At 54.8% G+C, this 56905-nt stretch carries 57 protein-coding genes and 1 tRNA gene (1 of these 58 cut by a window edge); 31 read left to right on the top strand and 27 right to left on the bottom strand.

Annotated elements, in window-relative coordinates; all coding sequences use genetic code 11:
• Positions 1-306: the start of an anhydro-N-acetylmuramic acid kinase gene (locus FAP39_RS10140; RefSeq protein WP_138016285.1), read on the bottom strand. Its footprint begins 807 nt before the window's first position; 306 of the gene's 1113 nt are visible here — the first part of the coding sequence; it begins with the start codon at positions 304-306; its stop codon lies off the left edge, out of view.
• A 62-nt stretch (positions 307-368) separates the two neighbouring features.
• Here FAP39_RS10140 and tyrS point away from each other — a divergent pair, with 62 nt between their 5' ends.
• The 3 genes from tyrS (at position 369) to FAP39_RS10125 (ending at position 3134) form a co-directional block, all read left to right on the top strand.
• Positions 369-1622, top strand: a complete 1254-nt coding sequence (tyrS, locus tag FAP39_RS10135) for a tyrosine--tRNA ligase (protein WP_138016284.1) — start codon at positions 369-371, stop codon at positions 1620-1622.
• A gap of 151 nt (positions 1623-1773) precedes the next feature.
• The gene (locus FAP39_RS10130; protein ID WP_138016283.1) at positions 1774-2529 is read left to right on the top strand and encodes an SDR family NAD(P)-dependent oxidoreductase; all 756 of its coding nucleotides are present in this window, start codon (positions 1774-1776) and stop codon (positions 2527-2529) included.
• A complete protein-coding gene (locus tag FAP39_RS10125; RefSeq protein ID WP_138016282.1) occupies positions 2529-3134 on the top strand; it encodes a hypothetical protein in 606 nt (201 codons plus the stop codon). Before FAP39_RS10130 ends, FAP39_RS10125 begins: the two co-directional genes overlap by 1 nt.
• A gap of 7 nt (positions 3135-3141) precedes the next feature.
• On the opposite strand, the gene FAP39_RS10120 is transcribed toward FAP39_RS10125, so the two are convergent.
• The 3 genes from FAP39_RS10120 to FAP39_RS10110 all read right to left on the bottom strand — a co-directional run bounded on the left by FAP39_RS10120 (position 3142) and on the right by FAP39_RS10110 (position 6282).
• A complete protein-coding gene (locus FAP39_RS10120; protein WP_138016281.1) occupies positions 3142-4950 on the bottom strand; it encodes an ABC-F family ATP-binding cassette domain-containing protein in 1809 nt (602 codons plus the stop codon).
• Between the two features lie 69 nt (positions 4951-5019).
• Entirely contained in the window at positions 5020-5757 is a 738-nt protein-coding gene (locus FAP39_RS10115; protein ID WP_138016332.1) for a GNAT family N-acetyltransferase, read from the bottom strand.
• A 75-nt stretch (positions 5758-5832) separates the two neighbouring features.
• Entirely contained in the window at positions 5833-6282 is a 450-nt protein-coding gene (locus tag FAP39_RS10110; protein ID WP_138016280.1) for an outer membrane protein assembly factor BamE, read from the bottom strand.
• Between the two features lie 86 nt (positions 6283-6368).
• Between FAP39_RS10110 and FAP39_RS10105 the strand changes: the two genes are divergently transcribed.
• The 8 genes from FAP39_RS10105 to FAP39_RS10070 all read left to right on the top strand — a co-directional run bounded on the left by FAP39_RS10105 (position 6369) and on the right by FAP39_RS10070 (position 12034).
• Positions 6369-6932 (top strand): YceD family protein, encoded by a 564-nt coding sequence (locus FAP39_RS10105; RefSeq protein WP_138016279.1) that lies wholly within the window; start codon positions 6369-6371, stop codon positions 6930-6932.
• A 140-nt stretch (positions 6933-7072) separates the two neighbouring features.
• Positions 7073-7279 carry a 50S ribosomal protein L32 gene (gene rpmF, locus FAP39_RS10100; RefSeq protein ID WP_138016278.1) on the top strand — a complete coding sequence of 69 codons (207 nt, stop codon included), beginning with the start codon at positions 7073-7075 and terminating at the stop codon, positions 7277-7279.
• A 21-nt stretch (positions 7280-7300) separates the two neighbouring features.
• Complete coding sequence (gene plsX / locus FAP39_RS10095; protein ID WP_138016277.1) at positions 7301-8407, top strand: phosphate acyltransferase PlsX; 1107 nt, start codon at positions 7301-7303, stop codon at positions 8405-8407.
• Entirely contained in the window at positions 8404-9378 is a 975-nt protein-coding gene (locus FAP39_RS10090) for a beta-ketoacyl-ACP synthase III (RefSeq protein WP_138016276.1), read from the top strand. Before plsX ends, FAP39_RS10090 begins: the two co-directional genes overlap by 4 nt.
• A 125-nt stretch (positions 9379-9503) precedes the next feature.
• Positions 9504-9806, top strand: a complete 303-nt coding sequence (gene ihfA, locus FAP39_RS10085) for an integration host factor subunit alpha (protein ID WP_138016275.1) — start codon at positions 9504-9506, stop codon at positions 9804-9806.
• A 15-nt stretch (positions 9807-9821) separates the two neighbouring features.
• Positions 9822-10763, top strand: a complete 942-nt coding sequence (locus FAP39_RS17785) for a MerR family transcriptional regulator (RefSeq protein ID WP_246059068.1) — start codon at positions 9822-9824, stop codon at positions 10761-10763.
• Positions 10764-10822: 59 nt separating this feature from the next.
• Positions 10823-10899, top strand: a tRNA-Pro gene (locus FAP39_RS10075).
• Between the two features lie 58 nt (positions 10900-10957).
• Complete coding sequence (locus FAP39_RS10070) at positions 10958-12034, top strand: 2'-deoxycytidine 5'-triphosphate deaminase (RefSeq protein ID WP_138016274.1); 1077 nt, start codon at positions 10958-10960, stop codon at positions 12032-12034.
• Between the two features lie 3 nt (positions 12035-12037).
• On the opposite strand, the gene FAP39_RS10065 is transcribed toward FAP39_RS10070, so the two are convergent.
• Positions 12038-12574, bottom strand: coding sequence for an Lrp/AsnC family transcriptional regulator (locus FAP39_RS10065; protein WP_138016273.1), 537 nt, complete (start codon positions 12572-12574; stop codon positions 12038-12040).
• A 74-nt stretch (positions 12575-12648) separates the two neighbouring features.
• Between FAP39_RS10065 and FAP39_RS10060 the strand changes: the two genes are divergently transcribed.
• Positions 12649-13791 (top strand): MFS transporter, encoded by a 1143-nt coding sequence (locus tag FAP39_RS10060; protein ID WP_138016272.1) that lies wholly within the window; start codon positions 12649-12651, stop codon positions 13789-13791.
• Here the strand turns inward: FAP39_RS10060 and FAP39_RS10055 are convergent.
• The 7 genes from FAP39_RS10055 to FAP39_RS10025 all read right to left on the bottom strand — a co-directional run bounded on the left by FAP39_RS10055 (position 13788) and on the right by FAP39_RS10025 (position 20566).
• Positions 13788-14003: a hypothetical protein gene (locus tag FAP39_RS10055; RefSeq protein WP_138016271.1), complete on the bottom strand. Its 216-nt coding sequence runs from the start codon at positions 14001-14003 to the stop codon at positions 13788-13790. The two genes, FAP39_RS10060 and FAP39_RS10055, sit on opposite strands and share 4 nt — an antisense overlap.
• Before the next feature lie 90 nt (positions 14004-14093).
• Positions 14094-14753: an SMC-Scp complex subunit ScpB gene (scpB, locus tag FAP39_RS10050; protein WP_138016270.1), complete on the bottom strand. Its 660-nt coding sequence runs from the start codon at positions 14751-14753 to the stop codon at positions 14094-14096.
• The gene (locus FAP39_RS10045) at positions 14746-15543 is read right to left on the bottom strand and encodes a segregation and condensation protein A (protein ID WP_138016269.1); all 798 of its coding nucleotides are present in this window, start codon (positions 15541-15543) and stop codon (positions 14746-14748) included. The genes scpB and FAP39_RS10045 overlap by 8 nt, the downstream gene beginning before the upstream one ends.
• Positions 15536-16540, bottom strand: a complete 1005-nt coding sequence (gene nagZ, locus FAP39_RS10040; RefSeq protein WP_138016268.1) for a beta-N-acetylhexosaminidase — start codon at positions 16538-16540, stop codon at positions 15536-15538. Before nagZ ends, FAP39_RS10045 begins: the two co-directional genes overlap by 8 nt.
• Complete coding sequence (locus tag FAP39_RS10035) at positions 16537-17580, bottom strand: SPOR domain-containing protein (protein ID WP_138016267.1); 1044 nt, start codon at positions 17578-17580, stop codon at positions 16537-16539. The genes nagZ and FAP39_RS10035 overlap by 4 nt, the downstream gene beginning before the upstream one ends.
• A 38-nt stretch (positions 17581-17618) precedes the next feature.
• The gene (argS, locus tag FAP39_RS10030; RefSeq protein ID WP_138016266.1) at positions 17619-19364 is read right to left on the bottom strand and encodes an arginine--tRNA ligase; all 1746 of its coding nucleotides are present in this window, start codon (positions 19362-19364) and stop codon (positions 17619-17621) included.
• Between the two features lie 59 nt (positions 19365-19423).
• Positions 19424-20566: a deoxyguanosinetriphosphate triphosphohydrolase gene (locus FAP39_RS10025; protein ID WP_171006828.1), complete on the bottom strand. Its 1143-nt coding sequence runs from the start codon at positions 20564-20566 to the stop codon at positions 19424-19426.
• Between the two features lie 100 nt (positions 20567-20666).
• Here FAP39_RS10025 and FAP39_RS10020 point away from each other — a divergent pair, with 100 nt between their 5' ends.
• Entirely contained in the window at positions 20667-20990 is a 324-nt protein-coding gene (locus tag FAP39_RS10020) for a HesB/IscA family protein (RefSeq protein ID WP_138016264.1), read from the top strand.
• 9 nt (positions 20991-20999) lie between these two features.
• On the opposite strand, the gene FAP39_RS10015 is transcribed toward FAP39_RS10020, so the two are convergent.
• The 3 genes from FAP39_RS10015 to FAP39_RS10005 all read right to left on the bottom strand — a co-directional run bounded on the left by FAP39_RS10015 (position 21000) and on the right by FAP39_RS10005 (position 23646).
• Positions 21000-21944, bottom strand: coding sequence for a DMT family transporter (locus FAP39_RS10015; RefSeq protein WP_138016263.1), 945 nt, complete (start codon positions 21942-21944; stop codon positions 21000-21002).
• Complete coding sequence (locus FAP39_RS10010; protein ID WP_138016262.1) at positions 21944-23020, bottom strand: DUF6902 family protein; 1077 nt, start codon at positions 23018-23020, stop codon at positions 21944-21946. Before FAP39_RS10010 ends, FAP39_RS10015 begins: the two co-directional genes overlap by 1 nt.
• A 62-nt stretch (positions 23021-23082) precedes the next feature.
• A complete protein-coding gene (locus FAP39_RS10005) occupies positions 23083-23646 on the bottom strand; it encodes a DUF6749 family protein (RefSeq protein ID WP_138016261.1) in 564 nt (187 codons plus the stop codon).
• Positions 23647-24072: 426 nt separating this feature from the next.
• Here FAP39_RS10005 and xth point away from each other — a divergent pair, with 426 nt between their 5' ends.
• A complete protein-coding gene (gene xth / locus FAP39_RS10000; RefSeq protein WP_138016260.1) occupies positions 24073-24852 on the top strand; it encodes an exodeoxyribonuclease III in 780 nt (259 codons plus the stop codon).
• A 28-nt stretch (positions 24853-24880) separates the two neighbouring features.
• Here the strand turns inward: xth and FAP39_RS09995 are convergent, their stop codons facing one another.
• Together FAP39_RS09995 and dksA are read right to left on the bottom strand one after the other, a co-directional pair.
• On the bottom strand, positions 24881-26059 hold the full coding sequence (locus FAP39_RS09995) for an FAD-dependent monooxygenase (RefSeq protein WP_138016259.1): 1179 nt from the start codon (positions 26057-26059) through the stop codon (positions 24881-24883).
• 71 nt (positions 26060-26130) lie between these two features.
• Positions 26131-26553 (bottom strand): RNA polymerase-binding protein DksA, encoded by a 423-nt coding sequence (gene dksA, locus FAP39_RS09990; protein WP_138016331.1) that lies wholly within the window; start codon positions 26551-26553, stop codon positions 26131-26133.
• A gap of 184 nt (positions 26554-26737) precedes the next feature.
• Here dksA and FAP39_RS09985 point away from each other — a divergent pair, with 184 nt between their 5' ends.
• A complete protein-coding gene (locus FAP39_RS09985) occupies positions 26738-27577 on the top strand; it encodes an AAA family ATPase (protein ID WP_138016258.1) in 840 nt (279 codons plus the stop codon).
• A 30-nt stretch (positions 27578-27607) separates the two neighbouring features.
• On the opposite strand, the gene FAP39_RS09980 is transcribed toward FAP39_RS09985, so the two are convergent.
• Positions 27608-28192: a hypothetical protein gene (locus FAP39_RS09980; RefSeq protein ID WP_138016257.1), complete on the bottom strand. Its 585-nt coding sequence runs from the start codon at positions 28190-28192 to the stop codon at positions 27608-27610.
• Positions 28193-28455: 263 nt separating this feature from the next.
• On the opposite strand from FAP39_RS09980, the gene FAP39_RS09975 reads away from it, so the two are divergent.
• The 6 genes from FAP39_RS09975 (at position 28456) to FAP39_RS09955 (ending at position 33673) form a co-directional block, all read left to right on the top strand.
• Positions 28456-28911: a GNAT family N-acetyltransferase gene (locus FAP39_RS09975; RefSeq protein ID WP_138016256.1), complete on the top strand. Its 456-nt coding sequence runs from the start codon at positions 28456-28458 to the stop codon at positions 28909-28911.
• 44 nt (positions 28912-28955) lie between these two features.
• Complete coding sequence (locus FAP39_RS09970; protein WP_171006827.1) at positions 28956-30272, top strand: DUF2927 domain-containing protein; 1317 nt, start codon at positions 28956-28958, stop codon at positions 30270-30272.
• Between the two features lie 5 nt (positions 30273-30277).
• Entirely contained in the window at positions 30278-30445 is a 168-nt protein-coding gene (locus FAP39_RS17525; RefSeq protein WP_171006826.1) for a hypothetical protein, read from the top strand.
• A gap of 4 nt (positions 30446-30449) precedes the next feature.
• Complete coding sequence (locus tag FAP39_RS09965) at positions 30450-31634, top strand: vWA domain-containing protein (RefSeq protein ID WP_138016255.1); 1185 nt, start codon at positions 30450-30452, stop codon at positions 31632-31634.
• A gap of 149 nt (positions 31635-31783) precedes the next feature.
• Entirely contained in the window at positions 31784-32932 is a 1149-nt protein-coding gene (locus FAP39_RS09960; RefSeq protein ID WP_138016254.1) for a M24 family metallopeptidase, read from the top strand.
• A gap of 48 nt (positions 32933-32980) precedes the next feature.
• Complete coding sequence (locus tag FAP39_RS09955; protein WP_138016253.1) at positions 32981-33673, top strand: M48 family metalloprotease; 693 nt, start codon at positions 32981-32983, stop codon at positions 33671-33673.
• Between the two features lie 50 nt (positions 33674-33723).
• Here FAP39_RS09955 and FAP39_RS09950 read toward each other — a convergent pair whose 3' ends face one another.
• The 5 genes from FAP39_RS09950 to FAP39_RS09930 all read right to left on the bottom strand — a co-directional run bounded on the left by FAP39_RS09950 (position 33724) and on the right by FAP39_RS09930 (position 39345).
• A complete protein-coding gene (locus FAP39_RS09950; protein WP_281280249.1) occupies positions 33724-34266 on the bottom strand; it encodes an RSP_2648 family PIN domain-containing protein in 543 nt (180 codons plus the stop codon).
• Positions 34263-35459, bottom strand: coding sequence for an RSP_2647 family RNA methyltransferase (locus tag FAP39_RS09945; protein ID WP_138016252.1), 1197 nt, complete (start codon positions 35457-35459; stop codon positions 34263-34265). The genes FAP39_RS09950 and FAP39_RS09945 overlap by 4 nt, the downstream gene beginning before the upstream one ends.
• 37 nt (positions 35460-35496) lie before the next feature.
• Positions 35497-36156, bottom strand: a complete 660-nt coding sequence (locus FAP39_RS09940) for a DUF6778 family protein (RefSeq protein WP_138016251.1) — start codon at positions 36154-36156, stop codon at positions 35497-35499.
• Between the two features lie 139 nt (positions 36157-36295).
• A complete protein-coding gene (locus FAP39_RS09935; protein ID WP_138016250.1) occupies positions 36296-36565 on the bottom strand; it encodes a hypothetical protein in 270 nt (89 codons plus the stop codon).
• Positions 36565-39345 (bottom strand): bifunctional [glutamate--ammonia ligase]-adenylyl-L-tyrosine phosphorylase/[glutamate--ammonia-ligase] adenylyltransferase, encoded by a 2781-nt coding sequence (locus FAP39_RS09930; protein WP_138016328.1) that lies wholly within the window; start codon positions 39343-39345, stop codon positions 36565-36567. Before FAP39_RS09930 ends, FAP39_RS09935 begins: the two co-directional genes overlap by 1 nt.
• 272 nt (positions 39346-39617) lie before the next feature.
• On the opposite strand from FAP39_RS09930, the gene FAP39_RS09925 reads away from it, so the two are divergent.
• The 3 genes from FAP39_RS09925 to FAP39_RS09915 all read left to right on the top strand — a co-directional run bounded on the left by FAP39_RS09925 (position 39618) and on the right by FAP39_RS09915 (position 45445).
• Positions 39618-40358 (top strand): hypothetical protein, encoded by a 741-nt coding sequence (locus tag FAP39_RS09925; RefSeq protein ID WP_138016249.1) that lies wholly within the window; start codon positions 39618-39620, stop codon positions 40356-40358.
• A 66-nt stretch (positions 40359-40424) separates the two neighbouring features.
• Positions 40425-43928 (top strand): hypothetical protein, encoded by a 3504-nt coding sequence (locus FAP39_RS09920; protein WP_138016248.1) that lies wholly within the window; start codon positions 40425-40427, stop codon positions 43926-43928.
• Between the two features lie 2 nt (positions 43929-43930).
• Positions 43931-45445, top strand: a complete 1515-nt coding sequence (locus FAP39_RS09915) for a hypothetical protein (protein ID WP_138016247.1) — start codon at positions 43931-43933, stop codon at positions 45443-45445.
• A gap of 97 nt (positions 45446-45542) precedes the next feature.
• On the opposite strand, the gene FAP39_RS09910 is transcribed toward FAP39_RS09915, so the two are convergent.
• On the bottom strand, positions 45543-46160 hold the full coding sequence (locus FAP39_RS09910; RefSeq protein ID WP_138016246.1) for a trimeric intracellular cation channel family protein: 618 nt from the start codon (positions 46158-46160) through the stop codon (positions 45543-45545).
• Between the two features lie 596 nt (positions 46161-46756).
• Between FAP39_RS09910 and FAP39_RS09905 the strand changes: the two genes are divergently transcribed.
• The 7 genes from FAP39_RS09905 (at position 46757) to FAP39_RS09875 (ending at position 54972) form a co-directional block, all read left to right on the top strand.
• Positions 46757-48097: an efflux RND transporter periplasmic adaptor subunit gene (locus FAP39_RS09905; protein ID WP_138016245.1), complete on the top strand. Its 1341-nt coding sequence runs from the start codon at positions 46757-46759 to the stop codon at positions 48095-48097.
• A gap of 1 nt (position 48098) precedes the next feature.
• Complete coding sequence (locus tag FAP39_RS09900) at positions 48099-51197, top strand: efflux RND transporter permease subunit (RefSeq protein ID WP_138016244.1); 3099 nt, start codon at positions 48099-48101, stop codon at positions 51195-51197.
• Between the two features lie 222 nt (positions 51198-51419).
• Positions 51420-51806: a Fur family transcriptional regulator gene (locus FAP39_RS09895; protein ID WP_138016243.1), complete on the top strand. Its 387-nt coding sequence runs from the start codon at positions 51420-51422 to the stop codon at positions 51804-51806.
• A gap of 31 nt (positions 51807-51837) precedes the next feature.
• On the top strand, positions 51838-52500 hold the full coding sequence (gene zrgA / locus FAP39_RS09890; protein ID WP_138016242.1) for a zinc uptake protein ZrgA: 663 nt from the start codon (positions 51838-51840) through the stop codon (positions 52498-52500).
• A gap of 6 nt (positions 52501-52506) precedes the next feature.
• On the top strand, positions 52507-53202 hold the full coding sequence (locus FAP39_RS09885) for an ABC transporter ATP-binding protein (RefSeq protein ID WP_138016241.1): 696 nt from the start codon (positions 52507-52509) through the stop codon (positions 53200-53202).
• Positions 53199-54449 carry an ABC transporter permease gene (locus FAP39_RS09880; RefSeq protein ID WP_138016240.1) on the top strand — a complete coding sequence of 417 codons (1251 nt, stop codon included), beginning with the start codon at positions 53199-53201 and terminating at the stop codon, positions 54447-54449. Before FAP39_RS09885 ends, FAP39_RS09880 begins: the two co-directional genes overlap by 4 nt.
• Positions 54450-54471: 22 nt before the next feature.
• Positions 54472-54972: a DUF3299 domain-containing protein gene (locus FAP39_RS09875; RefSeq protein WP_138016239.1), complete on the top strand. Its 501-nt coding sequence runs from the start codon at positions 54472-54474 to the stop codon at positions 54970-54972.
• A gap of 117 nt (positions 54973-55089) precedes the next feature.
• Here FAP39_RS09875 and FAP39_RS09870 read toward each other — a convergent pair whose 3' ends face one another.
• The 3 genes from FAP39_RS09870 to FAP39_RS09860 form a co-directional block, all read right to left on the bottom strand.
• Complete coding sequence (locus FAP39_RS09870) at positions 55090-55302, bottom strand: methyltransferase family protein (RefSeq protein ID WP_138016238.1); 213 nt, start codon at positions 55300-55302, stop codon at positions 55090-55092.
• Positions 55303-55624: 322 nt separating this feature from the next.
• Positions 55625-56260, bottom strand: coding sequence for a cation efflux transmembrane domain-containing protein (locus FAP39_RS09865; RefSeq protein WP_138016237.1), 636 nt, complete (start codon positions 56258-56260; stop codon positions 55625-55627).
• Positions 56260-56905, bottom strand: a 646-nt coding sequence (locus tag FAP39_RS09860) for a transglutaminase domain-containing protein (protein WP_138016236.1), incomplete at its 5' end; no start/stop codon positions are given. The genes FAP39_RS09860 and FAP39_RS09865, both read right to left, overlap by 1 nt.

Here is a 56905-nt window from a genome sequence, read left to right as displayed (position 1 = left end):
ATCATGCGCAAGGGTCTGACCATGAAACCCAATCAGGTCCACGTCCGGAAAGTCGGACAGAACCTCTTGGTGCACCGCGTCGATCACATCTGTCGCGGCCTCGACCTGTGGGCCAAACCATTGCCCAAGAGCAGCGGTCAAACACTGGCGTTCCGCGCCAGTGTACGGCCTATATGCGTGTGCACCAAAGCCTGTGATGACCGTGCCATCGGTCTCGACGATGGCCGCATCCACCCCATCCAATGACGTTCCAGACATCGCACCGAGGGCGCGAAGTGTATCTTTGCCTGATTTGGCCTTCAACATGGCCTTTTCCTTTGCCTCAACGCCGCCTATACACAGCCGGCACATAATACGGGACCGATACCATGACCTACCACCCCAAATCGGAATTCATCCGCGTGATGATGGAACGCGGCTTTCTAGCGGATTGTACCGATTATCAGGCGCTTGACGAGGCTTTGATGAATGGCGTGGTGCCAGCCTATATCGGCTTCGATGCAACGGCAAAGTCCCTGCACGTCGGTAGCCTGATTCAGATCATGATGCTGCGTTGGCTACAAAAAACCGGACACAAGCCCATTACCTTGATGGGCGGCGGCACAACCAAGGTCGGAGATCCGTCGTTTCGCGCCGATGAGCGCCCGCTTTTGACCGCAGACCAAATTGACAGCAATATCAGCGGTATCAAACAGGTGTTTGCCAAATATGTGACCTATGGCGATGGCCCAAGCGACGCGTTGATGCTCAACAATGCTGAATGGCTCGACAACCTGAACTATCTCGAGTTCTTGCGCGATATCGGGCGGCATTTCTCGGTCAACCGCATGTTGGCGTTTGAATCGGTCAAATCACGCATCGACCGCGAGCAGTCTCTGTCGTTCCTCGAATTCAACTATATGATCCTGCAGGCCTATGATTTCCTTGAGCTGAACCGTCGATACGGTTGCTTGCTGCAAATGGGCGGCAGCGACCAATGGGGCAATATTGTCAACGGAATCGACCTGACACGCCGTGTGATCGACAATCAGATATTTGGCCTTACATCGCCGCTTTTGACCACATCAGATGGTAAGAAGATGGGCAAATCCCAAGACGGTGCTGTCTGGCTAAATGCTGACATGCGCTCGCCTTACGAGTTTTGGCAGTTCTGGCGCAATACCACCGACGCTGATGTCGGTCGGTTCCTCAAATTGTACACAGAGCTTCCGATCGATGAATGTGAGCGTCTTGGAGCGCTGGAAGGCTCGGAGATTAACGACGCCAAGATCGTTCTGGCCAACGAGGTCACAACGCTGTGCCATGGTGCCGAAGCAGCCGCCGCAGCGCACGCCACGTCACGTGAAGTGTTCGAAAAAGGCGGCGTTGGCGATGATTTGCCGACACTGACCTTAACCGCCGCCGACGTTGCCGACGGGATTTCAATTGTCCAGTTGATCGTGAAATCCGGCCTTGCAAAAACAGGCAAGGAAGCCAAGCGGTTGATCGCTGAAAACGGTGCCAAGCTTGATGACGCGCCGCTGACCAATGCTGGTTTGATGATTGATGCGGCGGCGTTGGCCTCTCCGATCAAGTTGAGCGCAGGCAAAAAGCGCCACAGTCTGGTGCAACTCGACACGTAGATCACATGGCCCGCCCCCGCGAGGGGGCCGGCCCATCCGGCCTGATATCAGGCGGCCAGCAGCTCCCGCGTTTCTACCCACTGGACAGGTGACCACGGCCTCGGCTATCTGAACACATGTTCATTTCCCAAGGCCTTCGGAGGTTCCCCCTATGAAACTCGACACCACAGCTGCCATCATTACCGGAGGCGCGTCCGGCCTCGGCGAGGCAACCGCCCGCCATTTTGCAGCAAACGGCGCAAAAGTTGCCATATTCGACTTGAACGAAGAGCTAGGTCAAAAAGTTGCGGCCGAATTGGGCGGGACATTTCACAAGGTCGACGTCACCGACGAAGACTCGGTCGCGGCAGGAATTGCACAAGCCAAAGAGGCCATGGGGGGCATCAATGCCGCCGTGAACTGTGCGGGGATCGCCCCTGCGGTTGCTACGTTGGGGCGCAAAGGCCCGCATCCGCTTGGCACCTTTAAGCAAACAATCGATATCAATCTGGTCGGAAGCTTCAACGTTGGACGTCTCGCCGCCGAAGCCATGGCAGACAACGACCCGGATCAGGACGGTGCGCGCGGTGTCATCATCAACACGGCCTCCATCGCGGCCATGGATGGTCAACGTGGCCAAGCCGCGTATGCCGCCTCGAAAGGCGGGATTGTCGGTCTTTCTCTGCCGATGTCACGCGATCTGGCAAAATACGGCATTCGTGTCATGGCCATTGCCCCGGGCATTTTCTTGACGCCCATGCTGATCGGGTTGGGACAAGAGATCATCGACACCCTGTCACAAGATGTGACCTGCCCCAAACGACTGGGTGACCCGAACGAATACGCCCGCCTTGCCCAATTCATCGTAGAATGCGGGTATATGAACGGCGAAGTCATTCGGATCGATGGTGCCCTGCGCATGCAGTAATGCCACTGCAAAACCGCGTTCAGCCCACATCGGACATATTGGCCGTTCCCGTACGCGGGCAATTTATGGGCAATCGCGGAATATTACATACCGATGATCGCCAGTTGAGACATGTCCGCTGGCGACATCAGGCTTGGGTGTGTTGCCTGACGGACTTCAAAAACCGAAAACGCCCACTTATGGCGCCGCGCCATTACACCGAACTGTTTTTCTTTGACGAACCCGTGGCACTTGCCGCAGGTCACCGCCCCTGCGGGGAATGCCGACGTGCGGCCTATAAGGCCTTTCTTGCAGCAGCAAACCATGCGGGGCCAATTGCAATCTTTGATCAAAAACTGCATCAGGCCCGCGCCGTTCCGCGAACATTTGGACAGCGTCGCGCGATCCGGCACTTTGATGACCTGCCGGATGGCACCTTTGTCCAAATGGACACTGGTCAGCCTGCGCTGATCTGGCAAGATGCCCTGTTTCCCTATCAGCCGAGCGGCTATCTCCCCCCTCTGACACGGCCAAAATCGGGCGAAACCCGCGTGTTAACACCCGGCCCAAGCCTGATTGCCTTGCGCGAAGGGTATCAAGTTTCTCCGCGCATCGTAGAGACCTGACAGCGCCCTAGCCTTCGGCTTTTTCCTCAAGCACGAGCCACTCTTCCTCTGCATCCGAAAGCGCATTGTGACGTTCCACCAAAGCATCCGTCGCTTTCTGAAACTTGACCGGTTCCTTGGAAAACATCTCGGGGTCTGACATGAACTCTTCGAGTTTGGCAATCTCGGCCTGAAGCCGTTCTATGATACCGGGCAGCGCATCAAGCCGATGTTTCTCTGTAAACGACAGTCCGTCTTGGGGGGCTGTTGCCTGCTTGGACACCACAGATGCTTTTTGCTTGGACTTGCTTTCTTTCTTAGGGGCATCTTCGCCGCGCTGCGCGCGATAATCGCTCCAGCCGCCCGCATAAACCGTGGCCTGCCCATCGCCTTCCATTGCCACAGTTGTCGTCGCCACGCGATCCAGAAAATCGCGGTCGTGGCTCACCAACAGCACAGTGCCGTCATAGTCATCCAACAACTCTTGCAGCAGATCCAGCGTTTCAACGTCCAGATCGTTGGTCGGTTCATCCATCACCAAAACGTTGCTTTCCTTGGCCATCAGTTTGGCCAAAAGCAATCTGGCTTTTTCGCCCCCAGACAAAGACCGAACCGGTGCGCGCGCCTGACGTTCATCAAACAGGAATTCCTTGAGGTATCCCACCACATGGCGCGGCATGCCGCGTACCATGATCTGATCCGCCTTACCCGAGACACGCATATCCGGATCGCCCGTCAGACTGTCCCAAAGGGTCATGTCCGGATCAAGTTGCGCGCGTGCCTGATCAAAGACGGCAGGCATCAAGTTCGTGCCTAAGGTCACGGTGCCGCTATCGGGGGCAATTTCCCCCATCAACAGCTTGATCAACGTGGTTTTGCCAACACCATTTGGCCCGACAAAAGCGATTCGATCGCCGCGCTGCACCGTCAAAGACAGCTCTTGCACAATCGACTTTTCGCCAAATTCCTTGGTGATCGATTTTGCATCCATCACCTTTTTGCCAGACTTGGTCCCCGCCTGAAGCGCCATAGCCGCCCCGCCTTGGCGCCGAATCATCGAAGAGCGTTCCGCGCGCAGATCACCCAAGGCACGCACGCGCCCCTGATTGCGCTTACGGCGTGCACTGATGCCTTCAACCGCCCACCGCGCCTCTGACTTGATCTTACGATCCAGCTTGTGGCGCTGCATGTCTTCATCTTCCCAGGTTTTGTCACGCCACGCCTCGAACGCATCAAAGCCTTTTTCCTGGCGCCGCACCATTCCCCTGTCAATCCAAAGAGTTGCACGGGTAAGTGCACGTAAAAATGCCCTGTCGTGCGAAATCAGCACATAGGCAGTGCGGGTCGTTGCCAGTTCATTTTCAAGCCAAGCAATCGCTTCGATATCCAAATGGTTGGTGGGTTCGTCCAACAACATCAGATCCGGTGCTTCGGCCATCAGGCGTGCCAGCGCCGCGCGGCGCCGTTCTCCGCCTGACGCGGTGTCTACGGGACGGGCAGGATCAAACTTGAGCCCCTCGCCTGCTCGTTCGACCTTGTACATTTCGCCAGCATCCAAACCTGCCGAGGCAAAATCGCCCAACGTCGCATATCCGCTCATGTCAGGATCTTGTTCCATGTACCCCACGGAATTGCCGGGCGGCACGACAATGTCCCCAAGATCTGGCTCTACAAGACCGGCCATGACCTTCATCAGCGTGGATTTTCCGGACCCGTTGCGCCCGACAAGCGCCACGCGATCACCGGGCTGCACCACAAGGTCCAAGCCATTGAATATCGGATCTCCACCAAAGGTCAGGGAAATGCCGTTCATTTGTAATAAGGGTATACGTGCCATGCTCTCGGGCTAAACCGGAGACAGGGTCAGGTCAACCAACCCAGAGCCGTGTTTGGAAAAATACCCACATCAAGCAGCCATGATTCGCAACAATCGCTTGCGGCTGGCCGGAATTGCGCGAATCTCAAGTCCGGTAAAAACATGAAGCGTGTTCAGCTCGTGGTCCACCACAGCGTGGTCGCTGACCCAGCCCCCCATCAAAAGATAGGTCCGCAACAAAGGTGGCATGCGCAACTGTGCCAGTTTCAAATCAGGTTTGCGCCGCAACCGCGCTGCAAACTGGAATACATTTGGGGCTTTGATTTTGGGCAACCAGCGCTTGGGGGCCAGATGCCGATCCCGCAAAACTGCAAACGAATCAAAATAGGCACCTGCATCCGTTCCAAGAAACGAAGAACATCCAAACAACATATCAACCGAGTTTTCATCGACATATCGCGTCATTGCCGCCCAAGCGACACGCACAATATCAGGATCGTGATAGTCCGGATGCACGCAGAACCGTCCCATTTCGACCATGGTGCCTTCGAAGGCACGCAATGCACTAAGTTCGTAAAACTGCGCCGAATATGTGCGATCAATCTCTGTACCGTTTTCAAGCGGCAGATAGCGAAAGCAACAGACCAAAGTGCCGCTTGATATCTCTTCGACCAACATATGCGTACAGCGAGGATCAATTGCATCGCAATCCAGTACACCATCATCATACCCAAGAAAGCTAAGCCGACGCAGTCGCTGCGCCGCTTGGACATCTTGGTCTGTGATGGCGTGACGCGCTCTGTATTGCCCTTTGATCACCCCGACCATTTTGATGCTCCGCACTCATTATTCCCCAAACATAGAGGAAAACTTGCAACATCAGAATGACAAATCGGTGTTTCTCTAGAAACCAGTCGGAGAAATGTTTCCGATATTTCCCAATACCTTTTTCAAGACTGACTCGTCTTCGATCCCATTATCGGTCACACGCCGAGCAATCGGCACCTCTTGTCCGTCTTCCAAATTGTATCGTGCGATCTTTTTTACACGCTCAGAAGAATCGAATGTGATCGCAACCATCTGGCGCTCCAAGACTTTGGGACGTCTCGCACCATAATGTCTGACCCGCGTACGTACGTAATAATAGCCGCTTTTGTTCAGAACCCCACCCGCAGACGGCGTGCCCACAGCTTCGGCAACCGAATCTCTTGTGTCGACACCCACCTTGAGTTTCGCCAAGTCTTCTTCGAGCGGAACATACCCGTGATTTCGGTACTGCGTCGTGCAAGCCACAACCACCGTCAGGCAAAGCCCCAGTATCGCCAGTTTCCAACGTTTCGATCTTGCCGTCATAACTGCCCTCTTGTCTTGGCTCGCATCGCCTTCTATCCCGCTTACAGAAACAATCCCCTTGGTTCAAGAATGGAAGCGCCAAACACATGACCGGAGAGACAGCCCATATTGCCCCGTATCGCGTTGCAGACCTGTCCCAACGCAGCCCGACACGGTTTTCACTGCGCCCGGATTCGGATTTTCTCAAAGCGCTTTGCGAAACCCTTAAGGTATCTGACCTGCGAAAGGTGACATTCCAAGGCCAAATCAGTGCCCTTGATAAAGCCGACTGGAGCTTGGAAGGGCACCTAGGCGCCACAGTCGTACAGCCCTGTGTGGTCACGTTAGCCCCCGTGACCACACGCGTCGAAGCAGATGTCACGCGGCGGTATTTGGCCCAAATTGAAACATTCGACGACGACGAGGTCGAAGAAATCGAGATGCCAGAGGACGAAAATGCCGAGCTTTTGGGCACACATATCGATGTGATGGACATTCTCGCAGAAGCGCTTGCGTTGAATGTGCCGCTGTATCCGCGCGCAGAAAATGCCGATCTGAAAGAAACAGTCTTTACGGAGCCGGGGAAAAAGGCCATGACGGACGAAGATTCCCGCCCCTTTGCTGGCCTCGCGAGTTTGCGTGGCAAGCTGTCAGGAGACGGGGAAAAATAACCCCTTGCGTCTTGCGAAATTCACAGTATTTTCGCGCGCTCATTGGAATTTAGAGTTGGACTTGGCCGCGCGTTCCGCGTAAAGCCTCGGAACGCTCAGGAAATCGGGCTCGATGCCCCAGTAAATCGAAGGTTGCGACAATGGCTGTCCAGCAGAACAAAGTTTCGAAATCGCGCCGCAACAACCGTCGTGCACATGATGCATTGGTTGCCGCGAACCCGAATGAATGCCCTAACTGTGGTGAGCTCAAGCGCCCCCACCACGTATGTGCCTCTTGCGGTCAGTACGACGACCGTGAAGTTGTCGCCATGGTCGATGACGTCGATCTGGACGAAGACGCGGCATAAACCAACTGGGATTGCGTCCGCATGACCGCTCTTAGCGAAAACCCGAAATCGGGTGCCGGACGCACCACAATCTCTGTTGACGCCATGGGTGGCGATCGCGGGCCGGCAGCTGTTGTTGCCGGCATTTCGCGTTCGGCCAAGGTGAATCCAGATATCCGCTTTATCTTGCATGGCCCCAAGGCCACGCTTGAAAAGCTTGTCGCCAAAAAGAAACCACTGGCCGGGCGTGTCGAGATTCGCGACGCCCAAGATGTGGTGTCTATGGAAGACAAACCCAGCCATGTGATGCGTAACGGCAAGGCCACATCCATGTGGTCTGCAATTGATTCTGTGCGCGCCAAAGAAGCAGACGTCTGTGTGTCCTGTGGCAACACAGGTGCGTTGATGATGCTATCTGTTGTGCGCCTGCGGAAATTGCCCGGTGTGAACCGCCCTGCGATTGCTGTGTTGTGGCCCTCTCGCAGCGCGCAAGGCTTTAACATCATGCTTGATGTCGGAGCAGATATTCGCGCCGACGAGCAAGATTTGCTTCAATATGCTTTGATGGGCGCATCTTATGCGCGCAACGGCATGGAGCTAAAGCGCCCGCGCATTGGCCTGTTGAATGTCGGCACCGAAGAACACAAAGGCCGCGCCGAGCTTAAGTTGGCGCATGACCTGATTACGCAAAATGCGGATGCGGCAGAATTTGATTTTGTCGGTTTTGTCGAAGGCGGTGACATCCCCGGAGATGTGGCGGATGTCATCATCACCGATGGTTTCACTGGCAATATCGCCCTAAAAACGGGTGAAGGTACTGCAAGCCTGATCGGCAGTCTGTTGCGGGAAGCCTTTAAATACTCGCCTTTGTCGCGCCTCGCCGCGCTCTTGGCATATACATCCCTAAACCGCCTGAACGAACGCATTGACCCCAGACGGGTGAATGGCGGCGTTTTCTTGGGTCTGAATGGCACTGTGGTTAAATCGCACGGCAGCGCCGATGCGACCGGTGTGTCAGCTGCGGTAAAACTGGCGTTCAAATTGTCACAGTCTGGCTTCTCGGAAAAACTGGCTGCGCGGGTTGCATCCGCCGTAAGCCTGCCCCAAGATGACCCGATGTCAAAGGACAATAACGGAACAACATCATGACTCTACGCGCCGTCGTAAAAGGCGTTGGGCATTATTTGCCCGAACGAATTGTTCCAAACTCGGAATTCGAACAGACGCTTGATACATCCGACGAATGGATTCGGAGCAGATCTGGTATCGAGCGACGTCATTTCGCCGCCGATGGCGAAACGACGTCTGATCTTGCTGTGCACGCGGCAAAAGCAGCTCTGACCAATGCCGGCATGCAGCCCGATGACATCGACGCCATCGTGGTCGCGACATCGACGCCTGATTTGACCTTCCCGTCTGTGGCGACAATGGTTCAGAGCAAACTGGGTATGACGCAAGGCTTTGGATTTGATGTCCAAGCGGTATGTGCCGGATTCGTTTTTGCGCTGACCAACGCCAACGCGCTGATTCTGTCAGGGCAATGCAAAACGGTTTTGGTTATCGGGGCGGAAACCTTTAGCCGTATCATGGACTGGACAGATCGCGGAACATGCGTGCTGTTTGGGGATGGTGCAGGCGCATTGATCGTCGAAGCCCAAGTTGGCAACGGCACCTCTGATGATCGCGGTATTCTGTCGGCCGATCTGAATTCTGATGGCCGTTTCAAAGATATGTTGTTTGTGGATGGGGGTGTGTCGACAAATGGCGAGGCAGGTAAACTGCGCATGCAAGGCAACGCATTGTTCCGCCAAGCCGTCGAAAAGTTGACATCAACCGCGCACACAGCCCTTGAAAAAATCGGCCTGTCCGACGACGACGTCGATTGGATTGTCCCACATCAAGCCAATATTCGCATCATTCAGGGCACTGCCAAAAAGATGGGCGTGCCAATGGATCGTGTCATTGTCACCGTACAGGATCATGGCAACACATCTGCCGCATCAATCCCGCTTGCACTGTCGGTTGGCGTCGAAAAAGGTCAAATCAAGACCGGTGATCTGTTGGTAACCGAGGCCATTGGCGGCGGTTTAGCGTGGGGAACCGTGGCCTTACGCTGGTAAGGCCGTGAACTTTCCCTATCAATGTGACCATATTCACAGATAAACAGCCCTTTCCAAGTGGTTGATATTGACTCGTAAAATTGCTTCCCCCTACAGTTGCTGTAAATAAGCGAGGGGGAACGACAATGACCGAAAAAACAATGACACGCATGGATCTAAGCGAGGCCGTATTCCGAGAGGTTGGCCTGTCACGCAACGATTCTTCGCAATTGGTTGAAAGTGTTCTCGCGCATATGTCCGATGCATTGGTTCAGGGCGAGCAGGTCAAGATTTCGTCGTTTGGCACCTTTAGCATCCGCGATAAAGCCGCCCGGATTGGCCGCAACCCGAAAACGGGCCAAGAAGTGCCAATTAATCCACGCCGGGTTTTGACATTTCGTCCGTCACACCTCATGAAAGACCGCGTTGCAGACGGCAACAAAAGCTAAAACGGAGCAAGAGCGATGGGCAGTAAATCCAGAGACGCCTTTCGCACGATCAGCGAAGTTGCTGATTGGCTGGATACGCAATCGCATGTTCTCCGGTTTTGGGAGAGCAAATTCACGCAGGTTAAGCCCGTCAAGCGTGCGGGCGGCCGTCGATATTACCGCCCTGCCGATATGCTTTTGTTGGGTGGTATCAAAAAGTTACTGCATGATGATGGCCTTACAATCAAAGGCGTGCAGAAGCTTCTGCGCGAGAAGGGCGTGAAACATGTGTCTTCCCTTTCCCCGCTTCTTGATGACCACGAAGAGATCACTCAGGAGATCGCCACGCCCGAGATTTCTGAGGACACGCCTGACACTAACGACGAGCGCGGCACCGTATTGAACTTTGCCACGTCTCAGCCAGCGTCAGACACGACACCGGTACCCGACGCGCAAGCCACGCCACAGGACACGCCCGAAGATTCGCCGCCGATCGCCGATCTTTTTCAGGCAAAAAGTTCTTCTCAGAACGAAAGCACGCCAGAGATCGCCGATACGCCAGAACCTTCATCCGACATCCCTCCGAGTGAGTCTATTCCTGCATTTGTTCAGCGTGCAAGCATCCCCCCAGCAGAGACCAAGCCGGCCATCGACACTCAAACTTCTGAGCCCGCGCGTGATGAAGTTTCTGACTCAAACGCCGAACACACGCCTGTAGAATCAGCCGCTCCAGTCAGGGCTTTGACCGACGACACAGATGCTCAGCCTGTCGACGAACCAAAAGAGGCGCCCGAATCCGACCCAGTTAAGACATCAGAGACACCTGACGCTCCAGATTTTTCAACGAGCGACACCTCTGTTTTGACAACCCTTGCCTCAAGTTCTGGCGTGTCAGCCACCAACAGGCCGCAAGCTCAGGCAGTACTTGCCCAGTTGAGGACCCTGCGTGACCGGATGACCCAAAGCGTGGATGCCTGAAAAAAGTTGTGCTTTTTGACTTGCCCCTGCCCCCAAATTCGCTATGAACAGCCCATCGTCGGGCTATGGCGCAGCCTGGTAGCGCGTCCGTCTGGGGGACGGAAGGTCGCAGGTTCGAGTCCTGCTAGCCCGACCATACAAAATCGCCCGCGTGCCGTAAGGCCCGGGCGTTTTGCATATCCGGGGAGACGACGATGACAGGTGTATTGCCAAGCCAAGCCATTGAAGAAATGGTGAATTCAGGCGAGATCACTGCCACGCACCCCGTGCTCGCAGAACAAATCCAACCCGCTAGCCTTGATCTTCGACTGGGCATGGTCGCTTATCGTGTGCGTGCATCCTTTTTAGCAGGCGCAGATCGTTCGGTTCAGGATCGCCTGTCAGAGTTCGAAATGCATCGCATTGACCTGTCTGATGGCGCCGTGTTGGAAAAGGGCTGTGTCTATGTTGTGCCCCTTATGGAGTCTCTTGACCTAACCGAAGGTGTGCAAGCCGTCGCAAATGCCAAGAGTTCGACTGGACGGCTTGATCTGCTGACTCGCACCATTACAGATGGTGGTGTTGAGTTTGACCGCATCCCAACCGGATATTCTGGGCCGTTGTATGCCGAAATCTGCCCTCGTTCATTTTCCGTCCTTGTACGTCCGGGCATGCGCCTGAATCAAATTCGGTTCCGTGCCGGACAAAGCATCCTGTCCGATCAGGATCTCGCTGTGCTGCACGACCGTAGCCCGTTGGTCGATGGCGACGCGGTCATCGATGACGGTCTTGGCTTTTCCGTTGATCTTGAGCCCACTCAGGGCGATTTGGTCGGCTATCGTGCCAAACCCCACACAGGGGTGATTGATCTAGACAAAATTGGTCATTACGACCCAGCCGAATACTGGGAAGAGGTGCGCAGTGCAGATGGTATGATCATTCTTGATCCCGGTGCATTTTACATCCTTGTAAGCCGAGAAGCGGTTCACATACCGCCAGCTTTCGCAGCCGAAATGGCCCCCTATCTGGCGATGGTCGGAGAGTTTCGGGTTCACTATGCTGGCTTTTTTGATCCGGGATTTGGGCATGACGCAGCTGGTGGTTCTGGATCGCGCGGCGTGCTGGAAGTCCGCTGTCACGAAGCGCCGTTTGTGTTGGAGCATGGCCAAGTGGTCGGCCGGTTGGTGTATGAACGTATGGCAGATGTCCCAACCCAACTGTATGGGTCAGGTATCTCATCCAACTATCAGGGTCAGGGTCTAAAACTATCGAAACACTTCAAGGCGTTATAACCCCTATTTCAGGTTATCCCCCTGTGACAAATCCGGTGTAATTCCCGCTTGAACGCCTCTTTCAAGATGCGTCGACAGCACAACATAAGTGCGCGTACCTCTGACGCCCGGCATATCATACAGACGCCACAGGAAGCCCTCCATGGCTTCTGGACAATCCATCCGTACCTTTAGAATAAGACCGGTGTCGCCTGTCACTGCGTGCACTTCTTCGACTTCTGGTAACTCTCCCAACGCCATGATGCCTTCGGTTTTGCCCCAGCCAGCGGCCTCGACATGCACAAATGCCAAGAAATCCTTGCCCAAGGACGGTCCGTGTAAATCCGCGCTGGTGCGCTTGATCACGCCCGTCGCCCGAAGTCGCTTGACCCGTTCATGCACTGCAGGTGCCGATAGGCCCACCTCTTTGCTGAGATCAGCATAGCTACGTGTTGCGTCTTCGCTCAAGGCACCTAATATTTTTCGATCCAAACTGTCCAATGCACGCCCGCGACCCGCATTTCGCCGAACATCATCTGTTTCTTCTGGCTCGCGATCCATTCCATATTCCCCGAATGAAGTTCTGTTGATATCAGAATAGCCGAACCATGTTAGAGAATCCAAGAGACTGAGATATGATCCTTCTGCTTATGATATCTGTTGGCCTCATTGGCGCTAACTCCCTGATTTTGTCCCCCATTGCGGCAGATGTAGCGCGTGGTTTGGGCGCAGGGTCGGCAGCCGATGTAATGACTGCCTCGGCGATCTATGGAATCGGAGTGGCCGGGTCTGCCCTGTTGCTTGCGTCGCGCGCAGACCGAGTTGGCGCGCCCAAGGCGTTGCAGCTGGCGCTTTGTCTGGTGATTGTTGGGTTGGGCCTAAGCACCGCCGCCCCAAGCTTGTGGTGGCTGTCGATTGGTCAAGGCATTGCAGGCATCGGCGTTGGCATGGCCTTGCCTGCGATCTATTCACTGGCTGCCATTATCTCCCCCAAAGGCCAGGAGGCCCGGACAATGGGCATGGTCTTGACCGGCTGGACCCTTTCGATGGTCGGCGGTGTCACGGCCTCGGCCTATATCTCCGAGCTGGCGGGCTGGCGAACTGTGTTTGGTGTTCTCTCGATCGGCATGGTCGCAATTTTGGTCACCATTCGGCGGACACACTTTCCCCATGTCGCCCCATCTGGCCACGCAACATCGCCCATCAGCGCGTTGAAGGTCTCCGGAATTATGCCGGCTTTGTTCTCGGTCGCGGTTCTTGGAACCGGTTTCTACGGAATTTACAACTACTTGGGTGCCCATTTGGTTGGTGCGCTTGATCGGAGCGTGAGCGATGCGGGCTGGCTGACACTTTCTTATGGTCTGGGTTTTGGCGCGGCCATGCTGTTTGATCCTTGGCTTGATCGCGTCGGTCCACGATGTGGGCTTTTGGTGGTGTTTGCCGGACTGTCTGTGTTCTATGTCGGGATGTCTTTGGTCCAAGCCAACTATGTCTGGCTGATTGCGGCTATGTTTGGATGGGGTGTTCTTCAGCACCTTGGCCTGAACCTGACGGTAAGCCGTCTTAGTATGCTGGATCCAGGTCAACGCGGTGCAATCATGGGGCTGAATTCAACCATGATGTACCTAAGTGTATTCTGCGCAACAATTCTGTTCCGCCCAGCCTTTGAGTTCAACGGCATTCAAATGTGTATGTGGATTTCCGCAAGCCTTGCTGTGTTGGGCGCAGGCGAAGCCATCACGTCACGACTGCGCGCCAAACAAACACTGGCGTCCTAGAAACGACCCAACCGACGCAACGCACGTGTGCTCTGGCGCAGACGCGTCGACATTTGCTTGCCATCTTGTTGTAAGGCGCGCTCGTCTTGGGGCGTGGCGCGCCCTGCACTATCCTTTTTTGACAGCGCATTCACACCCGCGTCGATCCCAAAGCTCACGAAACGGCGCACTACCATGCGGGTCACCATGTTTATCAATTGGTTCGCGTTCATACTGGCCTCGGTTTTGTTTTGTTACCTTGACACCTAATATAGACGGAAAATGTGCAAAATATAAGGCTTTGCCCGAAATTGTCTGAAACCCTAGTCCTCAAACAACTCTGACTGCCCCTCTGTGGCCTCATCCTCAACGTCTTCGCCATCCCTCACCGTGGGCATTGCACCCGGTGGCGGCCGGTTTTCCAAGAGCCCGGCAGCTCTGAGTTCCTTGAGTCCCGGCAAGTCTCGCGCATTCTCAAGCCCGAAGTGATCCAAAAATTCGGTGGTCACCACAAACGTGACGGGGCGCCCAGGGGTCATCTTGCGACGGCCAAATCTGATCCACTCCATTTCCAAGAGCTGGTCAACGGTGCCTCGGCTGACGCTGACCCCGCGAATTTCTTCAATTTCTGCACGGGTTACCGGTTGGTGATATGCAATGATGGCCAATGTTTCGATCGCGGCCCTCGAAAGCTTGCGTGTTTCAACCATTTCTTTCTGCATCAAGAAGCCAAGATCAGGTGCAGTGCGCATCGCCCAAGCATCCCCCACCTTGACCACACGCACACCGCGCCCTTCATAGCGCTTGCGCAAATGCACCAACGCCTCGGCCGCATCACAGCCGTGTGGCATGCGACTGTTCATATCTTTGATCGTCACAGGGTCAGCGCTGGCAAACAATATGGCCTCGCACATGCGCTCTTGCTCTGCGATTGGGGGCGCCTCAAACAGGCTCTCTTCTTTGTCTTCCACAGCCTCAGGCATGGTCTTCATCTTTCTTACGGACTTGGATCGGGGCAAAAAGCTCGGGTTGCCGGATTTCAATTTTGCCCTCTTTGGCCAACTCAAGCGAGGCCGCAAAGGTCGCTGCCGTCGCCGAGCGCCGCTTTTTCGGATCGTTCTCCCATCCTTGCGGGAGATAACTCAGGATATCGGTCCACTGGCCAGCAAACCCAATGAGACCGCGCATGCGATCCAAGGCCTCTTCCATGGTATACACAGACTCGCGATCCATCACGAACGGGCGAAAATCATCGCGCGTCCGGATGCGGGCATACCCCTGCATCAAATCCAAAAGGGTCGCCGTATATGTCACGCGCCGCACCCGCTGAACGTCTTCTGGTACCCCGCGTGCAAAAAAGTCGCGTCCACGCCGATCTTGCGCCATCAACTTGGCAGCGGCATCCCGCATCGCCTGTAACCGCTCGAGCTGAAACGCCAGATGCGCAGCAAGCTCTTCCCCAGAAGGGCCGTCTTCTGTGGGGTCAGGCGGAAGCAGCAATCGTGATTTCAAAAACGCCAGCCACGCGGCCATCACCAGATAATCAGCGGCCAGTTCAAGGCGCAGACGTTTTGCGCGCTCTACAAAGGTCAAGTATTGCCGGGCCAATTCCAAAACTGAAATCTTGCGCAGGTCGACCTTTTGCGTGCGCGACAACATCAGCAGCAAATCGAGAGGGCCTTCGAACCCCTCGACGTCAACAATCAGCGCCTCAGCAGCAAGGCGTTCAGCAACCGATTGTGCCTGTGTATCTTCAAAGCTGTCTTCAGCCATGCCCCAGCCCAATAACAAGGGCTTTAAGTTCAGCATCAAGCGCCGAAATGTCAACAGAAACGGGTTCAGACCGGGCTTGGAGCACTGCAATCGCCCGTTTTTGGGCTATATCCGTCATTTCTCCGGATGCATCTACAACCTGTTGCATTTCGGACAGGGTGCCGTTGCAGTGCAAAACAACATCACACCCGGCGGCAATCGACGCCTCTGAGCGTACCGCCAATGGCCCGCTCAGCGCCTGCATTGAAATGTCATCTGTCATGATCAGCCCATCAAATCCGATCTCTTGCCGGATCATGGACATCACCTTGGAAGAGGTGGTTGCTGGCGCATCATCAAGGGCTTCGTACACAAGATGGGCGGTCATCCCCATCGGCAGATCATTCAACGCCTTGAACGGCGCAAAATCGCGCACCAAATCTTGGGAGGACACGGAAACACGGGGTAAATCCAGATGACTGTCCGCTTGGGCGCGGCCATGACCAGGAATATGTTTTAGAACAGACAACACACCGCCGTCGCGCATACCATCCGCCACAGCGCGGCCAAGACGCGCCACATGCACAGGATCATCGCCGTAACATCTATTTTTCAGAAACGGGTGCGTGGTGTCACAGGCAACATCCACCAGAGGCGCACAGTTTGCATCCACGCCGACAGCGCGCAAATCAAGCGCCGTAAGCAGGTACCGCAAATACATGGCTCTTTCGGCGTTTTCGCCAGCAGCTTGCACGAAATCTAGGGGCGCAGGCCACGCGCGCGACAAAGGTGGCCGCAGTCTTTGAACCCGCCCACCTTCCTGATCAATCAAAATAGGGGCATCAAACCCGACACAGTCACGCAAATCTTGGCACAACGCCGATATCTGATCCGCCGACTCGATGTTGCGCGCAAACAAGATAAACCCAAACGGCCGCGCAATTTTGAAGAACGCGCGCTCCTGAGACGTCAAAGAAAGCCCTTCGCACCCCAGAATAGTGGCCCCAAAATGGCTCACCGTGTGGTCACCGGAATACAGTCGGCTTTTTCTGCCTTGAGTGCCGAACACAGACGCCGTGCGTCATTTACGTCGTTAAAGCCCATCGCCCGCAACCGGAAGAACACGCGGCCACCGCTTGTGGCTTTTTGGATAACGCGCGTTTTGTCACCGAGATAATCCCCAAATCGGGCATTCAGCTTATCCCATTCGACGACCGCGATTTCTGCACTGGCGAATGCGCCCAGTTGCACCATACGTGTACCCGCCGGAATATCTCCTGCTTGTACCACGGTTGGCAACGCCGCAGCCGCCGGGCTTGCTGATGCGACCTTTACCGCCTGCCCCAAAGTTGCAGGACGCAATTGCGGACGCAGCGATGTCTTGATCCCACCCTTAATCTTGGGCTTGGCGGGTGCCTCAGCTATGGCTTCTGCTTCGGGCATCTCGTCAACCGGTCCCAAGGCAACCTTGACGGGGGCCGTATCCGCAGGACCTGATGTGCTCAGCGGCGTGGTATCTCCGGCGATCTGGGCTGCAAGCGCCTCGATCGACATCATTTCTTCATTTTGCAAAGGCTCTGGGGCCACAATAGCTTGCGCTGGCGATGCCGCGCGGGCGGGTGTCGAAACACCAGTACTGGAGGCCGTGGGCGCGGTCGGAGCGCGGGCCATCACAACATTTGTATCTTCTTCATTCAACGAAATCGGTGCTGGTGCCAGCACAAAGCGATCTGCTGGTTTACCCGCTGTGCCGATGGCGGCCACATCATTGACCGACAATCCTTGGTGATCTGCCTGGCGCCCACCCGGGTTTTCGGGTTGAATACGCATCGGGCCTTCGACAGCGCGCACAACAGGCACCCCGCTTACATCCCGTATCAAGAGCTTGTACCCCCAGACACACGTCCCAACGACAAGCGCCAGCGAAATCGCCGCCCCTGCCCAATTGACCACGGAGGTGCCTGTGTCTGCCACGGATGGGGGCACGGTTTGCCCCGACATCGGAATCTCTGCCATAATCGCCTCGCTGCCGCGACGATACGTTGTCGCCGGGGTCATCTTGCCTTTGCCTCAACCCCGCGCGACGTACAGCTTGATTACCGCATCTCCTGCGCAGGAGTTACGCCGAGAATACCAAGACCTGCAGAAATAACAACGGCTACGGCACGTGCGAGCGCAATTTTCGCCTGAGATGTGGCCTCGTCCCCTTCTTGAATGAACCGAAGTTCGGTCAATTCGTTGCCGCGGTTCCACAAGGCATGCAGTTCGCTGGCCAGTTCATACAAATAGAACGCCACGCGGTGTGGCTCATTTGTACGGCCAGCAAGCTCTACCAGACGCGGCCATTCGGCCAGTTTCTTGGCGACCGATATCTCGGCTTCGTGGCTTAGCTTGGTCAGATCAGCTTGCGCCAATACCGCATCATCTGCTGTAATTCCGGCCTCGTGGGCTTTGCGCAATACCGAACACACCCGCGCATGTGCATATTGCACATAGAACACAGGGTTGTCCTTTGATTGCTCCAGAACCTTATCGAAATCAAAATCAAGCGGCGCATCATTCTTGCGCGTCAACATCACAAACCGGGTCACATCCGGGCCAACCTGATCCACCACGTCACGCAGTGTCACAAAGTTGCCTGCCCGTTTGGACATCTTGAAAGGCTCGCCGTTTTTCCAAAGCTTAACCAATTGCGTAAGCTTGATATCAAGGGGAACCTGACCATCTGACAGCGCGGACACCGCCGCTTTCATGCGCTTTACATAGCCACCATGGTCGGCTCCGAACACATCAATAAGAGCGTCGAAGCCTCTGGAAACCTTATCATAATGATAGGCAATGTCTGGCGCAAAATAGGTCCAACCACCGTCTGACTTCTTGACGGGGCGATCTACGTCGTCACCGTGTTCTGTAGACTTGAAGAGGGTTTGCTCGCGCGGCTCCCAATCTTCGGGCTTCTTGCCTTTGGGCGGCTCAAGCACCCCCTCATAGATCAGGCCCTTGTCGTTCAATTCTGCAATCGCGGCTTCGATCCGTCCGGTGCCATAGAGCGACTTTTCGGAATAGAACACATCCATTTTAACACCAAGTGCCAGCAGGTCAGCACGGATCAAATCCATCATCGCATCGGTCGAAAAGGTGCGTACATCTTCGAGCCAGACGCTTTCGGGTTGATCCAAAAGGCTGTCACCATGCTTTGCTTTCAGCGCCTCACCGACTGTCACAAGATAATCACCCGGGTAAAGACCTTCGGCAATCTCTGGGTTCAATCCATTGGCTTCGCGATACCGCTCGAACACCGACCGTGCCAACACATCAACCTGTGCACCACCATCGTTGATGTAATATTCGCGGGTCACATCAAAGCCGACAAAATCCAAAAGGCTGGCCAAAGCATCGCCAAACACCGCACCACGAGTGTGGCCAACATGCAGCGGTCCGGTCGGGTTCGCCGACACGTATTCAACGTTCACCCGCTTGCCCTGCCCCATATCGGAACGCCCGAACCCAGAACCGGTCGTCAGAACGGCCTTGACCAAGCCCTGCCACAATACAGGTGCCAAACGTAAGTTCAGGAACCCAGGACCGGCAACTTGTGCGCTATCAACGCGGTCGCTTTGCGCCAGTTTTTCAGCCAGCATCTCGGCAATATCACGCGGCTTCATCTTGGCAGGTTTGGCCAAGACCATCGCCGCATTTGTCGCCATGTCGCCATGCGCTGGATCGCGCGGTGGCTCGACCGTGACATTGTCAAAGCTCACCCCTTCAGGAAGGGTGCCTTGGGATTGCATCTGTTCCAGCGCCGAGATCACCAGCGCGCGCATTTCGGTGAAAAGGTTCATAGGACCCGTCCTTTTGATTTAAAGGCGGGTTTATCATTGCTGACGGTCAGGTCAACCGATCAGGATAGATCAAAGAGACGCGCATGTTCCTGCAACGCAAAGCGATCCGTCATGCCTGCGATGTAATCTGCCACAATCCGCGCAAGGGCCGTCTCGTCCGTGGCCGACCGAATGTCGGGTTGCCATGCCGCTGGTAATGTCGACGGGTCCTGCATGAAAAAGGGAAACAGATCTTCGACCACCTTGGTGACCTGCGCGCGTTTGACCATAACAGACGGCGCACGATACATACGCGTAAACAAGAACGTGCGAATTTCTTTCAAATCCGCCCATAGCGTCGGCGAAAACTGCACGACAGGTGCTCCATTTGCGCGCACATCCGCCACGCTTTTTGCTCCGCTCTGAACCAACAAATCGCGCGAGACATCAATCACATCGGCCACCATCACGCCAAACACCCGCCGCAAGGCTTCGTGGCGCCGACGGATTGGGTCCAATCCCGGATAGGTCGCATCCACCGTCGCATAAGCCTCTGAAACAATGGGTAAGTCCATGATATCATCTTCGTCAAACAATCCGGCGCGCAACCCATCATGCAAGTCGTGATTGTTATAGGCAATGTCATCCGCCAGCGCCGCAACTTGGGCTTCTGCGCTGGCATATGTGTCCAGCTCTAGATCGTGAACCGCATTATAGTCGGCCAAGGCGTGCGGCAACGTGCCCGTGACGGGGCCGTTGTGTTTCGCAATCCCCTCGAGGGTTTCCCACGTCAGGTTCAGACCATCAAACTCTGCATAATGACGCTCGAGTGACGTTACAATTTTCACGGCCTGTGCATTGTGATCAAACCCGCCATAAGGTGCCATCAATGCGTCAAGCGCATCTTCGCCGGTATGCCCGAACGGCGTATGTCCCAAATCGTGAGCCAACGCGACGGCTTCGGTCAGCCCCTGATCCAAGCCCAAAGCCCCTGCAATGGTGCGCGCCACCTGAGCGACCTCAATCGAATGCGTCAGGCGCGTGCGAAAATAGTCTCCCTCGTGCTCGACAAAAACTTGGGTTTTGTGTTTGAGACGCCGAAAGGCGCTGGCGTGAATAATTCGGTCGCGATCCCGTTGAAAACAAGATCGAAAAGAGCTCTCCTCTTCCGGCACACGCCGTCCCCGGGCGTTGGCTGGATTGGATGCATAGGCAGCGCGCATGATGCTGGTCCTTGTGGCCTGTCACTAGGGTTTCTATATTGTATATGAACGCCGTTTAGAACCGGCCATTTTCGCGCGACCTCGTGTCAGGAGTCACAACATGCAACTGCCGCCAAAAGTAACAGACAGAGCCTTTGAACGGCTTGCCGAAATCGGAGCGGGATCACAGGGACAGGCCCTGCGCGTCGCCGTCGAAGGTGGCGGCTGTTCCGGGTTTCAGTACGAGATCAAACTGGATGCGCCATCACAAGATGATCTGGTCCTAGAAGGCCACGGCGAAAAGGTGGTTGTTGATGCCGTTTCATTGCCGTTTCTGGCCAATGCTGTCGTCGACTTTACCGAAGAATTGATCGGGGCGCGTTTTGTGATTGAGAACCCGAATGCGACAAGTTCATGCGGCTGCGGAACCAGTTTTTCAATGTAAATCAGCACACTATCGTGCGATCTTAATTTTCTGCATGACATCCAATTGACGCGCCTTAAGCCAATTCGCCCACGGATAGGGGGCGGGTTTCGGCTGAAGCTGTTCATAGATCAGGAAAATGCCAGAGCCGATCACAATCGCCACCCCCAGATATACGTTCGCGGCGGGGATCTCGCCAAATATCACCGCGCCAATCACCACCATCCACACAAATTGTAGGTTCATCAAGGGTGTGACGGCATAGGCCGCCATCAACCGTAACGACACCACCAGAAGCCAGCGCGCCGCAAACAGGAATATCCCGTAGCAGACCACCCACAGCAAATCCGTCACGGGCATCGCGACGTAGACAAAGGGCAATGCCATCGCCATTGTCACCCCGAGAGCCATGTTCGGATAAAAAACCTGAGCCAGCGCGTTGGTCTCAAATTTGCCGATATAGCGCGCCAGAACCATCGACATCGTGCCACAAAGACAGGCGAAAACGGCAACCAGGTGCCCGATAGACACCGACATAAGGCCGCTCGGAAACAAACAAAGCACACCAATGAAACCCGCAACCAACGCTGCCCACGCCATTGGGCGCGCATGTTCTTTTAAGACTGGTGCGGAAAATATTGCCGCAAAGATTGGCATCATACCGATGAAAACAAATACTTCAGCGAATGGAAGCCACCGAAAGGCATAGAAAAAGGCAATCGATCCAATCACGGTGAGCATGGCACGCAAGGCCATTGCCCTTGGGCACGATGTGCGCAGACTCTGCGGCGTATTCCCAAAGCGCGCCGTTCCCCACGATAAGGTCGCGACGATGACCCCTGACAAGGCAAATAGTTGCGGTGCCGCATAGCCGTTGGCGATGAACTTTGTGATCGCATCCGCAGATGAAATCATCAACGTATAGACAACGACCAATCCAGTGCCCGTCAAAACTGCTTGATCCACTTTGGCCATCACATTGCCACCAACGCCAGACTTGTTCGCGCAAACCCTTGAAAGAATGCGCCAAATTTGTCTGATGAGGTTTCCGCCCAAGAGACCACAACTTGTGCGTCTTCTGACAGTTGATCCAGCACCAGCGGACGCATGGCTTCCCAATCGTCTGTACGGGCCTCATCCAGATTATACATACATTCGGACAATTCACGCAGAGGCCCCGCGGTGCCTTCAGGGCGGAAAAATGCCATCCGATCATGAGCCATCGGCTTGAAAAAACCCTGTTGGCCACAGGTCGACATCATCCAGTTGCATACCAGAAACTCGTGGTAATCGTCTTGCGGTGTGACTTGCCCCCCGCTTTCCACGTCAAACAGATGTGTGTGACGCACAAGCCAGGTCTTCCAAATCTCTGGCACTGCAAAGCCACCGTATGTCAAAGCGATACAGACTTCGGCCAAAAGGTCGGCATTTTGTTCCAGAAAGGCAAGCAGCCCTGTAAACTCTAGAGATGTGCGGGTCTCTGTATCAAGCTGCGGGTCCTTGCGACCATATTCCGACAGGTAAAAGACCGCATGCGTGAGTTCGTAAGCCGCCTTTTTGTTTGGCATTGCAAACGTTGCAGACCGTGCAATGAACTGACGCATCCGGTCCTCGAGACCGCCGTCGCGTGCAAATGGGTCCTGCCCCCGTCGTGCCATCAAACGGCGGGCTTCCATCCGTTGTAAATCAGACAGCTCTGCATGAGCAAACCCTTGTTCGGCAACCCAATCCACCAATGCGGCACCTTTTGATCCCGCCATGCCAAGATCTTCGAGATCCAAACATATCGACAGCAAAAACCGATAATACTGCGGAAAAAACTGCAAGCGCTTTTCGACTTGGGCATAAAACCCTTGGTAGGTCATCAGAGCATCTTCACCGACCTTGGCCCCAGAGCATTCGAGGATGTTCAAAAGCTCTGCATTTTCCTTGAGCCAAAACACATCGTCACCAAAACGGCGGTGCTTGGCAAAGCTTTGCATCAAGGCGCCATAGCGGTCTTGATGCGACTGTCGCAGGGACGGGACGTTCAATTGGACGATATTGGACATGGATATTTCCCTTTATTCTAAAGGGCGCGCTCCATACGCGCCCCGTTCCCTGAGATCGTGGTTCAGAGACCAGAAGTGAAAAGCTCTGCGCCTTCCCCTGCTTGGGCTTGAACAGTGGCCTGAGGGGCCAACCCCGATGTGAACATCTGTACCAAGCCAGAGGTAAACATCTCGACAGCATCTCCGCTTTCTGTTGATGTCCCTGTTGCCGAAAGGCCAGACGTGAACATTTCAAGGCCTTCGCCTGCTGTTGCTTGGGCTTGTGATGTCGGCGCAAGACCGGACGTAAACATCTGTACCAAACCGGATGTGAACATTTCGACCGCGTCACCGCTGTCGGCCGAATTGCCGCTTGCAGCCAAGCCTGAAGTAAACATTTCAAGGCCTTCACCAGAGATCGATTGCGCTGTGCCGGTTGGTGCAAGTCCGGATGTGAACATTTGGACCAGACCAGATGTAAACATTTCTGCGCCATCTCCGGTCAACGCATCCGTTGCCATTTCAGGCGACAAACCTGACGTAAACATCTCAGTATTGAGACCATCATGCAGACTGGTTCCCGAGCGTGGCAGCGCACGGTTTGCAAACGTTTCATTAACCATTTCGACAGATTTTTGAGCGAGCATTTGATACCCTCCAGGTTGAAGTTTTGAGCACCATCAGGATTGCACGTATAACGGGTCTTGCAAAACAATTTTTCTCGCTATTGGTGCTTATCTCAAATTCACACAACACAAAAAGTCACACTAACCCATTGTTTATGAACTGTTAAATTGTGAGAAATTTTTTTCAAAATTTGGCCGTATTTATGCCTAATTTGTGCCACATTTCAAAATACACACGTAAAAGTTGCACTTCAGAGGCACGGTTTTTGACCGGAAATTGGGGAATCGGATGGCAAGATTCGCGCCGCTTTGCGACCGCACTCCGAACGCCCCACTGGTTGCTGTGCGACAAATATTTACCAAGAGTTAACGAATAGCACGTCTTGCCAGTGGCATCCGCTTGCGAGATACACAAAGATACTCTGGAAATTTGGTCAGGAGCGCGCCATGAAAATCGCCACCTTCAACATCAACGGCATCAAGGCTCGAATAAATGCACTCCCTGAATGGCTTGATGAAGCGCAGCCAGACGTCGTTCTATTGCAGGAAATCAAATCAGTAGACGAAGGGTTCCCGCGCGAAATCTTTGAAGATCGTGGATATAGCGTCGAAACACACGGTCAAAAGAGCTTTAACGGCGTGGCCATTCTATCGAAGCTGCCGCTAGAGGATGTTACGCGGGGACTTCCCGGAGATGAGAGTGACGAACAGGCCCGCTGGATCGAAGCGACCGTGATGGGCGACACACCCGTGCGCGTCTGTGGCCTGTACTTGCCGAATGGCAACCCCTGCCCCGGACCAAAGTACGACTACAAGCTTGCATGGATGGAACGACTACACGCACGTGCGCAGGACCTTTTGGCGGCGGAGGAACCCTTTTTGATGGCAGGGGATTACAATATCATCCCCCAAGACGAAGACGCAAAGCGCCCCGAGGTATGGCAGCAAGACGCGCTGGCCCGCCCTGAAAGCCGCGCGGCTTACAGGCGCATCTTGAACCTTGGGTTCACCGAAGCGTTCCGCGCCCGCACCCACGGCCCAGGTCATTATTCATTTTGGGATTATCAAGCCGGTGCTTGGAACAAAGACGACGGTATTCGCATTGATCACTTTTTGCTAAGCCCGCAATGTGCCGATCTGTTGCGCGACTGTCAGATAGACAAAGATATACGTGCGCGCGAAAAGCCGTCAGACCACGTTCCCGTCTGGGTGGAATTGGACGCATAAGTCAGGGCACGCCAAAACGCGGCGCCTGTTACTGGTCTTCTTGCGTCACATCGTGGCGATAAATCCAATCGAACTGATGCAACAGTTTTTCTGGCGCAACTGCGGAGCCCATACGCAATCCCAAATGGGCAGCCATCCGCAACGGCGGGAACGACAGGTGGTATTTCCACGCGTTTTTGCTCGCCGTTTCGACGACCTTGGAAACGCGTGAATAACGGCGTGCCTGATACCGCGCCAACCCCATTTCCATGTCTGGCGCGCGCCCCAACGCATCCGCCAGAACCCATGCATCTTCGATCGCCATAACCGCGCCCTGTGCCATAAACGGCAAGGTTGGATGGGCAGCATCGCCCAACAGCGCACAGTGATCTTGATGCCAGACCTTTGCGACCGGATGCCGGAACAACCCCCAAAGCCCGACCTCGGACACCTGAGCCAGGCACTTGGCCGCCATACCGCCGAACCCTGAAAACGCGGCACGCACGTTGTCGGGATCATCCGTGTGCGCCCAACCCTCATCCGCCCATTCGCTGCGTTCCTGAACCGCGACCAAATTCACAAGGTCCCCGCCACGCAATGGATAGCTGACCAGATGTTGGCGCGGTCCCATATGCACACAGGCAATTTCCGGGTGATCCATCACGTTTGGAACGGTAGCGCGCCACGCCACTTGGCGTGTGAAAAACGGTGCCGATGTACCATTCAAACTGGGCCGCAGTTTTGAGTGTAGCCCATCCGCCCCTATCACGAGGTCTGCAGAGAACTTTGCCCCATTTGTCATATGGACAACAGGTGCCTGCCCGACATCGACGCGGTCAACTGTTTGCAGCAGCCGCACGCGAATTCCGGCTTTGCGCACCGCATCCGCGAGCAAATCAATCAAATCTGCCCGATGCACAAAGAAATAGGGCTGATCATCATCCAAGAGCCCGAGATCAAGACGCGTGACCAGTCGCCCATGCCGGTAGTCGCGCAATTCAACGGCCTGCCCGCGCACGGCGACGGCTTCAAACTCTGGTCCCAAGCCCAGTGCCTTGAGAACCACAAACCCGTTTGGGCTGACTTGTATGCCGGCTCCGACCTCGGTGATCTCTGCAGCTTGTTCCAGCACCGTGACCTGAGCCCCTTTGGCCCGCAGCGCCAGAGCCGCAGTCAACCCGCCAATGCCAGCGCCAATCACGATCGTATTGAGTCCCGATATATCCATGGCAACCTTTTGGAACGAAAAACGCCGGGGCAAAACCCCGGCGCTCATAGTTTTTGCATTTTGTGATCGGATCAGTCGTCGCGGTGCACTTTTTCACGCCGTTCGTGACGTTCCTGTGCTTCCAAACTCATGGTTGCAATCGGACGTGCATCGAGACGTTTCAGCGAGATTGGCTCGCCTGTGACTTCGCAATACCCATACTCGCCCTCGTCAAGGCGACGGATAGCAGAGTCGATTTTTGCGACAAGCTTGCGCTGGCGATCCCGCGTGCGCAGTTCAAGCGCCCGATCGGTTTCTTCCGAAGCGCGGTCTGCAACATCAGGAATATTGCGGGTACTGTCTTGCAGTCCTTCAATTGTATCCCGGCTGCCAGCCAACAGTTCTTCACGCCAATTATTCAACTTCCGGCGGAAATACTCGATCTGCCGGTCATTCATGAATGGTTCATCTTCTGCTGGACGGTAATCGTCGGGCAGGAAAGATTCAGCTTTCATATCTGCTCCCTCTGTGTGGTCGACATCCGCGAACATAGTGTCATCAGACATCGAGCCCCCCTCTCATAGCTCCGGCATGTAACGCAGCGCCACGGGATTGTCACTACCCCTAGCATGTCATTGCGGTGAAATTTTGTTCGAGATACTGTGCTGCCTAACAAGTGATCACATGCAGGAAATTTTCATGAAATTCGAAGGCACCAAGTCATACGTGGCAACCGACGATCTGACCGTGGCGGTCAACGCGGCTGTTGCACTGGAACGGCCATTGCTCGTCAAAGGCGAACCAGGCACAGGCAAAACCGAGCTGGCCAAACAGGTTGCGGCCTCTCTGGGGCTGCGCATGATCGAGTGGAACATCAAATCCACCACCAAAGCCCAGCAAGGTTTGTACGAGTATGATGCCGTGTCGCGCCTGCGTGACAGCCAACTGGGCGACGAACGTGTGCATGACGTGAAAAACTACATCAAAAAGGGCAAGCTCTGGGAAGCCTTTGATGCAGATGAAAAAATCGTCCTGCTGATTGATGAAATTGACAAAGCCGACATCGAGTTTCCCAACGATCTGTTGCAGGAACTCGATAAGATGGAGTTCCACGTCTACGAAACAGGTGAAACGATCAAGGCAAAGAACCGCCCGATCATGATCATCACCTCCAACAATGAAAAAGAACTGCCTGACGCATTTCTGCGACGCTGTTTCTTTCACTATATCCGCTTTCCGGACGCTGACACGATGCGCGCAATTGTCGAAGTGCACCACCCTGGCATCAAGGAACAATTGCTGACGACCGCCCTGACGCAATTCTATGAAATCCGCGATACGTCTGGTTTGAAAAAGAAACCCTCGACATCCGAGGTTCTGGATTGGCTCAAGCTGTTGCTTGCAGAAGATTTGGATGCCGAAGACCTGAGGCGCGACGGGGCAAACGCCTTGCCGAAATTGCATGGCGCGTTGCTCAAGAACGAACAGGACGTTCACTTGTTTGAACGTTTGGCATTCATGGCGCGCGCGAAGCGGTAATCTGGATCAAAGAATCCGCATAATAACAGATCATTGCCGCCGCATCGCCTGAAGTGCGGCAATGACACTTTCGATTGTACGTACCGGTAATTTTGTCTGATCTGACAAGGCTTTCATCTGCACAACTGGCATTTCGAGCGTCAGGTCTGCCATTTTCTCACGAAAAATGTCCGCCCTATTCCCACGTAGCCGCATGACAGTTCCATCCGTCATCCGAATGGTGACAAAATTTTCTTCTATCTCTACGGCAACATCGCTGGATATTGATAGATCGGGGACTTCCTCAGCAGTTGACAAAGCGGATGCGCTGCCTGCACCTTCGGCCGCAACCCACATTTCTGGGGCACCAACATCTCGGATTGTAAGACCATCAACATCGACCTCGGCAGCTGCAGTTTCCTCACCAAACGCGTCTCGCTGGGATTTGGCATATTTTTCTGCCTGACGTTCTTTGTATTCCTTGCGCTTTTGACGACCAGCCGCGCCAATCTCTGCCGAGGCGCGAATGGTTCTGACAATCTCTGAGGATTGAAGTTCGGCCAATTTGGCAGTTTCGTCAAACGTCAGCTCTCTAGCCACATCCAATCGCGCATAGGCCTCAACCAGTTCAATCATCCCTCTAGGAATTTGACACCCTGCAATATCAAATTCTGCGGCTTCGTGGTGTCTATCAACACTTCCACGCCACGATTTCGAAACACACTCATAAAACAGGGCACCCGATTATTATTTGTTACAAACATAACGGGAAATCACCGCATTTCCAATCAGAACTCTCGCGATCAGGCTTTTCTTTTCACGCAATTCCGTCTTATTCTTGCCCCAAATTTCCCTGTATGGTTTTCGAACCCGAGCTTCAGCACAGAATGGCGGATCACATGAATACCAAGTCTGATATTGTCATTCGCCCCTTGCGCGCCTCGGATGAAGCCCAGTGGCGCATATTGTGGACCGGATATCTGGAATACTATGAAACCGTTCTTCCCGAAGAAATCTATGTCTCCACCTTTGCTCGATTGATGGGAAATGACCCACAGGATTTTTCTTGCTTGGTTGCTGAACAAGACGGGCATCTTGTGGGATTGACCCACTATCTGTTTCACCGTCACGGCTGGAAAGTTGAAAACGTCTGTTATTTACAAGACCTTTACGCCACACCAGACTCCCGTGGCACGGGTATCGGACGCAAATTGATCGAAGCCGCCTATGAGGCGGCGGACGCTGCGGGTGCCCCAAATGTATATTGGCTGACCCAAGATTTTAATGCCCCTGCGCGCAAACTTTATGACCGCATCGGGGTCTTAACTCCATTTATTAAGTACCAAAGACCTTGATACGTAGAACCCTTATCCCTCTGTGCTTGGCCCTAAGCGCCTGTATGCCGACACCTGACGGCGAAACTCCGACCCGTGGCAAGATATCTGATACATCGTTGCCGCCGATGAAGGTGTTCGCAGTCCCCCAACCCAGCGCCCCCACACGGTCCAATCGCGATATAGCTCGCGACTTTCTGGATCTGAGTTTTAAGCTGGAAAGCGGGCGATCCTTGCCAGCAATGACCCGGTTTGAGGGTCCGATCACCGTACGTGTGACTGGCAAACCACCCGCCACCCTCAGCGCAGATTTGTCGCGTTTGCTATATCGCTTGCGCAACGAAGCCCGTATCGACATTACCCAGACACGCGCAAAAGACGCCAACATCACCATTGAAGTCGTCACACGTTCCCAAATCAGCCGCGCCCTGCCGCAAGCGGCATGTTTTGTCGCCCCGAACATCACCAGCCTGTCTCAGTATCGTGGGTCGCGCCGCACAGCAAAATCAGACTGGGGTCAGCTCAAAAAACGCGAAACCCTCGCGATTTTCTTGCCCAATGACACCAGCCCACAAGAAGTGCGCAACTGCCTTCACGAGGAACTGGCCCAAGCATTGGGTCCATTGAACGACCTGTATCGTCTCTCGGACAGTGTCTTTAATGATGATGATGTGCATTCGGTTTTAACCGGATTTGATATGACTGTGCTGCGGGCGTATTATGACCCCGCGCTGGCCAATGGCATGACTCGTAATCAAGTTGCACAGCGTCTCCCGTTAATCCTGTCGTTGATCAATCCGCGCGGCGGCCGGCTAAGTTCCAACCCACTCCCTGCCACACCTCGTACATGGATTGATGCGGTCCAAACAGCGCTTGGCCCCGGATCCGGCGCGGCTGAACGCAGGAATGCCGCAGCACGCGCCCTAAAGATTGCCAAGCAACAAGGTTGGCGCGACCATCGGCTTGGGTTCAGCCATTATGCCATGGGGCGGCTACTGCAATCTTATGACTCGGCCCAAGCCCATACACAGTTTTTGTATGCAGACCGCGTATTTCGCCAAACCCCCTTGGCCGGACCACACCGCGCCTTTGTTGCCACCCAGCTTTCTGCCCACGCCATTTCGGCGGGACGCGGCCAAGAAGCCCTGAATTTGATCAACCCGCAGCTTGCGACCGCAGCGAAATATGAGAACGCCGCCCTGCTCTCGAGTCTGATGCTTCTGCGTGCTGAAGCGCTGGAATTGGTGAATCGCCCTCAAGAAGCGGCTGATACCCGTCTGGACAGTCTTGGCTGGGCGCGGTACGGATTTGGCCCGGACTGGGCCGTGCGCGCAAAAATTCGCGAAATTTCGGCGCTTAGTCCGCTGAAAGGGAGATACTAAGTCAGATGTTTGTACTGTTCGGTGGCCTGATTGGTGCCATTCTCGGTGGTCTCACCGCCAAGCGGCGCAAGGGTAAGGGATTAGACATCCTGCAATATGCCGTTGTTTATGCTTTGATTTTTGCTCTCGTTGGCATGTTTATCACGCTTGTCATCCACCGTATGGCGATCTGATCTTATGTTTCTGCCGTTCTTCGAAAACCTCAGAGATGGTGGTGTGCCCGTCTCTCTGCGCGAGTACCTCAGCTTTCTAGAGGGTGTCAAAGCTGGCCTTGTCACCTATGACATCGAAGCCTTCTATTACCTCGCCCGCACGGTGATGGTGAAAGACGAGCGCAACATCGACAAATTTGATCGTGCATTTGCCGCAACGTTCAAAGGCTTGGACCAGATCAGCATGCAAGACGTGCTGAACGCGGTGGACATCCCCGAAGAATGGCTGCGCAAGATGGCCGAAAAACACCTGAGCCCGGAAGAGATGGCCGACATTGACGCGCTTGGTGGTTTTGACAAACTGATGGAAACGCTCAAAGAGCGCCTGAAAGATCAAGAAGGGCGCCACCAAGGCGGTAACAAATGGATTGGCACCGCAGGTACATCGCCGTTTGGAGCGTATGGGTATAACCCCGAAGGCGTGCGGATCGGCCAAAAAGAAAGCCGACACCAGCGCGCGGTCAAGGTCTGGGACAAACGCGAATTCAAAAACCTCGATGACACGATCGAACTTGGCACACGCAACATTAAGGTGGCTCTCAAGCGGCTGCGCAGGTGGGCACGTGATGGCGCGGCAGACGAATTGGATCTGGACGGCACAATTCGGGCCACTGCCGAACACGGATATCTGGACGTCAAAACCAGACCAGAGCGCCGGAATGCCGTAAAAGTACTGTTGTTTCTAGACGTTGGCGGCTCAATGGACCCGCATATTCGCGTCGTAGAAGAATTGTTCAGCGCCGCGCGCACAGAATTCAAACACCTTGAGTACTTCTATTTTCATAACTGTTTGTACGAAGGCGTCTGGCGCGACAACTCGCGTCGTTGGCAGGAACAGATTCCAACGCACGAAATCATGCGCACCTATGGGCCTGATTATAAGTGCATTTTCGTCGGTGACGCTTCGATGTCTCCTTACGAGATCGCATATCCGGGTGGGGCTAACGAACATTGGAACCAAGAAGCGGGCCAAGTCTGGCTTGATCGCGCCCGCGCGCAATGGCCCTCGAACCTTTGGATCAATCCGCTGCCGGAACAATATTGGGAACATACGCATTCTATCTCGATGATCCGGGAAATTTTCGAGGACCGCATGGTGCCAATGACCCTAAAGGGGATCGAGGCAGGTATGAAAGACCTCACCCGGTAAACGCACTCTGCATGTGTCCACACCCATGTCTGGCGCGCTCGCGTGGCAGCGCGCGCTGACGCCTGCAAGGATTGTAGGATGGGAGGTCACTGGTTGATTTTTTCGTTGGGACGCTCTTGGGTGGTGTAGACATAATTCAGGACAGCACCATGCCCCGACATTTTTCCACACAAGAATACAATATGCGCCAGAACCGGGCGGTCGCCGCTGTCTCTGACGCGGCACTGGATGCCATTTTGATGTTTGCACCCGAAAGTCAATATTGGCTTACCGGATATGACACATTCGGGTTTGCCATGTTCCAATGTATGATCTTGACCGCGCAAGGAGATATCCATCTTCTGACGCGTGCGCCGGATCGTTTGCAGGCGCTTCAGACCTCGACCCTTTCGGCGGACCACATACACATCTGGGTAGACATCGAGGGCGTAGATCCTGTGGCCCGGCTGATGGCCCTTCTGGCCGAATTGGGCGTCGCCCCCAATCGCTTGGGCTTTGAGTCGCGGACAGCAGGCCTGACAGATTATTGGGGACACCGCTTGCGGACCGCCTCGCCCAATTTGCAGGATCACTCGGACCTGTTTCCCGAATTACGCCGCCACAAATCACAAGCCGAAGTCGACATGCATCGCAGGGCTGCTGCGTTGTCGGATGATGCTCTCGATGCGGCACTGGCGCACACGCACGCAGGCGCTTTTGAGGGCCAAATCCTTGGGGCGATGCAGGCTGCGGTTTTGGACGCAGGAGGCGATTACGCTGGAAATGAGTTCATCATCGGATCTGGCGACGGGGCGCTGTTGTGTCGGTCGGCATCTGGCAGACGCCACTTGGACGCGCAGGATCAGTTGACCCTTGAATGGTCGGGCGCATTTGCACGGTATCATGCGGCAATGATGCAAACATTGATCATTGGCCAACCGCATGAGGCACATATCCGCATGCATGCCGCCGCCCACGAGGCCCTGTTGGCCTGTGAAGAGGCCATAAAGCCCGGCGCACCAATGGGAGACGTCTATGCCGCACATGCTCGAGTGTTTGATGCACATGGTCTGCATCATGCGCGGCTGAATGCCTGTGGCTATGGCATGGGGGCCGTCTATGCGCCAATCTGGGTGGATTTCCCAATGTTTTATGAGAACAACCCGACCGTTATGCAGGAAAATCAGGTGTTCTTTTTACATATGATCCTGATGGATCAGGACTCTGGGCGGGCCATGTGCCTTGGGCATTCTGTGCTGGTCACTCGCGACGGGACTGAACGATTGTCACGACATGCCCCCGATTTGATCCAATGCTAGACCAAACCGTGGCTTGCCCTTTGTGGGCGATACCCCCATATCTTTGACATGTTGCGCTTTACCCCAATCCTGTTGGCCCTAATCTATGCTGTGGTTGTCTATCGCTTTTCCGCGTGGCGTACCTCTCGAGATCTCGACAGCCGTTCGACAGAACTGGCTGATCCGGCGCTTGTGCCGCTTATTCGCAAAATGGCGCAAGCGCTCGACCTGCCCCGCATTCGCGTGCATATTTTTGAGATTGAACCCGTCAACGGCCTTGCCGCGCCAGATGGGCGTATCTTCATTACCCGCGGATTTTATGAACAATATCGGGCGGGCAATGTATCTGCCGAAGAACTGGCCAGCGTGATTGCACATGAACTTGGCCACGTTGCCTTGGGGCATTCCCGACGTCGGATGATTGATTTTTCCGGTCAAAATGCACTGCGAACTGCATTGGCCATGGTCTTGGGGCGATTTTTGCCAGGTATTGGCGTCATGATCGCAAATTTGGCCACATCCACCTTGGCGGCACGGCTGTCACGCAGCGACGAATACGAAGCAGATGCCTATGCTGCTGCTTTGTTGTCAAAATCCGGCATTGGGACATCTGCCCAAAAGTCGCTGTTTGAAAAACTGGAAGCCTTGACCAAATCGCGTGGAGGCACGACGCCGGCATGGTTGTTAAGCCATCCCAAAACACCACAACGCATCCTCGCCATAGAAGCCCTTGAGAAAAAATGGGGTGTGTCCGGCACCTGACTTTAGCACCCGCTCCCACTGTCGCGTGCCGTTGAGACCAGACGTGTTGACTAAGCCAAAGCCTTGGCAAGTCGTGGCAAACGCGCCTTTTTGAGCAGCTTTCGGAGATCCCACGTGTCGCCAGACAGGCGTTCGGCCTCTTGACGGACAGCTTCGGCGACATCCCCCACCAAGTCTGGATGACGCCCCCAAATCTCTCGCAAGAAGGCATCAGGATCGGCGCGATCAAGACCTTCTTCGGCCAAAGTCTGGCGTGGGAAGTCTTTGGCGTTCATGGTGATGATCACATCCGCCGACCCGGAAATCGCCGCTGCCAGAACATGCACGTCAGCCGGATCAGGCAAATATAGCCGGTCTTCCAAAGAGGGCTTCCATGTGACCGACGCATTGGGCCAATCCCCCCGCACCAACGCGATTTCTGCACGCGCTTGGGGTTCGCCTGTCGGGCCCAGTTTACGTGCGGCACGCGCCCATTCTTCAAGAATGCGGTCGGACCAAAGCGGCGCAAACGCCCCTGCCTTGGCCACGCCCAACAGGATTTCACGCATCACTGTTGGGTACATCACACAGGTATCAAGCAGTGCCCGCGTCACAGGCGATAGAACAATGCTTTGAGATATCCGCTTTCGGCAAGCTGAGGCATCAAGGGATGATCAGGCCCAGCATAGCCAGTATGGATCAACTGCGCATGGCGCCCTGCCCGTCCGATCCCCCGCGTGGACGCGCCACGAAACCGTGCCAAATCCGCCGCATGCGAACATGAACACAGGCCAAGATATCCGCCTTCGCGGACCAACGGCGCCGCAAGTCGGGCAATCCGTTCATACGCACGCAACCCTTTTTCGAGCGCGGGCTTTGATGGTGCAAAGGCAGGAGGATCACAGATGACAACGTCAAAGGTTTCCCCTTCTTCTGCCAAAGCTGTGAGCACATCAAATGCGTCGCCTTTGCGGGTTGCAAAACGGTCCGAAACTCCGCCCTGCTCGGCGCCCTGCTCGGCCAATGACAACGCGGCCGCTGATCCATCAACCGCCAACGCGCTTGTCGCACCAGCAGCGAGACTGGCCAGAGAAAAGCCCCCAACATGCGAGAACACATCAAGCACTTTGGCCTCTTTGCAAAGAGACGCTGCGAACCGTTGGTTCATCCGCTGGTCAAAATACAGACCGGTTTTTTGACCACCCGTCAAATCGGCCAGATACGTCGCGCCGTTCATGACCACCGAAACAGGCGCGCTGGGTGCCGTGCCAACGACCACACCACTGTCATCCTCCAGCCCTTCAAGGCTGCGCGCGCGGCCTGCGCTATTCTTAAGAACCGTGCTCACGCCGGTGACTTCGACCAAGGCCGCCACCAATGGCTCGAGCAACACATCCGCCCATGCGGCGTTGGGCTGTACCACAGCCACATCCCCAAACCGGTCAATCACGACACCAGGCAAGCCATCAGCTTCGGCATGGATCAGGCGATAAAATGGCTGATCATAAAGCCGCGCACGCATCTCCAGCGCGCGGGCCAGTTTGGCGGTAAACCACGCCTGATCAATCTGGGCCGTCGGGTCGCGGTCAATCATCCGGCAAAAAATGCGGGAATTCGGATTGGTCGCAACCACCCCCATTGGAGTACGTTCCGAATCTTCAAGAACGGCTAACGTTCCGGGACTCAGAGCGCGGGATCGGCGATCTGTGACGATTTCATTATCATAAACCCAAGGGAACCCATGGCGCACAGCGCGCGCATTGGCTTTTGGTTTAAGGCGAACAACGGGAAAAGAGGACGGCATCATGCCGTCCTCCTATAGCTTTCTGCGGATCATGGAAAGATCAGATTGGCTTTACAGGTTCCAAAGGCACAATCCGTGCTGTCACGCCCTTTTTCGGGGGAACCCATCCAGTTGCCAAAGTCATCTCTTCGCGGATCACACGGGCCAAATGCTGTGTGATGCGATATTTCTGTGTCAGGCCGCGTGCCTCGGCTTGAATAGCCTTGGACCCGCCATACCCTTCCAAATCTGCTTTGATTTCGCGTGGACCACGGATCACCGCGCCGGTTTGCGGATCACGGATCGTCATCACAAATTCGATCGAATGGATGCCACCAACAGAATAACGCGTTTTTTCGGTCAAAGCGTGGAAACGCTTAAGTTCGATTTCGACCATCACGGGCAACGCGCCCTGCAGTGGGCTTGCGCCAACTTGGATCGCATCTTCGAAAATCGCGCCGATTTGTTCGTAACGGTTTCCATAGGGATCACCGCGCCACACAATATCCCCACCGGGATAATAGCTGTTGGCCTCGGAAACTTCCAAGCTCAGAGGGACATTCACATCATACCCGGCCAGTTGGAAAGACGGTGCAGGCGCAACCATTTCGGTTGGCATTTGCTCCATCGGGGTATTCCGTGAAGCTGTATCCACAGTGGCACAGGCGGAAACGCCCAAGCCCAAAATCATCATCAATGCTGTCAATCGAACACGTTTCATGTCCATTACTCCTTGGACCCCAGGTCCGTTAGCGTCTTGGACAATTTGATCCTGAATTGGGGCAAGAATGCGTCAAATCTTGTTCAATTCAGAGGAATTTCACCCCATTTACCGGGCTAGATCCCTTATTTTCTTAGAGTTATGGCCTTTTGCGTGACCGCCATCCGCCACGCCGTTTTGGATTTTGGTCGCTAAACAGGCCATGTCGCAGCACATCCGTCATCGGGTGATGTGGGTGATCGGGGCGATATTTTTCCAGCAAATCCCGAATCAATTCGTGCGGATCACTATCAAGCGGTACCCCCAGCGCCCAATCCAAAAAGATCGAGCGACATTGCGAGTCATCGATACCGTCTATGTTATATGACTCGCGAATAAGTCCCTTGGGATCCCAAACCTGATCAGTCATTATTGTGCCTCCAGCGGGTGCGTCAGGGACGCGTCAACAATTGCGCGAGCAATTTCGGTCTGCCGTTCCAGTTCGCCCTGCAAGTGCGCGATCGTATCAAAAGGTGTTTCACGCAACAGCATCGCGGCACCGCCTTCCCCGATCGTGTCAGGAGTCAGAACGTGTTCACTCAGCAATTTTGAACCGGCTTGTACTGTCCAGAACAAATCATATGCTGCCAACAACGCGCTTTGATCTGCGGCATTCAACCACCCGATACCGACACCCGCCGCAAGACCCGAAGCAACGTCACGCGCCACACAGCCAGACAACAACGCCGACGTTTGCGACAATAGCTCGATATCTTGCATCCGCCCTTTGCCAATTTTGGCATCCCATGGGCCTTTGGAGGGTTTGGCCGCCGCAATCTTTTCGCGCATTTCGGCCACATCAGTGCGGATTTTGGCCTCGTCTGGCTGGACCTGCAAAATCTCTGCGCGAAACGCTTCGATTTCCGCCATTAACCCCGCATCCCCTACAATGGGTCGCGCCCGCGTCAGCGCCAGATGCTCCCACGTCCACGCTTGATTTTGTTGGTAATCCTTGAACGAGGCCACCGACGTAGCAACGGGACCTTGTGTGCCGGACGGGCGCAGCCGCATGTCAATTTCATAGAGACGCCCTTGCGGCATCTGGGCGGTGACGGCCGTGACCATGGCTTGGGTCAGGCGCGCATAATACGCGCGTGCGGCCAATGGGCGACGCCCTTCCGAAGCATCGACCCCGTCCGCATCATATATCACGATCACATCAAGATCCGAGGCCGCGTTCAATCGCCCTGCCCCCAAAGACCCCATGCCCAGAACCATCGCGCCACGTCCGGGCATCGGTCCATGCTTTTGCGCAAAGGCTGCCGCGACTTCGGGCCAGAGCGCCCCTAAGGCGGCACTTGCCAAATCTGCATAATGGGCGCCAGCTTCGGCGGCGGTCACAATACCGCGCAAGTGATGCACGCCCACGCGGAAATGCCATTCTTTTGCCCAGCGACGTGCCGTGTCCAATTTGCGCTCGTAATCCGGTTCTGCCGCAAGAATTTCAGCAAGCTCCGCAGTCAATCCTTCTGCACCGGGCCACGGCGTAAAGAACGATCCGCCAATCACCGCATCAAACACCCCAGAGTTCCGCGACAGATGCCGCGCCAACGCAGGGGCCGTGCCCACGATATCAACCAACAAATCCACCAACTGGGTGTTGGCTTCAAATAGCGAAAACAGCTGAACCCCGGCGGGCAAACCTGCCAAGAACCCGTCCAAAGCCACCAGCGCCTGATCGGGGTGGGGCGTGTGGCTTAGTCGATCCAGAATTTCCGGTCGCAAGCGATTGAAAATTTTGACTGCGCGTTCACTGCGCAGCGCGGGATAGCTGTGCCAACGTCCCATGATTTCAGGGTCAAACGCGTGATCCCGTTCAGATTTCCCTTCGTCAGGGGCAAAGAACCCTTCGGTGAGGTCATGCACCTCGGTGAGCCGGCCAATCACATCCTTGCGCAATGTTTCGACGTCTTGCCCCATCAAACATGCGATGCGCTGCACGCCTTCATCAGATTTTGGCATGATATGGGTCTGGGCGTCGTTGATCATCTGAATGCGGTGCTCAACCTCGCGGTGCGCTCGATAGTGGCTCGCCAAAACATCTGCGACATCTTTTGGGATCCAGCCCTTTTCCGCCAAATGGCCCAAGGCAGGCACGGTGCGTCGATCTCGCAAATACGGATCCCTGCCGCCAGCGATAATCTGGCGGGTTTGTGTGAAAAATTCGATCTCGCGAATTCCGCCGCGTCCCAGCTTCATATTATGTCCTTCAAGGGCCATAGCCCCTCCCAGACCTTTGTGCTCGCGAATGCGCAATCGCATATCGTGCGCATCCTGAATGGCCGCGAAATCCAGATGCTTGCGCCACACAAACGGTGTCAACGTCTTGAGAAACCGCGCTCCGGCCTCAAGATCACCTGCCGACGGGCGCGCCTTGATATAGGCTGCCCGTTCCCATGTGCGCCCAAGGCTCTCGTAATAGCGTTCGGCCGCTTCCATGGCCAAACACACAGGCGTCACCGCAGGATCAGGCCGCAATCTAAGATCGGTCCGAAAGACATAGCCATCGCCGGTCAGATCATTCAGCATTGCGGACATTTTACGTGTTGCCCGAATAAAGCTGGCGCGTGCATCGTGGTAATCTGACGGATCAAACCGTGTTTCGTCAAACAGGCAAATCAGATCGATATCTGAGCTATAATTTAGCTCGTGCGCGCCCATCTTGCCCATGGCAATCGATACCATCCCACCCGCAGTGGCCACATCATCCTCGGTTTGACCCGGCAGCTTCTTGCGGCGGATTTCATGTGCAATCGCGGCCTTGAGCGCCAGATCACTGGCCAAATCTGCAAAATCCGTCAATGTGCCAGTCACGGTTTCCAGCGGCCACACACCTGCAATATCCGCCAACCCTGTCAGCAACGCAACGCGACGCTTGCCCATCCGAAGTGCAGCGCCCAACTGATCTGGCGCGACCTGCTTTAACTCTTGAAACAACGTCTCAATCGCCAATTCGGGGTCTTGCAGCGCCTCGGGCAGCCAAACACGTTCTTTTTCCACAAGCGTCTTAAGATACGGGCTGCATCCGCCGGTGCCATACACCAGCGCTGCCAGGTCCCCCTCGAGAGACGGCACAAAGGCCAATGTGTCAGTTGCGCGCTCGGGGTCGAACGCATGCGGCAGGCGGGTGATACGTGACAGGAAATCCATGTCGTGAAAATGCGTGTTACCCGCGCCATGGTCAATGATTTGAAACAAATCAAATACGTTTTGCCGCAGCTGACCGTGCTGCCAGTTTTCTCAGTGTCAAAAGTGACGAGGCACGATCACGAAGTCACGCCCCCCACCCCGCCTCATTCACACATCCCACCGCCTCGGCGGGCTTTGGATATCCACGGACTCTGATCTGCGTCAACGCATGTACTGGCCGTTTTCTGCTAAAATTATTGCACCAAGGGACCTATCAGGAGGCTTTTCAGTCGATGACTTCTCGAGGCAAATATCTCTTTCTCATACGAGCGCTTACCTTTGCAATTTTGTTGCTCGCTTTGCTGGCGATACCGCGATTTGGATGGTGGAGCGCCAGCGCGCTGATCGTCGGATCGGTGGTTGTCTATTTTTGGGCACCCCGCCCCGCAAGGCCAGCAGGAAGTCTGAGCTATGATCGTGTCAGCGCAGTCGTGCTGCCCGATTGGCTTGGGCTTATTTTTGGCAGCATTATGTGCGCCCTTCCGGTTTGGGCTGCCCCGTCCATGGGAACATCCGACTGGGTACACCCAATGGCATGGCTTGTCTGGCCGATGGGGCTTTGCATGGCATCATTTACGGTCATCGGCTGGCGGTATGAGTGCCTGAATTTCGTAGTCACACCAGCCCATCTGAGCATCGATACCGGGGTGGCGAAATACGACATCATCTGGGATGACATACTCGGAGTGTCTCCTTGGAAGCGAGATTTGCCGCGTTGGATGCGCCGTTTGACTCCAATTTTGATCTCAATGGGCCATTACACGCAAGCTGGCGCGATTGTTTTGGCGCGTGAGAGCTCGGGGATATCTCTGGAGCGCAAGGGGCAGAAACCATTTGTAATTTCAACAGACGGTTTTGAAACCAACACACAAACCCTCATGGCACACATGATTGCGCGCGACATAAAAATCGGACGCGGCCTGTCACATCTGGCCCCTTCCAAACGACATCATAAAACGATTGGCGAGGCGTAAAAGATGCAGAAAATTGGAAAACTTTGTGGGATCATCTTTGCTCTCCTTTGCTTGTGGGCAGTCCCCATGACAACCAGCGCCCACGCGCAGGGCTGGCAGGACTATGAGCTGCCACATATAACCTTTTCCACGCCGCAAGATTGGGAAATCACGTATAGCCAACGCGATGTTGAATATGATTTTGCCAGCCCAGACGGTACGTTTTCTCTCTGGGTGAACTGGTGGTTTCCTGACGAACCGTTGCTTGGATACGATGACATCGTCTCGCACCGGACCCTCACATTGGCAGGGAAAACCGCGCTGCTCATCCATATAGAAACTGAAACCGAACGCTATCTGACCATCGCGTTCCCCGAAGACAAAAACAGCGACGGCGAGGTCTTGTTGTTCCAACTGATTGCGCCAATGAGCCTGACCATCACCAACCACGAGAAAATGATGGACATGCTCACGGGTCGGTTTTTCTTTGACGGGCAAAAAGTTCAACCCAACAGCAGAACCCCCTTCAGTTCTGGCGAGAAATCTTCTGCTACCGCCCCCAAGGCCACCCCTGCCCCACCAAGCCCCAAGCAAGACGCGCCCCCCCATCAAACCACATCCGCACCGGTCACCCATTATTATGACGCGGATACTGATTTTTCGGTGCCGCACCCTGTTGGGTGGGAAACACATACCGCGCAAGGCAATGGCCTAAGCCAAGTCGCGTTGGTGGCCCCTGAACAGGATGCGATGGTCTTGGTGATTGCAGCGCGGGGGCAAGATGCGCGATCCGCAACCGATATGGCGCTTGGTTTGTTGTATCGGGATTCCCTGATCATCAAATCAATCGAAGACGAAGCCTACCCTGAAATTGGTCAATCTTCGGCCCACGCTGTCGAAACAGTCTCGAAGATTTACTCCATCAGCAATATTGCGATGCCTTATACTCGTGGCAGGGTCTGGGTCTATCAAGGGGGGGATACCGAAAACGCCTATGTGATCGTCACTATTCGCCCCACTGACGCCACCCAAGACCGGCAAGATCAACTGGCGGCCATCGCCACAGGATTTCGCTTTGGAGCCCCGCCATCTTCGGCAACGTCACCGGCGACTTCACCGGTATTGTCCCCCAAAATCAAACTGCCGTCCAAATCATCGAAAGAGTCCTTGGGCGAACAATGGCTCGCGCAGCTGGAAACCCATTTTCAAAGCGAATGCATCCTTGAAACGCTCGTAGGCTCCTCGCGTTCAGCACTGACTGTGATGAAGACAGCCAACGCCGAGCCGCGGTTTTTGGCGACCTGTATGAACGGGGCACATCCGATTTTTGCCGCAGACTTCCCCTATGACCCTCAAGGCCAAACGTCGGACTATTTTTACCCGCTGTACATTGAAACGTTTCAGGCCAACGACAATTCGGATTTTTCGTTTCTGGCCATTCAGGATCAACTTTTGCTGACGTTGACGCTCGAGGACGACAACTCGCTCAGCCTTGAGGTGACAGAGTTGTCCGCGCCTGAACCTTTGCCATCCCCCAAAGATGCCACATCCTCACCGGATGACATGCGTGCCGTACTAGGTCCGGTCCAGATTTTCGATGGTCACTCTCTGGCTGATTGGGAGCCTTTCGCCTTTGAAGGCGGTGATTTCGACCTGCACACCAATCTTGGACATGGGGGTATGCACATCAGCATTCCCGACGATAAAGGATGGGCCAAAACAGGTCTGATCTATCGTGGACGCGCGTTCGAACTCCCCGAGAACGGCGAGAAAACCAGCCTTGAAATCTCTGTTCTCATGGATGCGGACGCCTCCAACAGCCTGACCATTGCGATGCTGAATCCCGAGAAAGACACAACAGATCCGTATGAAAGCTATCTGTTGCGCTTTCATCTCGTCAAAAGCGGTGACCTTGGCGTGCTCTCGGCCTCGGCAAAAAACATCTCGCAAACGGCGCGGCTTTCGTTTCTGTGGCCCGCAAATGACACCACCGTACGGTTCATTCTGCGATCGGATGACGTGTTTGAACTCCGCGACGCAGAGTCAAATGTTTTGGCGCTGTGGGATATTGGAAAACCCATGTCAAAAGGCCCTTGGTCGTTGGCCGTCTATGGTCAGGTGCCTCGAAAGAACACCGGTTTTGATCTTGTGATCAAGGACATCACCGCAACAATCGCCCCGACGCCAGACACCCCCGATCCGGATAAGGTCGGAGCACGGAACGTGGCACTGTTTGATGGCCGTCAGGTAAGTCCGAACTGGGTACCTCTGCAAAACGCGGAAAATCTGTTTCGATCTCGCGCATATTTACAAGGTGGCACTCTGAAAATTGGCTGGCCACAAGACGATACCGGCGCCAAGTATCTGGGCATTTATACCCCCGAACCCGTTATTTGGCTCGACACCTTTCATGAAGGCGCTGAAACCAGACTTACGGTCACAATTGACGGCGCTATAACCAACGATTTCGAGGTGGGCCTGCAACAAGCCTTTGGCCTGTACCACAATATGTTGAGCAATGGCGCGTGGGTTGCCAGTTGGCGGCGGCAGGACGACGGGACGTTCACATTTCGCACCGAAGTGCGCGGACACGATGGTGCATTGATTGCCGAAGGTCTGTCTCAAGTTCCTAATCAATTTGACATTGTGCTGACCCCAAAAGGCGTCGCCATCGACGGTGTGGGGTTGCCGTCTGGCGTCGTGCCATGGACGCAGCTTATCGATGGTGCGGGTCTTCGTATTTGGACCTATGCGATGGCATCAAAACAAGGGAACGCAAGCCTTGGCCTGCATGGTATTGATCTGAAACACACCCCTGCCCCCGCGATGCCACCCGCAGCCCCCGCCGCAGGTGTAGCACCTCTGGCACAGACGGTGCTGTTTGACGGCACACTTGATGCGTCTTGGCAGAAAATATCTCGCGGGAATGCTATTTTCCAAGACTTGGCCCGCATAACTGATGCTGGACTTGTGTTGGCACGGCGGGAAAATCCCCCCAACAATAACAAGATCGCACTGGCCAGCACCGAAAAGATCATTACCCTTGATGAACGTGTCCAACGCACGCCGTATCGGCTCGATATTCAACTGGATCCTTCCGAGCAAAACCTTGGTGGCTGGATTTACTTAACCGAAAACCCTGACAATCCATACGATACCGCGTCTGTGGCGATCGAGCTTGAGCGTTTGACCTATGGCCCAAACAATGGCGGGCTGCGCGTGCGGATGTACTCGGGACATATGTATTATTCGCATCTTGAGCGCACGTTTCAGGCCGACTGGCTCGCGACTTGGGATGGGATGCTGTCGTTGGTCCTTGGCGACGGCGCGGCTGGCCTGAAGTTCGGCGACACCCTGACGCATGCCATCACAACCTCGCGGGTCCAGCGCGGGGGGGCCTATCGCCTGATGTTTGAACCAGGGCAGCGCACCCGACCTTCAGAACAGGCCCTGACGCTGGCCAAAGTCACAGGCGGCTGGATTACGCCCGCCAACATGACAGCCCAAGATCGCTGGCTGCTTGTCGATGATGAAACATTTGATGCCGACGCGTTCGCTGACGAATTGGCCATCGGGATAATGGGAAATTAATCATGCAATATAAAGCACTAAAATATAACACTAAAATTTCCATTTTCGGTCTCGCAATTGCCCTTGGGTATGCCATTGCAACACCTCTTGCGGCGCAAGCTCCCGTGATATTTCCAGATGACTCTGCGGTTCAGTCCGAGCGCAACGCCAAAGACACCCATGCCATCAGCCGCTGGACGGGCCTGCCGCATGATCGGCAAATTCTGGTTTTACAGGCGCTTGGGCTCAAGCTGCCGCAAGCCTTTTACGATTGTGTCTGTCGCTCGGCAAATTACGGACAACCCGGCACCAGCCAGTTCTATCATCCCGATACGATTGGCACCTATGACCCGCGATATTCCTGCCAACATCCCGGCCCACCCTGCATTGTGTCGGGGTATGGATGCGGTCGCCATGATCTGCCAAGTGATCCGCAAATCTTTGAAAACTGTGGAAAAATCGAAGGACTCGAGGGGGGAAACCCCATGGACAACATCCTCAGCGCACTTGCAGATCGCGCCAACCGCAAGGCGCTCACCGGAAATCCCGTTGTCATGCGCCCCAAGCCCGCCAAAGAAGCAGCCCCGGATTGCAAAGCTCAGCGCGCGCTGGCCGGGCTTCCTCCTATTGAGAAGGCAAAAGACCCCATTCCACCTGAGCGGAAAATCTATGCAATTTCACCTCAGATGCAGGAAAAACTAGAGAATATGCATCTGAGCCAAGCAACCCAACAGAAGATTTTGGCATCGCTCGCCAAGGCCTTGGCCAGCGCTCCACAGATCATTCCGTTTGGCGATGAACAGGACTTACGGATCGATATGGATGTCGCCGAAGTTGGGATATCCACGGACAAAAACGGCAACCCCTATATTTCCGAATTCGTTATGAAGATGCCCGAGCTCCAAGAAAGCGACACAGATTTTCAGGATTGGATCAAATGGAAAAAGCCGAATTTTGAGGCGGCAATCACCTTTGATCCATCCGACCAAGACGATGCAATCGCAGGGATCAAGCCCAAGGGCTATCGAGTGGGATTTGCTTGGGATGGCAAGCTCGAAGCAAAATTCGGCATCGATTTGGACCCGTCAAAGTCGGCAGCAGACTACTATGACGGGGAATGGCAAAAAGAGTCAGAATATAGTGTTGTCAGGTTCTTCGAAAACACGTTGGCAGATTTCGACTTCTATTTTGGCACGGCCGCGGATGCGGTGTCGTTCGAGGTTGCCGGTAACAAACTTTCGGTCGGCCCCGAAGTGACCTGGAAGATCAAGGACCGATATTCAAAGTGGCTGTTCTCAGACATGAACGACCAGTTCGATAACCTGCTTGAGCACCAAAAACACTGGGAGGAACGGCGTGGCGAAATGATCCGTCGCGAAGCCGCGAAATATGGCGTGGATGCCCGCTGTTTCTCGACTGGGAAAACCATTTCACTCACGCGAGCAGCCTATGAGAAGCAAAAACAATCGAACCCATCCCTCGGTGCGCCTTTCGCTAACCTGACAGGCAAGTCGACAGCATCCGGCGGAGCACGGTAACCTTTGCCCAGCAGAGCATGTCGAAGCCACGCGATTGGTCTTGGCTGGCGCTTGCCCTGCGCAGCTGTCCCAAGAAAATGGACTCAGGGCCGCTACTTCAAGAACTTGGCGGGCGTGGCAGCGTCCAGCCAAAGCGTACGCTGGCAAGCCGCAACCCCACAGCCAGCAAGACGGCCCCAGACGCTGCGGGGGTTTCCGCAATCCCTAACCACAGGCAACTGGCATAGGTTGTCGCTCCGGCAAAGGCAGCCAGCGCATAGACGTCCTCGTGCAACACGCGCGGGACTTCGGCGGCCATAATATCACGCAATACCCCCCCGCCAATTGCGGTCATCACCCCCAAAAGGATCGCGCCCGGCGGGTCCACCCCAAGAACCAGCGCTTTTCGGCACCCTGCCACTGCAAAGACACCAAGGCCGATCGCATCCAACAGCATCACAGGCCTCTTGAAACGCTCGATCAGCGACGTAAAGAAAAACGCACAAAGCCCAGCCACGGCTGCAATCGCCATTGGCCAAAACGTGCGCAACGCCTCTGGTGGGACCGCACCCAGCAACACGTCACGAATGATCCCGCCAGCGACCCCGGTTGCGATCGCAAGTACAAGAATGCCGAAAACGTCGAAATTGCGTCTGATCGCAACCATCGCACCGCTCAGCCCAAATACAAAAATACCCAACACATTCAATATGGAAAACAGTAAGGTTGCCGACATATTGCCCCGCTTTCGATGTCATCTGCTTCACAGTCGCTGAAGACGTCGACAAATGAAAGGTTTTCCATTTTCACGCAGTTTTGCACGATCAGAACGCCTGTCAAAGACATTGAAATGTGATGATGACATCATCAAACGGCGGTTCTGGTAGGTATTCTATTCTATTTTGACAATGTGTTATTCCACCGGCGGCAAACAGTGTGACACCAATTCGGAGGTGAACCCGATCCTCCGGCCTCTAATTGGCGGAATACAGGCGCCCACCCCTTAAGGTGCTTCAGCGAATACCATGATCCCAATTTCATAAATCCCCACAAACCACCCAAACAAAATTTCAATTTTAATTCAATGCGTTAAGATGGCACCATCAAACTTATTGCAATTCATTCCTTCTTTATGCGACGGAAATTGACTCCCTCCCCGTACAAGGAACAACCGCGCAGGATTGTCTTGATGGCGGCACCGAACAGAGAGACCTCACCCGCAATACATGTGTGACCATTCGGCACTTTTCATTACCTCTGGTTCAGATAGATCTTGAAAGTGGAATAACAAAAAAGCCGTTTCGACCGCCCCCCGTTAAAAGGACTTATTCGATGAATTTCCGCCCACTTCTAATTCTACCACCACTGGTTGCCGCGGTTATCGGGTTCGTCTGGCTTAACAAACAGGACACAGCCCCGTCGTCAGTTGTGGAGAAGCCGCCACTGGCGGTCCGGGCGATGACCTTGCAGCCTCGCGCGCTACAAGCGACGGCAACGGGATATGGACGTGTCGAGGCCGCGCGGGATTGGATTGCCGTCGCTCAGGTTCAAGGGCGGATCACCCATCTTGTACCCGATCTGGCCGTTGGAACCATTGTTGAGACGGATCAGCTTTTGGCACAGATTGATCGCACCGATTATGAATTGGATCGTGAAAAAGCTCTTGCCAACATCGCCTCAGTCGAAGCTCAGCTGCGTGAACTGAGCCAGCAAGAGGCGAACTCCAAAGCCACCCTAGGGGTCGAAACCCGCATTCTGGAAGTGGCAGAGGCCGAATACAAACGTGTGGTTACATTGGTTGAACGCGGCACATCCACCCAAGCCAAGCTGGATAGTGCCCAAAAGGTTTTTCTCAGCCAAACATCTTCGGTGACCAACCTAAAAAATACACTTGCCCTGTACCCTGCCAAACAACAATCTTTGCAGGCCACGCTTTCAGTGAGAAAAGCTGAACTTGCCGAAGCCGAGCGATCCATCTCCAAGGCTGCAATTTACGCCCCATTTCGGGGCCGAATTACACAAGCAAACGCCGAAGTCGGACAGTTTACGCGCAGCGGAGATACTTTGTTGGAACTTGTTGATATTTCAACAGCAGAAATCACCGCAGAAATCCAACCGTCTGAGTTTGGCCCGATGATGGCCGTCGCATTTAGCAAACAACAGGGCGAAGACACGGTTGTAGACACCTCTCAAGCCGTTGAAATATTAAAAGGCTTGGGGCTTTCCGCGGTTGTGCACCTGGCCGTTGCCGGGCGTGAAGGAACATGGCCGGCCGAAATTGTCCGTATGCGCGGCTCAATGGACAACGACACTGGCGCCCTTGGCGTTGTCGTTCGTGTTGTTGACCCCTTGGTCAGTCGCCGTGCCGTGATGCAACCGCCGCTCAATATTGGCACATTTGTTTCGGTCACATTCACCACGCCACTGGTGGACGGGCTGTTGACGGTGCCGCGCACGGCGGTCCGTTTTGATGATGCAGGCAAGCCATTCGTCTATTTGGCAGATTCCGAGCATAGATTGTCTCGTGCTCCGATTAAACACGGTCCGGTGATAGGCAAAAATGTTCTTGTCAAAGAAGGTCTCACCGGAGGTGAAACCCTCGTGCTTTCAATGCCCAATCCCCCGGTGATCGGAATGCAGCTCGACCCGCTTCTGCAAGACAAGGGTCAGTGATATGATAGGCTGGTTTGTCCGTCATCCCGTTGCTTCAAATTTGCTGATGATACTGATCTGCGTATTGGGGGTTGCCTATCTTGGCGACATCAAACGCGAGACATTTCCCGAATTTGCAGCAGACACCGTCACAGCCTCCGTGATCTATCCGGGCGCTTCGGCTCAAGACGTGGATGAAGACATCTGTTCGTCTCTCGAGGATGCGATCCTCGGCATCACGGGTCTTGCAGAGCTGAATTGTTTGTCCATGGATGGACGCGCGTCGGCCACCGCAGAACTGGAAGAAGGCGGCGACGTTATTCAGTTTTACAACGACGTATTTTCTGCCGTCTCGGGCATCAATGATCTTCCTGATGCTGCTGAAACTCCGTCGGTCGAGCTGGGAGGGCGCAAAGAACTTGTGGCGATGGTGGCCGTGTCGGGTATCGACGGAAAACAGGGGCTGAAATCCTATACTGACAAACTTGCAGATCGTCTCCAAGCGATCCCGGGCGTGACCGAAGCACAGGTTTCAGGGATCACAGATCGTGAATTACGGGTCACATTTGACGCTATGGCATTGCGGCAATATGGGGTGTCCAGCCGAGATATCGTGGCGGCCGTGAATGCGCGAAGCTTGCGCCAGCCCCTTGGCGAAGTCGACATCGCTGCGGGCAAGCTCACTTTGCGGTATACGGATGCGCGACGTTCGATCACCGACTTGCAAGACCTGATTGTGCTACAGAATGCGTCGGGTGGGATGGTCAAACTGGGCGATCTGGCGAAAATCAGAATTGTGGATAAGGATGAAAATACGCAATCGTTTATCGATGGCCAACAGGCCGCGATCATCAATATCTTCAAATCCACTGACGCGGACTCCTTGCGCACTTTTGACAAGGTCAATGCAGTCTTAGAAGAGGCGCGCGAGACCTATCCGGCCCCTTTTCAAGTGACTGTGACGCGCAACATGACCGATCTGGTCAAGGAACGCCTTGCTCTGATCCTCAAAAATACCGGCACCGGTCTTATTCTGGTGTTTGCGACAATGTGGTTGTTCTTTTCATTGCGCGAAGCGTTGTGGATTTCGGCGTCGTTGCCAGTATCGTTTCTGGGCACATTGTTCCTGATGCAGGCATTTGGCATCTCGATCAACATGATCACCCTTGTGGCATTATTGATGGCCGTCGGGTTGATCATGGATGACTCGATTGTCATTGCGGAAAACATCGCGCGCTGGCGCCAAAAAGTGGGGGCACGCGAGGCCGCCACAAGGGGTACCCTTGAGGTGCTTCCGGGCGTGGCGGCATCGTTCCTGACAACCGCCTGTGTGTTTGGGCCATTGATGTTCTTATCGGGTGACATGGGGCAAATTTTGCAATTCATCCCGATGGTTCTGTTGCTGACACTCGCCATTTCGCTGGTCGAAGGGTTTCTGATCCTGCCCCACCACCTAAGCCACTCTGACCAAACTGGCCCGGCCACATATCGCGAACGCCCCGCCGGACGGGTACTTGAACGCTTCAAGGAAGGGATCGTCATTCCAGTGGTCGCCGCCTTGTTAAAGGTGCGCTATCTGACCGTCGGCAGTGTCATTGGCGCGCTGATCCTGTCAATTGGGCTTGTGACTTCGGGACAAGTCAAAGTCACAGGTTTCCCATCCATCGAAGGCGACACCATTCAGGCACGCATTTCGCTGTCCACTGGGATGCCCCGCGAACGCACCGTCGCCACGGTAGACCAATTGGTGGACGCGCTCTATCGCGTCGATGCCACATTGACCGAGAACACCGAGGGCAGCGCCCCGTTGGTTGAGCGGGTGCTGGTGCAATACGCCACCAACGCAGATGTCGACGATAACGGGTCGAACACGGCCACGATTGTCGTAGATCTCTTGGAAAGCTCCAAACGGAATGTCAAAGCAGATGACGTTCTAAGTGCATGGCGCAAGGAGGCCGGGCCCATCCCGGACCTTCTTCAATCGAGCTTTGCACAGGCAGAGATGGGACCGGGTGGATCGGATTTGCATGTAGAGGTCTCTGGGCGCAACCTTCAGGACGTTGAGGCCGCGACCAACGAAATCCGCACCACCCTGCTCGCCCGCACAGATGTCAGAGAGGCCTTTCAAGATTTCTATGGTGGCCGTCAGGAGGTTCAACTTATGTTGAACGCTTATGGCTACTCAGTGGGCCTGACCCCGCAGTCTCTGGTCGAACAATTGCGCAACGCCTTTTCCGGCGCTGAGACAGACAGTTTTCGAACAGGTGTATCCAACGTTACGGTTCAGCTTCAGCTCAGCGACACGATTGAACATCTTCAGGCACTGGAAAACTTTCCAGTATCCATTGGCAACGGCAAGCAAACCGCATTGTCCGCCGTCGCCGAAATGCGTCTGACACAAAGTTTCCCGACCGTTAATCGCAAAAACGGGCTGGCCGTCGCCACGATCACCGGCCAGATCGACCGCACCGCCATCACATCGTCCGGGATTGCCAAGGTGGTGACCGAAGAGATCGCGCCCGAGATTCAGAAAACATACCCAGACATCCAAGTCTCAATCGGAGGCGCCGCAGAAGATTTGGGTAAATCTCAGTCTTCCATGTTGACCAAATTGGTTCTTGGGCTGTGTGGCGTGTATTTGGTTCTGGCCTTCCAGTTTCGGAGTTATTCACTTCCTCTTGTTGTCATGCTGTCCATTCCTTTTGCACTCATTGGAACCATTCTTGGGCACTGGGGCATGGGGATCGATCTGGCAATGCCCAGCTTTATCGGCTTTGCCTCGCTGGCGGGCATCGTCGTCAACAATGCCATTCTGTTTCTCAGCTTTTTTCAGACCCATCTGAAAGGCGGCAACCACGCAGCCGCAGCCTTGGATGCCGTGCGCGAACGCTTCCGGCCAATTTTGTTATCGACCGGTACAACGGTGGTGGGCTTACTACCTTTGATCGCAGACAGCAGCCCACAAGTGCAGATAATGGTGCCATTGGTCGTCTCGGTCGCAGCCGGTTTGACCGCATCAATGATCCTTGTAGTGCTGGTGTTGCCATCCCTGTTGACCATCTACTTTGACATATTTTCTGTCTCACGGTGGATTTCCCGTTTTGATGCGTCTCCCGACTAGAAACTGCGTAGCTCCAGACACGTCATGATATGCTCGCGAGTGGCAAAGCAATTTGTGCACACGGCACTTGGGAAAAGAGAACTCACAGCATTAACAGCAGCCAAACCCAATTTCATGGGTTTGGCAAAATGCGCGTCGGCAGCTTTTTTGGGTATGGGTATCCGTACCTTGAATTTTGTTACTTTATAAAATAAAACTTTGCTCAACGAGGGAGTTTAGCACATGAGAAAGCGCGCCGCGTTACGGCAGGCGGATATATTGGGTGTTCTAGAGGCGTCCGACAGGCCAATGACGGCGTATCAAATTCTTGAACGCCTTCAGGTCACTGAGCCGGACATTGCGCCCCCCACCGTCTATCGCACTCTTGCCGCCCTGACCGACCAGGGCCGCGCGCACCGTCTTGAATCGATCAAAGCCTTTGTACCTTGCCGGTGCAGCCACGTCGAAAGCGTGCCAGTATTGGCGATCTGTGAAGACTGTGGATCGGTTGACGAACATGACGGCAGCGACCTTCTGCCAAAGCTCACTGCTTTGACCGATCAAAACGCTTTTCGGGCGGAACGACACATTGTTGAAATTCATGGGTTGTGCGGCACCTGCGCGACCTAATTCACTTTAACCATTCCGGACTGGATGAACTATGAAATACGCATTGTCTCTTATCGCGCTTGCCGCCGCTTTGCCTGCATTGGCCGAAGACACGCGCCACGTTGATGCCCATGAACACGGTGTTGGAACACTCGATATCGCCGTTGATGGCACCACCGTGGCGATGACGTTCGAAGCGCCAGGCGCAGATATCGTCGGGTTTGAATATGCGGCGAAAAGTGACGCGGATCTTGCCGCTGTTGATTTGGCAATCGCCACACTTGCTGCGCCGCTCGATCTGTTCGTAATGCCGGATGCGGCAGGATGTACTGTGGTTGAAGCGCTGGCAGAACTTGAAAGCGAAGATGCGCATGACGATCACTCAGGCGAGAAACACGATGGTCACGCGGATGAGAAACACGATGATCACGCGGATGAGAAACACGATGATCACGCGGATGAGAAACACGGGGACGATGATCACGCACATGAGGAACACGGGGACGATGATCACGTGGATGAGGCAGGACATACTGAATTCCATGCGCAATACACGCTGACCTGTGAGCAACCTAATGCGCTGACCAAGATTGAGTTCGCTTACTTTGATGCTTTCCCCGGCGCCCAAGAAGTAGACGTGCAGATCATCACGGCATCTGGGGCACAGGCGTTCGAAGTGGCACGGGACGCACCGGTTCTAGAATTGGAGCATTGAACGAAGGTGACTGATACAACACTCGAGATCACCGACGTTGCCTATCGTTGGCCGGGACGGGCCGGGTTTTCTTTGGTGATCCCGCGCTTGTCAGTTGCGCAGGGCGAGTCTGTGTTGTTACTCGGCGAAAGCGGCTCTGGGAAAACGACGCTATTGTCGCTGATCTGCGGTACAATCCTGCCGGATCGGGGACGGGTTTGTATTTCTGGGACCGACATCACCACAGTATCGGGTGGTGCTCGAGACAAAATTCGGGCCGAGCAGATTGGTGTGATCTTTCAACAGTTCAACCTGCTGCCTTTTGGGTCTGTGATGGATAATATCCTTCTCCCCCTGCGCTTTGCCCCCACGCGGCGCAAACGCGTATCGGATGCACAGGCTGAGGCATCTCAACTGTGTTACGCGCTTGGTCTGCCCGCAGGCGTGACCGATGCAAAAACCACGGCTCTAAGTGTGGGGCAACAACAACGCGTCGCAGTTGCGCGCGCCTTGATCGGGCAACCGCCGCTGATCATCGCGGATGAGCCTACATCAGCCCTTGATGCAAATAGTCAGACGGCCTTTCTGGATGTGCTGTTCGCACAAATAGCAACGCACAACACGTCGCTTTTGATGGTCAGTCATGATCCGCGCTTGGGCGCGCGTTTTGATCGGATCATCCGCATGGAAGACATTGCCCAGATCAAAAGAGCAGTGGCATGATTTTGCGCCTTGCCATTGCCTCGCTGTTTGCGCGTGCGCTGACCGTCGGTATGACCATCCTTGCCATCGCGCTATCGGTGGCGCTGTTTCTGGGCGTTGAAAAGATACGAACCGGGGCAAAATCCAGCTTTTCTGATACGATTTCAGGCACTGATCTGATTGTTGGAGCTCGGTCAGGGTCTGTGCAATTGCTGCTGTATTCGGTGTTTCGCATCGGCAACGCGACCAACAACCTGACGTGGAAAAGCTATCAAGATATCGCGGCGCGATCTGATGTGGATTGGATCGTGCCAATTTCATTGGGTGATAGCCACCGCCAGTTCCGCGTGATGGGCACAACCCAAGCCTTTTTTGAGCATTACAAATACCGGCAAGGCAGATCATTGGCGGTATCTGACGGTGCTCTTTTGGATGACCTGTTTGATACGGTTATCGGAGCCGATGTTGCTGCAACGCTGGGGTATAGTGTCGGAGATCCAATCATCGTCGCCCACGGCCTCGCGTCGTTTTCTGAACATAAGGATCAACCGTTCCGCGTATCCGGCATTCTGGAAAAGACCGGTACGCCGGTTGATCGCACCGTCATCGTCAGCCTGAAAGCGATTGAAGCCATCCATGTCGATTGGCAAAGTGGCGCAAAGACACCCGGAAAATCTACGCCTGCGCAAGTGATCCGCGAAATGCAATTGACGCCCAAGGCGATCACCGCAGCGTTTGTCGGCGTCAAAAGCCCCTTGCAGACATTCGCGCTGCAACGGGCCATCAATGAATACGGCCAAGAGCCATTGCTGGCGATCCTGCCCGGCGTTGCCTTGCAAGAACTCTGGGGCATTGTTGGCATTGCGGAAACCGCGCTGCTTGCTGTGTCCGCAATGGTGGTCGTCACGGCTCTCATCGGCATGATGGCCACAATTTTTTCCAGTCTCAACGAGCGCCGTCGCGAGATGGCCATCTTTCGGGCCATGGGCGCGCGACCTTTCACCATTCTGAGCATGCTTGTCTTAGAGGCCATGATGACGGCCGCGCTGGGGGCATTGCTTGGATTGGCCTTGCTATACATAGGGTTGGTCATCGCACAGCCCATTCTCGACAGCGCCTTTGGCCTATGGTTGCCGATTGGGGCGCCCACGCTGCGGGAAGTCTGGGTGATCCTTGGGGTCATCTGCGCTGGCGCAATTGTGAGCCTTGTGCCCGCAGTGAGGGCCTACAGAATGTCTGTCGCTGATGGTATGATGGTCAAAACGTGATGCAAGAAATGAGGCGAGTGGAATGATAAATCGCAGAGCAGCATTGATGCTATTGCTTGGGTCGGTTGCCACGCCAAGGATGGCGTTTGCAGCAACACCGCGGGAAATCACGTGGGATGATCTTCTCCCGCCGGGGCTACCCTATTCCGAAATCATCGGAGAGGGCGAAATGGACGAAGCGAATGACACGTGGAACCCGATCTATGACGCCAACGGGGTCAAGCTGAATGAAGACCTTAATGGTGCCTACATCAAAATGCCCGGGTTTATCATCCCCTTTGACGTCAGCAAAAATGGGGTGACTGACTTCATGCTCGTGCCCTACGTCGGCGCTTGCATCCACACGCCACCACCGCCCCCGAACCAGCTTGTGATGGTGAATTCCGCGCGACCGTGGCCCGATGATAAACTTTGGGATCCTGTCTGGGTCACAGGGACCATGAGTACCCAATTGCAATCCACCACACTCGGTCAAACTGGCTATTCGATTAAGGCCGACGAAATGGAAGTATACGTATGGTGAACTGGCATGTGTCGCGCCGCATGGTCCTCGCGAGGACAAGTCCAGTGTGGCTTACGGTTCAAACCACCCAAGATGCCGCAATATGGCGAAGGTCTGCTTTTGCACTTGGCCGTATGCCTAAAAGAACCGTCTTGCCTTTGCCTCATAGTCCTTAAACGCTGATCCGTATTGCTCCTCAAGCCATGGCTCTTCGGCGAAAGGCGCAGCTATCAGAACGACAATTCCAGCCGAGCCGACAAGCGCAGCGACTGCTGATGCACAAAGCACGATCCAACCAACAATCATTGTAATATCTGCCACGTACTGTGGATTGCAGGAGTAGCGACACATGCCGCTTGCCCGGAGCGATCATTTTGCGCCCCTGGTTTGGGCGACGCCGAACTGCGCGACTTTTAACCATACGACCACGTTTCCGGCGCCAATCAGGGGAACACCCACGCCAAACCGCAACCAATTTGGGATTGGCAGGTTTCCCCATTCCATGACGCCGAGGCCGATCAATATCCCAAAGAGGGCGAATGTCTGAACTCAAACCAGAATAGGAGTGGCCATGGTATAGCGCTTTGGCGGCCAAAGGCGGCGGCCAGGATATGCGATGGACCAAAGCATCGCAGCAAAATGATCAGGCCGGTGAAGATTATGACAGTCGGCATCATACGGCGTCATGTTCATGCTGGGTCATTTCGCGTCGCTCTTCCAAGGCTTGGCGCACGATTTGAAAGGCCGATGACAGGAACAAACCGGCCATGATCGTCGCCACAATCAGGTCAGGCCAACCCGTTGCCGTGCCCCATACACCAAGGGCTGCAAACATCACCGCGACGTTCCCAATGGCATCATTGCGCGAACACAGCCAAACCGACCGGACATTGGCATCGCCGTCTTTATAGCGGACCAAAAGCAAGACGCTCGTCAGATTTGTGAGTAGCGCAAGAAAGCCGACAACGCCCATGATCTCTGCCGTGGGGACGCCAGCATAGAATACGCGGTAGACGGTCGATCCGAACACCCAAACGCCCATCAGAAGAAGGCTGACACCTTTGAACAGTGCCGCATTCGTTCGCGCCCGAAGCGAGGCCCCAATGACCGCAAGTGAAATGCCATAGGTGAGCGCATCGCCCGCAAAGTCGAGTGCGTCTGCCTGCAACGCCTGAGACTTGGCCAAATGCCCCGCTGTCATCTCGACAAAGAACATCGTCGCATTGAGGGCTATGACGATCCAGAGCCGTCTTTTGTAGTCAGCTGAAACGCCGTCGAACTTGGCGTCATGTCCGCAGCAACCTGCCATCACACGGCCCCCTTTACCATCGAAATGGACTTGGCAGGCACAAGGTTGTTGTCCCCACCAGGTATCGTCGGGACAGATCCTGCGCGCATCTGCGCAACTCGCCTATTCATCCAATGTCGAATGGCCAGTCGATAGGCCAGCCCGCGAAATTGAGTAAGTTGCCGATGATTTGCATAGAAGGCATCCGGGTTATCAAAGACCCCGAAATCCCGATTGATCCCAGTCTTTTGGATGTAGGTGCTTTGACCCGCCCAAGCGACGTTCGGCGCTTGCAGGCAATCGGTGCCTGCCCCGTAAGCACAAAGCGACATACGCTCAGGAAACGCGGCTTGAAGCACCGACAAAACGGCTTGATCCAGAATGAAGCCCTCAAGCTCTAACCATTCCCCCCGATACTGTACTTCAACCCACGAATGGATGATGTTGCGCGGTGCAAGCGGATAGACCAGTTCTGGCACCACACCGCGTTGCAATCCTTTGTCGATGGTAAAGCCGTGAAACCGACAAGGTATACCCACGGCGCGCAGCAACGCCATCAGCAGCGTGCCCTTGGTGTTGCACTGGCCGTAGCCATCCGCCTGAAGTGGTCCGGCAAATTCGGACAGCGTGCTAAGATGTATCCAACCCGATTGAATGGATACAAGA

It is taken from the genome of Shimia litoralis, from assembly GCF_005518135.1.
Taxonomy (GTDB): domain Bacteria; phylum Pseudomonadota; class Alphaproteobacteria; order Rhodobacterales; family Rhodobacteraceae; genus Shimia_E; species Shimia_E litoralis.
The sequence above is the reverse complement of the archived record's forward strand: the minus strand, read 5'-3'. Positions and strand labels throughout refer to the sequence as shown.

Bases quoted from the DNA above. Each gene is read 5' to 3' on its own strand.
- tyrS (WP_138016284.1), top strand. From the start codon at position 369: ATGACCTACCACCCCAAATCGGAATTCATCCGCGTGATGATGGAACGC.
- FAP39_RS10130 (WP_138016283.1), top strand. From the start codon at position 1,774: ATGAAACTCGACACCACAGCTGCCATCATTACCGGAGGCGCGTCCGGC.
- FAP39_RS10125 (WP_138016282.1), top strand. From the start codon at position 2,529: ATGCCACTGCAAAACCGCGTTCAGCCCACATCGGACATATTGGCCGTT.
- FAP39_RS10120 (WP_138016281.1), bottom strand. From the start codon at position 4,950: ATGGCACGTATACCCTTATTACAAATGAACGGCATTTCCCTGACCTTT.
- FAP39_RS10115 (WP_138016332.1), bottom strand. From the start codon at position 5,757: ATGGTCGGGGTGATCAAAGGGCAATACAGAGCGCGTCACGCCATCACA.
- FAP39_RS10110 (WP_138016280.1), bottom strand. From the start codon at position 6,282: ATGACGGCAAGATCGAAACGTTGGAAACTGGCGATACTGGGGCTTTGC.
- FAP39_RS10105 (WP_138016279.1), top strand. From the start codon at position 6,369: ATGACCGGAGAGACAGCCCATATTGCCCCGTATCGCGTTGCAGACCTG.
- rpmF (WP_138016278.1), top strand. From the start codon at position 7,073: ATGGCTGTCCAGCAGAACAAAGTTTCGAAATCGCGCCGCAACAACCGT.
- plsX (WP_138016277.1), top strand. From the start codon at position 7,301: ATGACCGCTCTTAGCGAAAACCCGAAATCGGGTGCCGGACGCACCACA.
- FAP39_RS10090 (WP_138016276.1), top strand. From the start codon at position 8,404: ATGACTCTACGCGCCGTCGTAAAAGGCGTTGGGCATTATTTGCCCGAA.
- ihfA (WP_138016275.1), top strand. From the start codon at position 9,504: ATGACCGAAAAAACAATGACACGCATGGATCTAAGCGAGGCCGTATTC.
- FAP39_RS17785 (WP_246059068.1), top strand. From the start codon at position 9,822: ATGGGCAGTAAATCCAGAGACGCCTTTCGCACGATCAGCGAAGTTGCT.
- FAP39_RS10070 (WP_138016274.1), top strand. From the start codon at position 10,958: ATGACAGGTGTATTGCCAAGCCAAGCCATTGAAGAAATGGTGAATTCA.
- FAP39_RS10065 (WP_138016273.1), bottom strand. From the start codon at position 12,574: ATGGATCGCGAGCCAGAAGAAACAGATGATGTTCGGCGAAATGCGGGT.
- FAP39_RS10060 (WP_138016272.1), top strand. From the start codon at position 12,649: ATGATCCTTCTGCTTATGATATCTGTTGGCCTCATTGGCGCTAACTCC.
- FAP39_RS10055 (WP_138016271.1), bottom strand. From the start codon at position 14,003: ATGAACGCGAACCAATTGATAAACATGGTGACCCGCATGGTAGTGCGC.
- scpB (WP_138016270.1), bottom strand. From the start codon at position 14,753: ATGCCTGAGGCTGTGGAAGACAAAGAAGAGAGCCTGTTTGAGGCGCCC.
- FAP39_RS10045 (WP_138016269.1), bottom strand. From the start codon at position 15,543: ATGGCTGAAGACAGCTTTGAAGATACACAGGCACAATCGGTTGCTGAA.
- FAP39_RS10035 (WP_138016267.1), bottom strand. From the start codon at position 17,580: ATGACCCCGGCGACAACGTATCGTCGCGGCAGCGAGGCGATTATGGCA.
- argS (WP_138016266.1), bottom strand. From the start codon at position 19,364: ATGAACCTTTTCACCGAAATGCGCGCGCTGGTGATCTCGGCGCTGGAA.
- FAP39_RS10025 (WP_171006828.1), bottom strand. From the start codon at position 20,566: ATGCGCGCTGCCTATGCATCCAATCCAGCCAACGCCCGGGGACGGCGT.
- FAP39_RS10020 (WP_138016264.1), top strand. From the start codon at position 20,667: ATGCAACTGCCGCCAAAAGTAACAGACAGAGCCTTTGAACGGCTTGCC.
- FAP39_RS10015 (WP_138016263.1), bottom strand. From the start codon at position 21,944: ATGGCCAAAGTGGATCAAGCAGTTTTGACGGGCACTGGATTGGTCGTT.
- FAP39_RS10010 (WP_138016262.1), bottom strand. From the start codon at position 23,020: ATGTCCAATATCGTCCAATTGAACGTCCCGTCCCTGCGACAGTCGCAT.
- FAP39_RS10005 (WP_138016261.1), bottom strand. From the start codon at position 23,646: ATGCTCGCTCAAAAATCTGTCGAAATGGTTAATGAAACGTTTGCAAAC.
- xth (WP_138016260.1), top strand. From the start codon at position 24,073: ATGAAAATCGCCACCTTCAACATCAACGGCATCAAGGCTCGAATAAAT.
- FAP39_RS09995 (WP_138016259.1), bottom strand. From the start codon at position 26,059: ATGGATATATCGGGACTCAATACGATCGTGATTGGCGCTGGCATTGGC.
- dksA (WP_138016331.1), bottom strand. From the start codon at position 26,553: ATGAAAGCTGAATCTTTCCTGCCCGACGATTACCGTCCAGCAGAAGAT.
- FAP39_RS09985 (WP_138016258.1), top strand. From the start codon at position 26,738: ATGAAATTCGAAGGCACCAAGTCATACGTGGCAACCGACGATCTGACC.
- FAP39_RS09980 (WP_138016257.1), bottom strand. From the start codon at position 28,192: ATGATTGAACTGGTTGAGGCCTATGCGCGATTGGATGTGGCTAGAGAG.
- FAP39_RS09975 (WP_138016256.1), top strand. From the start codon at position 28,456: ATGAATACCAAGTCTGATATTGTCATTCGCCCCTTGCGCGCCTCGGAT.
- FAP39_RS09970 (WP_171006827.1), top strand. From the start codon at position 28,956: ATGCCGACACCTGACGGCGAAACTCCGACCCGTGGCAAGATATCTGAT.
- FAP39_RS17525 (WP_171006826.1), top strand. From the start codon at position 30,278: ATGTTTGTACTGTTCGGTGGCCTGATTGGTGCCATTCTCGGTGGTCTC.
- FAP39_RS09965 (WP_138016255.1), top strand. From the start codon at position 30,450: ATGTTTCTGCCGTTCTTCGAAAACCTCAGAGATGGTGGTGTGCCCGTC.
- FAP39_RS09960 (WP_138016254.1), top strand. From the start codon at position 31,784: ATGCCCCGACATTTTTCCACACAAGAATACAATATGCGCCAGAACCGG.
- FAP39_RS09955 (WP_138016253.1), top strand. From the start codon at position 32,981: ATGTTGCGCTTTACCCCAATCCTGTTGGCCCTAATCTATGCTGTGGTT.
- FAP39_RS09945 (WP_138016252.1), bottom strand. From the start codon at position 35,459: ATGATGCCGTCCTCTTTTCCCGTTGTTCGCCTTAAACCAAAAGCCAAT.
- FAP39_RS09940 (WP_138016251.1), bottom strand. From the start codon at position 36,156: ATGAAACGTGTTCGATTGACAGCATTGATGATGATTTTGGGCTTGGGC.
- FAP39_RS09935 (WP_138016250.1), bottom strand. From the start codon at position 36,565: ATGACTGATCAGGTTTGGGATCCCAAGGGACTTATTCGCGAGTCATAT.
- FAP39_RS09930 (WP_138016328.1), bottom strand. From the start codon at position 39,345: ATGGATTTCCTGTCACGTATCACCCGCCTGCCGCATGCGTTCGACCCC.
- FAP39_RS09925 (WP_138016249.1), top strand. From the start codon at position 39,618: ATGACTTCTCGAGGCAAATATCTCTTTCTCATACGAGCGCTTACCTTT.
- FAP39_RS09920 (WP_138016248.1), top strand. From the start codon at position 40,425: ATGACAACCAGCGCCCACGCGCAGGGCTGGCAGGACTATGAGCTGCCA.
- FAP39_RS09915 (WP_138016247.1), top strand. From the start codon at position 43,931: ATGCAATATAAAGCACTAAAATATAACACTAAAATTTCCATTTTCGGT.
- FAP39_RS09910 (WP_138016246.1), bottom strand. From the start codon at position 46,160: ATGTCGGCAACCTTACTGTTTTCCATATTGAATGTGTTGGGTATTTTT.
- FAP39_RS09905 (WP_138016245.1), top strand. From the start codon at position 46,757: ATGAATTTCCGCCCACTTCTAATTCTACCACCACTGGTTGCCGCGGTT.
- FAP39_RS09900 (WP_138016244.1), top strand. From the start codon at position 48,099: ATGATAGGCTGGTTTGTCCGTCATCCCGTTGCTTCAAATTTGCTGATG.
- FAP39_RS09895 (WP_138016243.1), top strand. From the start codon at position 51,420: ATGAGAAAGCGCGCCGCGTTACGGCAGGCGGATATATTGGGTGTTCTA.
- zrgA (WP_138016242.1), top strand. From the start codon at position 51,838: ATGAAATACGCATTGTCTCTTATCGCGCTTGCCGCCGCTTTGCCTGCA.
- FAP39_RS09880 (WP_138016240.1), top strand. From the start codon at position 53,199: ATGATTTTGCGCCTTGCCATTGCCTCGCTGTTTGCGCGTGCGCTGACC.
- FAP39_RS09875 (WP_138016239.1), top strand. From the start codon at position 54,472: ATGATAAATCGCAGAGCAGCATTGATGCTATTGCTTGGGTCGGTTGCC.
- FAP39_RS09870 (WP_138016238.1), bottom strand. From the start codon at position 55,302: ATGTGTCGCTACTCCTGCAATCCACAGTACGTGGCAGATATTACAATG.
- FAP39_RS09865 (WP_138016237.1), bottom strand. From the start codon at position 56,260: ATGGCAGGTTGCTGCGGACATGACGCCAAGTTCGACGGCGTTTCAGCT.